This is a genomic window from Pantoea sp. XAF26B01_ASV70, assembly GCF_054512635.1.
In genome coordinates, this window is record NZ_JBTNCJ010000004.1 from 1 (window position 1) to 57,671 (window position 57,671).

At 52.4% G+C, this 57,671-nt stretch carries 51 protein-coding genes (1 of these 51 running past the window's edge); 21 read left to right on the forward strand and 30 right to left on the reverse strand.

The window, feature by feature from the left end:
- Entirely contained in the window at positions 1-1,074 is a 1,074-nt protein-coding gene (locus ACX8ZY_RS23280; protein WP_010256943.1) for a RepB family plasmid replication initiator protein, read from the forward strand.
- A gap of 1,362 nt (positions 1,075-2,436) precedes the next feature.
- On the opposite strand, the gene ACX8ZY_RS23285 is transcribed toward ACX8ZY_RS23280, so the two are convergent.
- The 4 genes from ACX8ZY_RS23285 to ACX8ZY_RS23300 all read right to left on the reverse strand — a co-directional run bounded on the left by ACX8ZY_RS23285 (position 2,437) and on the right by ACX8ZY_RS23300 (position 6,814).
- A complete protein-coding gene (locus tag ACX8ZY_RS23285; protein ID WP_421665545.1) occupies positions 2,437-3,624 on the reverse strand; it encodes a diguanylate phosphodiesterase in 1,188 nt (395 codons plus the stop codon).
- A gap of 251 nt (positions 3,625-3,875) precedes the next feature.
- Complete coding sequence (locus ACX8ZY_RS23290) at positions 3,876-4,085, reverse strand: YdgH/BhsA/McbA-like domain containing protein (RefSeq protein ID WP_022624235.1); 210 nt, start codon at positions 4,083-4,085, stop codon at positions 3,876-3,878.
- A 199-nt stretch (positions 4,086-4,284) separates the two neighbouring features.
- Positions 4,285-6,069: a GGDEF and EAL domain-containing protein gene (locus ACX8ZY_RS23295; RefSeq protein ID WP_010256951.1), complete on the reverse strand. Its 1,785-nt coding sequence runs from the start codon at positions 6,067-6,069 to the stop codon at positions 4,285-4,287.
- A gap of 520 nt (positions 6,070-6,589) precedes the next feature.
- On the reverse strand, positions 6,590-6,814 hold the full coding sequence (locus ACX8ZY_RS23300; RefSeq protein WP_033770153.1) for a DUF3606 domain-containing protein: 225 nt from the start codon (positions 6,812-6,814) through the stop codon (positions 6,590-6,592).
- A 368-nt stretch (positions 6,815-7,182) separates the two neighbouring features.
- On the opposite strand from ACX8ZY_RS23300, the gene ACX8ZY_RS23305 reads away from it, so the two are divergent.
- Together ACX8ZY_RS23305 and ACX8ZY_RS23310 are read left to right on the forward strand one after the other, a co-directional pair.
- Entirely contained in the window at positions 7,183-7,422 is a 240-nt protein-coding gene (locus ACX8ZY_RS23305; protein WP_421665546.1) for a transcriptional regulator, read from the forward strand.
- A gap of 175 nt (positions 7,423-7,597) precedes the next feature.
- Positions 7,598-8,086, forward strand: a complete 489-nt coding sequence (locus tag ACX8ZY_RS23310; RefSeq protein WP_421665547.1) for an Hsp20 family protein — start codon at positions 7,598-7,600, stop codon at positions 8,084-8,086.
- A 73-nt stretch (positions 8,087-8,159) separates the two neighbouring features.
- Here the strand turns inward: ACX8ZY_RS23310 and ACX8ZY_RS23315 are convergent, their stop codons facing one another.
- From ACX8ZY_RS23315 to ACX8ZY_RS23325, 3 genes are all read right to left on the reverse strand, one after another.
- Positions 8,160-8,924 (reverse strand): MerR family transcriptional regulator, encoded by a 765-nt coding sequence (locus tag ACX8ZY_RS23315; RefSeq protein ID WP_010256962.1) that lies wholly within the window; start codon positions 8,922-8,924, stop codon positions 8,160-8,162.
- 195 nt (positions 8,925-9,119) lie between these two features.
- Complete coding sequence (locus ACX8ZY_RS23320; RefSeq protein ID WP_010256969.1) at positions 9,120-9,329, reverse strand: CsbD family protein; 210 nt, start codon at positions 9,327-9,329, stop codon at positions 9,120-9,122.
- 171 nt (positions 9,330-9,500) lie between these two features.
- Positions 9,501-10,718, reverse strand: a complete 1,218-nt coding sequence (locus ACX8ZY_RS23325; protein ID WP_010256973.1) for a diguanylate phosphodiesterase — start codon at positions 10,716-10,718, stop codon at positions 9,501-9,503.
- A 958-nt stretch (positions 10,719-11,676) separates the two neighbouring features.
- Here ACX8ZY_RS23325 and ACX8ZY_RS23330 point away from each other — a divergent pair.
- Positions 11,677-11,910, forward strand: coding sequence for a hypothetical protein (locus ACX8ZY_RS23330; protein WP_033781058.1), 234 nt, complete (start codon positions 11,677-11,679; stop codon positions 11,908-11,910).
- Positions 11,911-11,985: 75 nt separating this feature from the next.
- Here the strand turns inward: ACX8ZY_RS23330 and ACX8ZY_RS23335 are convergent, their stop codons facing one another.
- Positions 11,986-12,315, reverse strand: coding sequence for a hypothetical protein (locus ACX8ZY_RS23335; protein WP_010256979.1), 330 nt, complete (start codon positions 12,313-12,315; stop codon positions 11,986-11,988).
- A gap of 650 nt (positions 12,316-12,965) precedes the next feature.
- Here ACX8ZY_RS23335 and ACX8ZY_RS23340 point away from each other — a divergent pair.
- Together ACX8ZY_RS23340 and ACX8ZY_RS23345 are read left to right on the forward strand one after the other, a co-directional pair.
- Entirely contained in the window at positions 12,966-14,624 is a 1,659-nt protein-coding gene (locus tag ACX8ZY_RS23340) for a methyl-accepting chemotaxis protein (protein ID WP_010256982.1), read from the forward strand.
- Between the two features lie 602 nt (positions 14,625-15,226).
- Positions 15,227-17,152 (forward strand): methyl-accepting chemotaxis protein, encoded by a 1,926-nt coding sequence (locus ACX8ZY_RS23345; protein ID WP_010256986.1) that lies wholly within the window; start codon positions 15,227-15,229, stop codon positions 17,150-17,152.
- A gap of 55 nt (positions 17,153-17,207) precedes the next feature.
- Here ACX8ZY_RS23345 and ACX8ZY_RS23350 read toward each other — a convergent pair whose 3' ends face one another.
- The 3 genes from ACX8ZY_RS23350 to ACX8ZY_RS23360 all read right to left on the reverse strand — a co-directional run bounded on the left by ACX8ZY_RS23350 (position 17,208) and on the right by ACX8ZY_RS23360 (position 21,766).
- Positions 17,208-18,008, reverse strand: coding sequence for an MBL fold metallo-hydrolase (locus tag ACX8ZY_RS23350; RefSeq protein ID WP_421665548.1), 801 nt, complete (start codon positions 18,006-18,008; stop codon positions 17,208-17,210).
- Positions 18,009-18,085: 77 nt separating this feature from the next.
- The gene (locus tag ACX8ZY_RS23355; RefSeq protein WP_033759918.1) at positions 18,086-19,201 is read right to left on the reverse strand and encodes a metallophosphoesterase; all 1,116 of its coding nucleotides are present in this window, start codon (positions 19,199-19,201) and stop codon (positions 18,086-18,088) included.
- A gap of 237 nt (positions 19,202-19,438) precedes the next feature.
- On the reverse strand, positions 19,439-21,766 hold the full coding sequence (locus ACX8ZY_RS23360; protein WP_010256995.1) for an FdhF/YdeP family oxidoreductase: 2,328 nt from the start codon (positions 21,764-21,766) through the stop codon (positions 19,439-19,441).
- A gap of 267 nt (positions 21,767-22,033) precedes the next feature.
- On the opposite strand from ACX8ZY_RS23360, the gene ACX8ZY_RS23365 reads away from it, so the two are divergent.
- On the forward strand, positions 22,034-22,564 hold the full coding sequence (locus ACX8ZY_RS23365; RefSeq protein WP_231905497.1) for a cyclophilin-like fold protein: 531 nt from the start codon (positions 22,034-22,036) through the stop codon (positions 22,562-22,564).
- A 173-nt stretch (positions 22,565-22,737) separates the two neighbouring features.
- Here ACX8ZY_RS23365 and yajD read toward each other — a convergent pair whose 3' ends face one another.
- Entirely contained in the window at positions 22,738-23,085 is a 348-nt protein-coding gene (gene yajD, locus ACX8ZY_RS23370; protein ID WP_421665549.1) for an HNH nuclease YajD, read from the reverse strand.
- Between the two features lie 334 nt (positions 23,086-23,419).
- Positions 23,420-23,587: a hypothetical protein gene (locus ACX8ZY_RS23375; RefSeq protein WP_009093121.1), complete on the reverse strand. Its 168-nt coding sequence runs from the start codon at positions 23,585-23,587 to the stop codon at positions 23,420-23,422.
- A 287-nt stretch (positions 23,588-23,874) separates the two neighbouring features.
- Here ACX8ZY_RS23375 and ACX8ZY_RS23380 point away from each other — a divergent pair, with 287 nt between their 5' ends.
- Positions 23,875-26,979 (forward strand): efflux RND transporter permease subunit, encoded by a 3,105-nt coding sequence (locus ACX8ZY_RS23380; RefSeq protein WP_421665550.1) that lies wholly within the window; start codon positions 23,875-23,877, stop codon positions 26,977-26,979.
- A gap of 59 nt (positions 26,980-27,038) precedes the next feature.
- On the opposite strand, the gene ACX8ZY_RS23385 is transcribed toward ACX8ZY_RS23380, so the two are convergent.
- Together ACX8ZY_RS23385 and ACX8ZY_RS23390 are read right to left on the reverse strand one after the other, a co-directional pair.
- Entirely contained in the window at positions 27,039-28,064 is a 1,026-nt protein-coding gene (locus ACX8ZY_RS23385; protein ID WP_010671942.1) for an alpha/beta hydrolase, read from the reverse strand.
- 68 nt (positions 28,065-28,132) lie between these two features.
- Complete coding sequence (locus tag ACX8ZY_RS23390) at positions 28,133-29,257, reverse strand: MFS transporter (protein WP_421665560.1); 1,125 nt, start codon at positions 29,255-29,257, stop codon at positions 28,133-28,135.
- Positions 29,258-29,459: 202 nt separating this feature from the next.
- Here ACX8ZY_RS23390 and ACX8ZY_RS23395 point away from each other — a divergent pair, with 202 nt between their 5' ends.
- Positions 29,460-30,356: a LysR family transcriptional regulator gene (locus tag ACX8ZY_RS23395; protein WP_010257019.1), complete on the forward strand. Its 897-nt coding sequence runs from the start codon at positions 29,460-29,462 to the stop codon at positions 30,354-30,356.
- A gap of 63 nt (positions 30,357-30,419) precedes the next feature.
- Here the strand turns inward: ACX8ZY_RS23395 and ACX8ZY_RS23400 are convergent, their stop codons facing one another.
- Positions 30,420-30,596 (reverse strand): con-10 family general stress protein, encoded by a 177-nt coding sequence (locus tag ACX8ZY_RS23400; protein WP_010257023.1) that lies wholly within the window; start codon positions 30,594-30,596, stop codon positions 30,420-30,422.
- Positions 30,597-30,797: 201 nt separating this feature from the next.
- On the opposite strand from ACX8ZY_RS23400, the gene ACX8ZY_RS23405 reads away from it, so the two are divergent.
- Positions 30,798-31,094, forward strand: a complete 297-nt coding sequence (locus tag ACX8ZY_RS23405) for a hypothetical protein (RefSeq protein ID WP_033770131.1) — start codon at positions 30,798-30,800, stop codon at positions 31,092-31,094.
- 44 nt (positions 31,095-31,138) lie between these two features.
- Here the strand turns inward: ACX8ZY_RS23405 and ACX8ZY_RS23410 are convergent, their stop codons facing one another.
- Together ACX8ZY_RS23410 and ACX8ZY_RS23415 are read right to left on the reverse strand one after the other, a co-directional pair.
- Positions 31,139-31,426 (reverse strand): type II toxin-antitoxin system RelE family toxin, encoded by a 288-nt coding sequence (locus ACX8ZY_RS23410; RefSeq protein ID WP_010257030.1) that lies wholly within the window; start codon positions 31,424-31,426, stop codon positions 31,139-31,141.
- A complete protein-coding gene (locus ACX8ZY_RS23415) occupies positions 31,426-31,665 on the reverse strand; it encodes a type II toxin-antitoxin system RelB/DinJ family antitoxin (protein ID WP_010257033.1) in 240 nt (79 codons plus the stop codon). Before ACX8ZY_RS23415 ends, ACX8ZY_RS23410 begins: the two co-directional genes overlap by 1 nt.
- Positions 31,666-32,024: 359 nt before the next feature.
- Between ACX8ZY_RS23415 and ACX8ZY_RS23420 the strand changes: the two genes are divergently transcribed.
- Both ACX8ZY_RS23420 and ahr read left to right on the forward strand, forming a co-directional pair.
- Positions 32,025-33,998: a methyl-accepting chemotaxis protein gene (locus tag ACX8ZY_RS23420; protein WP_158132456.1), complete on the forward strand. Its 1,974-nt coding sequence runs from the start codon at positions 32,025-32,027 to the stop codon at positions 33,996-33,998.
- A 104-nt stretch (positions 33,999-34,102) separates the two neighbouring features.
- Positions 34,103-35,119 carry an NADPH-dependent aldehyde reductase Ahr gene (ahr, locus tag ACX8ZY_RS23425; protein ID WP_010257039.1) on the forward strand — a complete coding sequence of 339 codons (1,017 nt, stop codon included), beginning with the start codon at positions 34,103-34,105 and terminating at the stop codon, positions 35,117-35,119.
- 49 nt (positions 35,120-35,168) lie between these two features.
- Here ahr and ACX8ZY_RS23430 read toward each other — a convergent pair whose 3' ends face one another.
- Entirely contained in the window at positions 35,169-35,837 is a 669-nt protein-coding gene (locus ACX8ZY_RS23430) for a DUF2268 domain-containing putative Zn-dependent protease (protein WP_031292291.1), read from the reverse strand.
- Between the two features lie 350 nt (positions 35,838-36,187).
- Between ACX8ZY_RS23430 and ACX8ZY_RS23435 the strand changes: the two genes are divergently transcribed.
- Both ACX8ZY_RS23435 and ACX8ZY_RS23440 read left to right on the forward strand, forming a co-directional pair.
- Positions 36,188-36,967 carry an MBL fold metallo-hydrolase gene (locus ACX8ZY_RS23435; protein WP_010257042.1) on the forward strand — a complete coding sequence of 260 codons (780 nt, stop codon included), beginning with the start codon at positions 36,188-36,190 and terminating at the stop codon, positions 36,965-36,967.
- Between the two features lie 75 nt (positions 36,968-37,042).
- The gene (locus tag ACX8ZY_RS23440; protein WP_158132457.1) at positions 37,043-38,035 is read left to right on the forward strand and encodes a GlxA family transcriptional regulator; all 993 of its coding nucleotides are present in this window, start codon (positions 37,043-37,045) and stop codon (positions 38,033-38,035) included.
- Positions 38,036-38,126: 91 nt separating this feature from the next.
- Here the strand turns inward: ACX8ZY_RS23440 and ACX8ZY_RS23445 are convergent, their stop codons facing one another.
- Positions 38,127-38,528, reverse strand: coding sequence for an H-NS family histone-like protein (locus ACX8ZY_RS23445; RefSeq protein ID WP_010257048.1), 402 nt, complete (start codon positions 38,526-38,528; stop codon positions 38,127-38,129).
- Between the two features lie 275 nt (positions 38,529-38,803).
- Here ACX8ZY_RS23445 and ACX8ZY_RS23450 point away from each other — a divergent pair, with 275 nt between their 5' ends.
- Together ACX8ZY_RS23450 and ACX8ZY_RS23455 are read left to right on the forward strand one after the other, a co-directional pair.
- On the forward strand, positions 38,804-40,366 hold the full coding sequence (locus ACX8ZY_RS23450; protein WP_459261512.1) for a sensor domain-containing diguanylate cyclase: 1,563 nt from the start codon (positions 38,804-38,806) through the stop codon (positions 40,364-40,366).
- Between the two features lie 68 nt (positions 40,367-40,434).
- A complete protein-coding gene (locus ACX8ZY_RS23455; protein WP_010671933.1) occupies positions 40,435-40,881 on the forward strand; it encodes a VOC family protein in 447 nt (148 codons plus the stop codon).
- A 229-nt stretch (positions 40,882-41,110) separates the two neighbouring features.
- On the opposite strand, the gene ACX8ZY_RS23460 is transcribed toward ACX8ZY_RS23455, so the two are convergent.
- The gene (locus ACX8ZY_RS23460; protein WP_010257055.1) at positions 41,111-41,512 is read right to left on the reverse strand and encodes an H-NS family histone-like protein; all 402 of its coding nucleotides are present in this window, start codon (positions 41,510-41,512) and stop codon (positions 41,111-41,113) included.
- Between the two features lie 872 nt (positions 41,513-42,384).
- Between ACX8ZY_RS23460 and ACX8ZY_RS23465 the strand changes: the two genes are divergently transcribed.
- Positions 42,385-42,570: a DUF2256 domain-containing protein gene (locus ACX8ZY_RS23465; RefSeq protein WP_158132459.1), complete on the forward strand. Its 186-nt coding sequence runs from the start codon at positions 42,385-42,387 to the stop codon at positions 42,568-42,570.
- A gap of 52 nt (positions 42,571-42,622) precedes the next feature.
- Here the strand turns inward: ACX8ZY_RS23465 and ACX8ZY_RS23470 are convergent, their stop codons facing one another.
- The 3 genes from ACX8ZY_RS23470 to ACX8ZY_RS23480 form a co-directional block, all read right to left on the reverse strand.
- Positions 42,623-42,925, reverse strand: a complete 303-nt coding sequence (locus tag ACX8ZY_RS23470; RefSeq protein WP_029519489.1) for a hypothetical protein — start codon at positions 42,923-42,925, stop codon at positions 42,623-42,625.
- Between the two features lie 105 nt (positions 42,926-43,030).
- Positions 43,031-43,573 carry a YfaZ family outer membrane protein gene (locus tag ACX8ZY_RS23475; protein WP_033770122.1) on the reverse strand — a complete coding sequence of 181 codons (543 nt, stop codon included), beginning with the start codon at positions 43,571-43,573 and terminating at the stop codon, positions 43,031-43,033.
- A 63-nt stretch (positions 43,574-43,636) separates the two neighbouring features.
- Positions 43,637-43,873 carry a YgdI/YgdR family lipoprotein gene (locus ACX8ZY_RS23480; protein ID WP_010257065.1) on the reverse strand — a complete coding sequence of 79 codons (237 nt, stop codon included), beginning with the start codon at positions 43,871-43,873 and terminating at the stop codon, positions 43,637-43,639.
- Between the two features lie 1,010 nt (positions 43,874-44,883).
- Between ACX8ZY_RS23480 and ACX8ZY_RS23485 the strand changes: the two genes are divergently transcribed.
- The 3 genes from ACX8ZY_RS23485 (at position 44,884) to feoB (ending at position 48,310) form a co-directional block, all read left to right on the forward strand.
- Entirely contained in the window at positions 44,884-45,264 is a 381-nt protein-coding gene (locus ACX8ZY_RS23485; protein WP_010671929.1) for a YgiW/YdeI family stress tolerance OB fold protein, read from the forward strand.
- A gap of 494 nt (positions 45,265-45,758) precedes the next feature.
- On the forward strand, positions 45,759-45,983 hold the full coding sequence (locus tag ACX8ZY_RS23490; protein ID WP_022624265.1) for a FeoA domain-containing protein: 225 nt from the start codon (positions 45,759-45,761) through the stop codon (positions 45,981-45,983).
- Positions 45,983-48,310, forward strand: a complete 2,328-nt coding sequence (gene feoB / locus ACX8ZY_RS23495; protein ID WP_421665552.1) for a Fe(2+) transporter permease subunit FeoB — start codon at positions 45,983-45,985, stop codon at positions 48,308-48,310. Before ACX8ZY_RS23490 ends, feoB begins: the two co-directional genes overlap by 1 nt.
- Before the next feature lie 435 nt (positions 48,311-48,745).
- On the opposite strand, the gene ACX8ZY_RS23500 is transcribed toward feoB, so the two are convergent.
- The gene (locus ACX8ZY_RS23500; RefSeq protein WP_052271874.1) at positions 48,746-49,783 is read right to left on the reverse strand and encodes a tyrosine-type recombinase/integrase; all 1,038 of its coding nucleotides are present in this window, start codon (positions 49,781-49,783) and stop codon (positions 48,746-48,748) included.
- Between the two features lie 933 nt (positions 49,784-50,716).
- Between ACX8ZY_RS23500 and ACX8ZY_RS23505 the strand changes: the two genes are divergently transcribed.
- Complete coding sequence (locus tag ACX8ZY_RS23505; protein ID WP_421665553.1) at positions 50,717-51,187, forward strand: SgcJ/EcaC family oxidoreductase; 471 nt, start codon at positions 50,717-50,719, stop codon at positions 51,185-51,187.
- A 294-nt stretch (positions 51,188-51,481) separates the two neighbouring features.
- Here the strand turns inward: ACX8ZY_RS23505 and ACX8ZY_RS23510 are convergent, their stop codons facing one another.
- The 5 genes from ACX8ZY_RS23510 to ssuD all read right to left on the reverse strand — a co-directional run.
- Positions 51,482-52,699 carry an acyl-CoA dehydrogenase family protein gene (locus tag ACX8ZY_RS23510; RefSeq protein WP_158150209.1) on the reverse strand — a complete coding sequence of 406 codons (1,218 nt, stop codon included), beginning with the start codon at positions 52,697-52,699 and terminating at the stop codon, positions 51,482-51,484.
- Positions 52,692-54,152, reverse strand: coding sequence for an MFS transporter (locus ACX8ZY_RS23515; RefSeq protein ID WP_033759963.1), 1,461 nt, complete (start codon positions 54,150-54,152; stop codon positions 52,692-52,694). Before ACX8ZY_RS23515 ends, ACX8ZY_RS23510 begins: the two co-directional genes overlap by 8 nt.
- A 360-nt stretch (positions 54,153-54,512) precedes the next feature.
- Positions 54,513-55,922, reverse strand: a complete 1,410-nt coding sequence (locus ACX8ZY_RS23520; RefSeq protein WP_111534866.1) for an LLM class flavin-dependent oxidoreductase — start codon at positions 55,920-55,922, stop codon at positions 54,513-54,515.
- Between the two features lie 68 nt (positions 55,923-55,990).
- A complete protein-coding gene (locus ACX8ZY_RS23525) occupies positions 55,991-57,403 on the reverse strand; it encodes an FAD/NAD(P)-binding protein (RefSeq protein ID WP_459261519.1) in 1,413 nt (470 codons plus the stop codon).
- A 19-nt stretch (positions 57,404-57,422) separates the two neighbouring features.
- Positions 57,423-57,671, reverse strand: partial view of an FMNH2-dependent alkanesulfonate monooxygenase gene (gene ssuD, locus ACX8ZY_RS23530; RefSeq protein ID WP_033759967.1) — the end only. It continues 924 nt past the right edge of the window; the window shows 249 of its 1,173 coding nt (coding positions 925-1,173); its start codon lies beyond the right edge, outside the window; its stop codon occupies positions 57,423-57,425.

Here is a 57,671-nt window from a genome sequence, read left to right on the forward strand (position 1 = left end):
ATGCCAAGAAAAGAACCAGATATCCTGAACATAGCTGATGCGTTTAGCGAAACAGATAAACGTACAGGTGAAGTTGTTACTCTTACTCCCAACAGTAACAACACCGTCCAGCCGGTAGCATTGATGCGACTCGGTTTATTTGTTCCGACGTTAAAATCCACAGCGCGCAGTCAGAAAAACCAGATGAACGCCATGGATGTGACCCAGGATCTTAAACAGTTATCCCTGGTCAGGTCAGAAGGCTATGACAACATTAAGATTCTGGGTGCCCGCCTGGATATGGATAATGATTTCAAAACCTGGGTCGGGATCATTCGTGCATTCGCTACGCATGAGTGTCTGGGAGACACGGTAACGCTCTCTTTCGTTGAATTTGCCAAACTATGCGGCATACCCTCAGTGCGTCTCTCCTCGAAGCTCAGGAGCCGTCTGGATGCTTCGCTGACGCGTATTGCCTCTAACACCCTGACTTTTACCAGCAAGGGCGGAGAGAACTACACGACGCACCTGGTGCAGTCTGCGAAATACAGCATCAAGAAGGACACGGTAACGCTGCAGGCCGATCCCAAGATCTTTGAGCTGTATCAGTTCGACAGAAAGGTTCTGCTGCAGCTTAAAGCCATCAATGAGCTGGCACGCAAAGAGTCTGCTCAGGCGCTCTACACCTTCATTGAAAGCCTTCCGCCGAAGCCTGCGCCGATATCTATGGCGCGTCTGCGCGCAAGACTTAACCTGACATCGCGTGTGATTACCCAGAATGCCACCGTCAGAAAGGCCATGGAGCAGTTAAAAGAGATCGGCTATCTCGACTACACCGAAACCCGACGTGGCTCATCAGTCTACTTCTGGGTTCATTATCGTCATCCTAAGCTGCGCCCGGCCGAACTGCCGCTCAGTAAGTCAGGCCTGATCGATGATGAGATGGATGAGTTTGACGATCTTGATATCGATTCCGACGTAATTGACGTCAGCCTGCCTGAACCGGTGATTGAAGAGGATAGCAGTGAGCTGGTGATGGTCTCGCGTGAAGAAAAAGAGCTACTGAACAAAATCAGGAAGCAGAAGAAGCAATGACACGCTTTCTGCTAGCATGCTACTCCGCTTTCAATCTCTTATCGGGAACGCCGGGCTGAAACGCAATAACCACTGTAGCGAGTAACGTTACTCACTATAGTGGTTACCAGCACGACAGCAACATACGTAACGCCTGTCTGAACAGGGCTAATCGCGCTATTCATCACTCTCCATCGGCAGGACCTGAATTGAGCCCGGTGCTGTGTTTACTCTCTATAGTGGTTAGTCTCTCCCGGAAGAGCGGCCTCAAAAGCGTAATAGCCAGAATGAGACCCAATGTTCACTCGCTTTAGTGGTTACTTACCTGATCACAGCACAGAAAGTACGCCCGTCATGAAGTATTCAAGCAGGCTGTGCAGGGGAATTGGTGTCATTACTCTACTCGCTATAGTGATTATCTCCTCCGTTAACGCGCTTTTTCATCTCCGTTTTGTCCATCCAGGGTGAGTAAACTACTCGCTACAGTGGTTATCAGGTTGTTTTATCGCTAAAGCGTTCAGTTAATGATCAGATACTGGCGCTGATGAATGCGATATTCTCGCTACAGTGGTTGTTAATTGGGAGCAGAAATGGGGAGCTTACTCGCTATAGTGGTTGTTATTGTCACTGGCCTATGCTCGATATAGTGGTTACCTTAAATAGAGTAAGCACTCACTATCATTTATTGCACTGTCAGTAAAAGACTTCCTGTTAAATTGCCAAATTCCCACACCTAAAAATGGTTACTCGCCACAGCCGTTAAACGGTGTGCCGTGCTTCAGATTTTTGCAGTTAAAGAGCTTAGCTGCATTCATAAAAGCACCTTTGCGAGGACCCACACAGGGCGGATTCTGCAATCAAGGGTCAAAATTCATTGTTGAGAGGGAGATCGGTTTTTTACTCGCTATAGTGGTTATGACTGAATGAAACCGTACCTGGAGTACCTGAAACAAAGGCTAATGCGCCTTCGCGCTGCAATTTAGAAGGACGGATGACGATTTACTTGCTCTGCTTACTCGCTACAGTGGTTTCCGAACCCTGAATATCGTTACTTTACTCGCTACAGTGGATAGGCGATGAAGTTCGATCCTAAAAAGGATCCGCCACTGATTTGCTTACTGGAAGAGTTAAACAGGTAACTTTACTCGCTACAGTGGTTATCAAATAGAACTAAGCCAGAATGAGTACAGAGATTGAGGCATGGCCGGAACCATCAGGAAGGCGCTGCCGTTATCCCTGTCACAAGAACGGGTCCGATGGGGGCGCAGGGGAGGGGAGGTGTTTAGCGGGGCCGATGCGGCTTTGATACTGCTCTGCAGGACATCGGTGAAGAAAGCGGACTCGCGCTGACGTACCGCTTTATCACCGTTGGGACAGAGAGTGTTACATCGCCTCCCGATATTCCGGCCAGGCAACGGATTGTGCTTCATAACGCCCTGCGGCTGCGAACAGCGTGCCCTGGAAGTTGATCACACCTGCAGCCTCCAGCCACATCCACTCTTCTGCCTGTACGATCCCTGCCGCGATGACGGTAATTTCCAGCGCGGAACAGCATTTAATAATCGCCTGAACCACCGCCTGCTTTGGCCCACTGCGATGAACATCGCGGGTGATACCGGCATCAATACGAATGCGGTCGGGCTGAATGTGAGTCAGCAAGGACAATCCCGCGGAGCCGTCACCAAAATTGTCGATCGACAGACTGATTCCGACCGCTTTTAGCGCGCGTACGGCTTCAGAGAACGCTTCCAGCTGCGAGATCACTGCGGTTTCACTTACGCCAACAACAACCTGTTCAGGAACCAGTCCCGCCTGATGAATAGCGGTCACAATATGATCGACGGCATTGGGTATCACTACAAGCGTCATAGGCAGCAGGCTGACGTACAGTGTCATACCGTCCGGGCAGACCAGGCCAGCATGGGCAAACGTCTTTTTCACGGTTTCCAGATCGTTAACATAAAGCTGATCGCCTGAGATGTCGTCGGCGGGAGCAGGTCGCAGAGTGGTCGCTTCAATCGCTGTGACCTGACGAGCGAGGGGATCCACCACCGGGCGAAAGCTGACGCCTTCTGTCTCCGGACGGGAGTCCGGCACATCATTGTGCTCAGAAATAAACTCCCAGTAACCCGGGGGGAGGACCTCGTAGTAGTTCTCTTTCTCACGAGACTCTACAAACGTGCGCAGGAATTGCAGTGCCCGATCATCATAGGTCAGACGATATTTTGACGTCCCTTTATCCAGCACGGCCTGCAGCAGCGACGAGCGATCGTGTTCACGCAGGTCAAAGAGGGCCATGCCCGCATTACCAAAGCGGCGGTAAGGCGCATAGTCGCGCATCAGCTCCACCACATTGTGGTGCCGTCGATCTGCACAAATTCTCTGATAGACTGCCTGAATGCCTGCTTCCGGACCCTCAAGTAATTGAAAAAAATGGGTACCGTTAAATAATAAGATGCCGGTCACGTCGTGAGCCGCATTTATTTTGCTGGCGTTGTCGACCATCGCAGGCAGGGTTCTGATGGAGAAGTCATCTGAAATATGGCTGCGGTATATTATGGTAGTCAGCATGTGCAGCTCCGTTTTATAAGATTGTTGCGCACACGCTAGCATTGTTCAAAAAATGTTTCATCTCTCCTTATTCACTGTCGCACAGACTGCACCACGGCAGGTGACAATAAGCGAAACGGCAAATTGTGGGGCACGGTTCCAACAATCGTAATGGGATCAGAGACGCTGAACCTGAGCAGACGAACTCATGCTTCCTGCATACTAAAAAAGGCCGCCGTAGTGGCAGCCTCATCGTATTGAAGGGGGAAATGTTATTTGATCAGTTCAGCAGAGACATAAGCACGATTATCAACGCGTGCGCCGGTAATTTTATAGGATGCGCCTGCATCTTTGGCCTGTGCCGCGACTTTCGCTTCAGCAGCATCCAGGGTAGACGCGGTAGCGGTAATAGTCTGGGCAAAACTACCGAATGAAATCAGAGAAAGTGCAGTAACAGCAACGAAAGTTTTGATGGAGTTCATGGTCAATTCCTTAGCGTATTTCAGTCAGGGAGAGGCGTTTTGCCTCGATGGAATGAATGATAGGCGCGATCTCGCCAGACTGATATAGCTAACTTTTGCTGATATTGATCAAATATTTTGAATATGACTTATAGGGAATATCAGAGCTCGATCTGATAGCTGAAAATGCAATCTGATATCAGATTGCGCCAGCTCCAGATTAATGACACTCGCCACGCAGCTTCCAGTGCAGCCAGTGATCCAATGCTTCTTCGTTTAACGGCTTCGAATAGAAATATCCCTGAGCCTGATCGCAGCCATACTCGGTCAGGGATGTTACTGCATCCGGACACTCAACCCCTTCTGCCACCACGGTATAGTCCAGCTCTTTAAGCATGGCGATGATGCTGCGTGCAATAATGCGTGAAGCCGTGTCAGAGGAAAGCTCACTGATCAGGGAACGATCCAGCTTAATCACATCAAGCGGCATGCGACGCAGATAACTGATATTGCTGTAGCCGGAACCGAAATCATCGAGTGAAATAGTGAATCCTCGTGCTCTGAGCATCTCCAGCCCGCGCAGGGCGGTCGGGCTTTCAAGGATACGTTCGGTTTCCAGACATTCGATTCCCAGCAGAGAGGTCGGGAGCTTAGATTTGACCATCTTACTTTCAAGTGCTGAAGCGAACCCCTCGCGCGCAAAGTCACGTACGCTGACGTTTATCGTTAGCGGCAGCTGGATACAGTTATTCCTCAGCCGGCTAAGGCGCTCAACCGCCCGATCGATAATCCAGGCTGTCAGCACAGAGAGCAGATCGGTCTGCTCAGCCAGCGGGATAAAGGCGGCAGGTGAAAGTTCGCCCCGGCTGGGATGTTGCCAGCGGATAAGCGCTTCCAGACCCACGGGTTTACCACTTTGCAGGCAAATTTTCGGCTGATAGACCATATATAGCCCGGTGTTCTCGCGTAATGCCGTTTTAAGATCGGTCATCAGCAGGAAATCTTCTGAACGCTGCGTTTCAGCCTCAGCGTCAAAGCGCTGAGAGGGCAGGCCGCGGCCGACCGCTTCATGCAGCGCACTGACCGCACGGCCTAATATTTCAGATGCTGGCATGCTGCCAGCGACAAAGTCAGCCTCACCGGTATGGGGAGTCAGCGCGACTGACAGACCTTCATCCATGTCCGCACTGATACCTTCCAGACGACCGGCTACCCACGCGGCACTGAGTCGGCTATCCGCTCGGGTCAGGATAGCAAAGCGGCCGGTGGCCACCGTATAGATCATCTCCCCAACCGCCGGCCGCAGGCGCAGCGGCAGCAGAGTGGCCATATCTTTCAGCAGGCTCTCAACCGGGCTCATTCCCATGGTGCGGGCCAGTTCATAAGCACGCGACATATCGATGCAATCAATCAGAACCAGACGGCGTGGCGTGGTATCGCCGGCAACGGCAAGATATTGCAAATCACGTATCAGGCGCTGACGGTTAGGTAGCCCGGTCACCGGATCGGTAAAACCCGCCGAGTGCCAGGCTTCAAGAAAAGACATTACCAGCGTAGAGAGCAGCGTTAAGGTCGTCACCTGGTCACTGGGAAACGCATGCGGTTCGGTGTCGGTCACACATAGTGTGCCCAGAATAATGCCATCGCGTGTTTTCAGTGGCACACCGACATAAAAGCGGATAAAGGGTGAGCCAGTGATCAGGGGATGCGTGACAAAACGCGCATCGTAATAAGTATCAGGGACGATCACCGCACTGTCGCTATCAACCACGTGACGACAAAGTGAATCCGCACGCGTTGAGCGTTGCAGTTCAAAATTGTGTGATGCCCGAACGGTCTGGAACTCATCATCCAGCACCGATATAAAGCTGCCCGGGATACCCAGGGCCTGACTGGCTAACCGGACAAACTTCCGGAGAACTTCATCGCGGCTTTCATCAGGGTCGCGCAACGCCTGTAAGGCGCGGCTGCGGCGCTCATTGTCGCCGTTTAAATTGTTTAACATGTGTGTAGAACCCCCGCACCGGCTGATTACGGAGCGAAAAAAGAAAACTGTCCGGAGCGAAATGTGATTCGGGCGGCAGGAATTATGGCGTGATTTTTTATTTTCAACTTGATAATAAGGGACTATGCAGCGGGTGTCTCTTAATATTTTCTTTAACGCATTAAAGGGGTTGTTACGATTCGAAAATTTAATCGAAGATGCGCCTGATTATTTACATTTGTACATTTTATATAGCCAGGAGAGGGTTTTTACGGTTGTTAATGTTTATTTTCCGTCAGGAGATGAATAAGCATTCAGGGTGGTTAATGTTATTTCTAAGTCAGTTTTACAATTAAACAGGTCTGCAGCCAGAGACGGATCGCTATCCGCTGGTTGCTCAGGAAGATAACCTATTAAAAATACAGGTAAAAGCCTGAAAAAATGAAGACCGGCAGATATGACCTGTCAGTGTACTCCTGACTGCTATAGGTCAATCCACCGCAAGACCGCCAGTAACGCGTCGCTTCAGACAGTAATCAATTTAACCTTTCATGCCGTGTATGAATTGTGTCGGACGACGTGGCGGCGGGTTTTGCTCCAGCCAGTCACGAACCTGTTCGGTCCGCGGCCCTCGCTCGCGGATCGCGCGTGTCAGCCTTTCCTGAGTTGTCCTCAGTTCCTGGGTCCAGTAGGTGATTTGCCACTGTTCACGAATTTCCACCTGCGACAGATCGTCGGGCGAGCGACGCTGGATAGGATTTTTCATTCATTATCCTCCTCTTTTTCAATGATTCTGCCTGAACATGACCCTCAGGCTATACCTCTATCCTGATGAAGAAAGGGCGCTTGAGGTAGCGGAATAATCCCTGAATGGCCCTTAAGGCAAATAACAGGATAATTCCTGGCAGGAGGAATAAAGCACTCTATGGAAATAGAAAAGTCTCCGTCAGGGCGAAATATGCCGCTTCGCTTATAAAAAATCATGCATAATTTTTAAACCTGAAATTTGACATTTATTTAAAATAGTCAATTATTCTGTGGTCTTTTCGTTATGGCCGCTCTCAGGTCGCTTCGCTTTTATTGATGGTGAAGCGCTGTGCCTTTGCGGTTTAATCATGTTGAAGGAGTCTTTGTTTGCTGAATCGTCCCCCCAGGCCGCCTGTGGTCGTCCAGAGTAATGTGCGTGAACTTCGTCTTGCCGCCGGGCTCTCACAGCAGAGCGCTGCTGAGCGTTTTGACCTTAGCCTGCGCGTCTGGCAAACCAAAGAAGCCGCAGGTAACCCGACACTATTAAGTCAGGGAGAATATGAGTTGCTGTTATTACTGGCTGGCTGTCATCCCCATTTTGCTCTTGCACCTCAGAGCAAAAAGTAACGGCTGCGTTAATACCCTGAAATTTATTTCTGTGGTAACCGGCTGTCTGATAACGGTAAAAAAATTATATTTACCAACTTGAAAACTGACTACTGATCCCTATTTATGGAGATGATCGGAAATATGAGCCCGATCAGATGAACTTTTGGATGAACCTGTTCAGGAGATTATCACCATGTCAGTACAACAATTTTCAGTGTTCCCTTCGCTGTCTGATTCAGTCTTTTCAGACCGCTTTAATCGCATCGATAAATTGTTCAGTCAGCTTACTGGCGACAGCCCGGTAACGTCGGTTCCCGCTTACGATCTGCAGCGGGTTGAGGATAATCGCTATGCGTTGACCGTCAGTGTACCTGGCTGGAAAGAGCATGAACTGGAGATCGAGTTACGAGGCGGACGGCTTTCAGTGGCCGGTCACAGAGAGAAACCGTCACAGGAAGCGTCTGGCGAGGCCCGGGAAGAGAACACCAGCTGGATCCACCGCGGCATTTCCCGACACGATTTCCAGCTGAGCTTTTCCATTCCAGAGCACATGAAGGTCACCGGAGCCAGCCTGGCGGAAGGTCTGCTTAGCATTGATCTGATCCAGGAAATACCGGAGAGCGAGAAACCGCGCCGTATCCCGATTGCGATCGGCGGTCAGCGAACTATTGAACATCAGTAACATGAACAGGGCGGAAACGGCACAGGCTGTTTCCGCCTTTTTATTCACTGGCAGGTAAGAAAGTCAAAAGAGTTCAGGCGCTGGCTGCCATAAGGCTGATTTGCGACGGTAAGCCGGTATTCGTTCCGGTCAGCATGATCGGTTCACCCGCCTCAAGACTGGAGTGAAATGCAGCCTTCATCGATGCACTGATACCATCACCACACCACATCAGATGATGCTCAAAGCGGCGTTGCGCCACGGCGGGGATACCTGACGCATCTGCTGCAACTTCAACCCGAAAGCCCTGTCCGTTAAGCCGTATCGCTTCCATCCAGATCTCGGTTTCATCTGTGACGCTGACTGCTTCAAGAAACAGCGGTACGGTGCTGCGTCGTTGTGAGGCCAGCGCCAGGCGCTCCCACTGACTGACTACCGCTGAATGAAAGCGCTGCTGGCGCCGCGCCGCACCTTCGCTGAGATCAGTGCGCAGCCAGAGGTTGAGCGGCCGCAGGTAGCGATTAACATAATCATCACCACAATAGTCGGTATTCATCATCTGTAGTTCGCGATCAACATCTGCGTCCGTATTATGCGCCAGCAGGTGCAACATATCCTCTTCCCGGCAGGCCCAGCCGCCAGGCAGCGCAACGCTGGGCCAGTTAAATGCAGTATGGATATCAAAAAGCGTATGACCCCCTGAGGTCATTTCACGCACACAGAGCGCACGCGTAAGCTGATTATCTGAGTAACCAGCAGGGCCAGGCGGCGTTATCAGCCCGGCACGGCGCCAGCGGCGCAGAGTTTCAGGAAGAACACCGACGAGACCACATACGGTGTCGGTAGAGTGCTGAGGCATAATTGATATCCGGAAGGCATTGAGATCCCATGAACAGGGAAGATGACGCAGTATGCGCGTCAGGAATAAATAAAGAAACAATCATTTCCAAAATCTGCCGGTGTATCGTGTGCTGAGATGGCAGTGGGTGAGGGGGATTAAACAGGGGTACAGGGCAGATGCCGGACGCAGAGACGCCCGGCGATTAAGCACACGTTACCAGTGGTACTTGTTGGAATCTTCCCACTCTTTCACTTCTTTTTCGGCACGATCTTTCTCGTAGCCGTAGCGTTCCTGAATTTTACCGACCAGCTGATCGCGCTTCCCTTCTACAACGGTCATATCGTCATCCGTAAGATCACCCCATTTTTCCTTAACTTTACCTTTGAACTGCTTCCAGTTACCGCCAATGCGATCTTCGTTCATGGTGACTCTCCCATTTCCGGTTGTTGTCCAGTGACCTGATGAATATCTGTGTTGCCTGAAGGCTGTCAGATGAATCAAGCATGGCACAGCTTTTGCCTTTTGCAGCGAAGCGGTGTGAGCCGCATCAAATTATGGGCAAAAGGGAAGGAAAGGGGATTATCACGGCGGGGTCTATTCCGGGCGTCGTGCTGGCCAGCTTACTGCAGGCAGGGCATTGAGGGCTGGACGGGCAAACAGAAAGCCCTGGTAATAGCGCACCCCGGCACCTTCCAGCCAGAGCCACTCTTCAATTTTTTCAACCCCTTCCGCAATAACCGTAATTTCCAGCGCCTGACAGCATTTAATGATGGCCATCACAATCGCCTGACGCGGGCCACTGCGGTGGATATCGGTGATCAGCTTGCGATCGATTTTCACTTTGTCGGGCTGGAAATCGGCTAACAGCGACAGGCCAGCGAAACCGGCGCCAAAATCATCGAGCGCCAGGCTGATCCCGGCCGCTTTCAGCTGCTGGACAGCAAACTGGAATGCGTCGAAGCGCGAGATGATCTCATCTTCGGTCACCTCAACCACCACCTGCTCTGGTCGCAATCCCTGCTGCCTGATCTGCTGGATAAGATGTTCAACAGCATCATCGATTACCACCAGCGACATGGGCAGCAGGTTGACGGAGAGCGTCTGCTCGCGCAACCCCAGATGTCTGGCCAGCTGGAAAGCGTAGGTTTTAGAGTGCAGATCGCCCTGATAACGCTCGCTTTCTGGCAACTGTGAAAAGTAATCAGCGGGTGATGCGCCGTGCTGGCCACGTATCAAGGCTTCACAGGAGACAATCCGGCGATTTGCTGTATCCACAATAGGCTGTAGCGCAAATTCACAACGCTGACCCGGTGCCGGTTGCCAGGCTGGCTGAGATTCGGAGGTGACGGGTGTTGTCAGCGTCCACTGACTGGCAGGATCAATTTTGATAAACGTCTCTTTATCCCGCCCCTCGACGAAAGAACGCAGGAACTTCACCACCCGGTCATCTCTGATCCGTTCATCACTCAGGGTAACCCGCTTAAGCAGGGCATCCACTACGGTGTGTTTCTGATAATCACGTAAATCAAATAAGGCCATACCGGCATGACCGAAGCGACGCGCAGGGGCGTAATCCCGCATCAGCTCAATCAGGTTAAAATGCCGCTCATCCTGACTGATACGCTGGAAAACCGTGTGAACGTTGTCGACGCTACCCTCCAGCACCTGAAAAAAGTGCTGTCCGTCATAGAGCAGTATCCCGGTGACTTCAGCCTCAGCATTTTTGATACTGGCGCGCTCCACCAGCGCTTTCAATCTCTCTGGCGAGACAGAACCCGCAAGCTGGCTACGGTAAATAAGGGTGGAGAGCATAATCAGACTCACGTGGCAGAAAGTTACTGATTAAACATATCACAGAAATATTGCTGGTTAAGCGCACAACTACGACCATTATGCCGTTATATTTGCAGCATTAATTTAATCGTAGATTCAGGTAGTACTAAAGGATTCGACAATCAGGACATCAGATCGCAGTGCGGCAATAACCGGGCATAGAAATGAAGGGAAAAGAAAAACCCCCATAAAATCGGGGGCGAACAGCAGATATAGCGCATTATTATAACGTTACAGCTTCCCTGGTGAGGCGCTGGTCAATCTGATATTGCCAGATTATTACGCACTTTTTATTCTCCTTACCACGTCATTCTGGCGAGGCTTTTAAGCGGGTAAAAATCCGTTTATTTGCTATTTCGGAAAATTGTTTTGAGATTCAATCCACTGTTTCAGGCTTCAGGCGATGTCAGCACAACCAATGAATTATCAGGTTACAAATCAACCACTTTTCCAGACACTCCCTTAACGTCATCAGCACAGTAGTCAGCAACGCATGAACGTTGTCGGTCTGCAGAGACAATCAGATGTTGATATCTGCCTTATCTGAAAAAAGTGCCCCCTGTAAAAGGGGGCAAGGGTAGGAGTCAGATCACTCTGTAAAAGAAGTGGATTTCATTACAGAGCCATTCAAAGATAGGGCAAAAACGATGTTTATGCCGCTACGGTTAACTCTTTTTTTAATTAGATATCAAACAATTAAAAAGCTAACAATATTCAATGGCTATTTAAATCAATACTTTAATCAGATATGAAAACGATTTCTAAGATTAGGATTAAAGTCCTGTTTCGGCTGCTGGTTCTGCTATAAATGGCCACAATTAAGCCATTGCTTAGCGATCTGAGACTGGTAAACAGAGCAGACTTGACCCTTAAAGCGAATAATTGTACTGTTTATATATACAGCATATTATCGATTGAGAGCCGGTGTGGGGTAGAGATGTCACAGGATGATGAGGTCTGGTCAGCATTCAAAGAGGCGGTGAGGCGGGATGATACCGGTCAGTGCACAGTGAGTACCCGGGATTTTGTGGCTGAACTGGAACAACGCAAATCACCTCACACGCTTCGGGCCGCGAATACCTGGATCGAGATGCATATCACGACTTTCAGTGATATCTCAATTGAGCCCGGGGAATGTCGGCTGTTCCGTGTGCCTGCGGCGCGTGATTAAAACGTGCCGCAGCGCAGACAGGATAAGAAAGGGTTTCAGCCTGACTGCTGTAACAGATACAGGCTGAAGCAGGCATCAGAGCCTGGATGTGTTCCGACGCATGTCAGACCGATCCTGGAATTTAGGATTCGCGGGGAAGCTCTTCTCGCACGCCATGCGCGCCAGATTCAATGCGACTTTGCGTTTTTTAAGCTTTAACTTCGGCAACCACTCTTTGAACTGTGCCGTTAGCGACGCTGCCTGCTGCTCGTTGGTGACACGACAGATAAATAGCTTGCTCTTGGTCTGACGACTGACATCAATGGCATAGATCTCTACACCTGCGCTGCACACTTCATATTCAACATCCGTAAACTGCATGTGTGGCCAAAGACCGGTTCTGGTTTCAAATGTGGCTAAATCCATGACGACTACCTTTTTTTATTTTAAGCGTTATTGCTACCCAACAGACTAAAGCCTGGTCGGGCCAGTGAGCATAGACCAGATTCAGCATTCCGCCAGCGATTTCACTGATTTAATCTGGCCCTGACACAAAAGGCTAAAATCTCCCACCGTCGCCTGTTATCTGACAGGTAGCCAGTCATCCTCTTATCAGAAAATCTGATGACAGACTGTCATGCTGGTTTTTCACCCCTTCAGCTCTTCAGCTCTTCAGCTTTACAAGCCCTGCCTTTGCTGCGTCTGCGACGGTATCCCACGAATTTAAATCGCCTTCTCCTTAACAATTATCATCAGCATCGCTGTTGAATTAGCGGGCTAATTATCAGATCCAAATGAATGGCTGCTTCCGCTTCATTGTGACCATCCGGCAGTGGAAATCTTCTGACAGGAGATGTGGCAAATTTATCTCAGATGATGAGATGTAAAAAGGTGTGTCAAAATAAAAATGAATAAATGGCAGAGTAGTGTTCTGGCTAGTTCACTCTGTACCATTCGCAAGGAAAAATAAAAAAATATATTCGCCATGCTTAATTAAAGCCCTGCAGACAAGAGCCGATAAGAACGATCCAACTTTAAATTATGTCCAGATTATTCTTTTTTTGCCGGGGGCAAGTATGACTATTACACAACGTCTGGTATTGATTTTCTCACTGCTTGCAATGTCACTGATTGCGCTGGTGATTATCTCTTTATCAGTAATTTCGGGCTTTCAATCCCGCTTTGAATATGTACAGATGAACGCAATACCCAGCATTCGCGATCTCAATAAATCGATCAGCGTGACCAATCAGTTGGGTATTGCGCTTTATCGCCACCACAGCACCAGCGATGCGGCAAAATTCCCTGCTGCGGAAGAGCGCATTGAGAATCTGCTTACGCAGATTAAGTCGCTCAATGATTACTACATGGCTAACGACATCTCGAACGATGAAGACAAAGCGATGACGGAACAGGCCTATAAAAATCTGGATGCGGTCCGCAGCGCATTGCCGGCATTTCTTGCCGCGTCACGCGCCCATAATGATGCGGTCACGCTGCCGTTATTGCAGAGTGAGGGCGGTATTGGTGCCGCATCCCGTAAGATGGAAGCGGATTTCACTCGTCAGATTCAGCTGAATATCGATATTGGCGAACAGCTCAGGGCGGAGAACAAGCGCGTTTATAGCCAGACCCTGTGGGCGATGTCTGGCGGATCGCTGCTGCTTATTCTGATACTGGCCGGTTTCTCCACTAAGGTGATTCTCGGCATCAAAAAGAGCCTCTCAGGCATGGTCAATACCATGACGCAGGTGAGTCATACCCTCGACCTGACTCATACCGCGGAGGTCCGCAGTAAGGATGAGATCGGCAAAACGGCGATGGCATTTAATCAGCTGCTGGCGCGCGTTTCCGGCACGCTGCTCTCCGTCAGTCACGCCGCGCAATCGGTGAGTACCGGATCAACGCAGATAGCGGCGGGCAACGAAGATCTCTCTGCACGCACGGAAGAACAGGCGGCTTCACTGGAGCAAACCTCAGCCAGCATGGCGACACTGAGCGAAACGGTGCGACAGAACTCAGAAGGTGCGCAACAGGCCAGCAGCCTGGCAAATAACGCGAATCACATGTCAATCCAGAATGGGACGGCGGTGAAGCAGATGCTCAGCACCATGGATGAAATCCGCGCCAGCTCTGCCAAAATCTCTGAAATTACCGGACTGATTGAAGGCATCGCGTTTCAGACCAATATTCTGGCGCTGAATGCGGCAGTCGAGGCAGCGCGTGCAGGCGAGCATGGTCGCGGCTTCGCCGTTGTTGCCTCTGAAGTGCGCAATCTGGCGCAGCGCTCCTCTTCTGCCGCCCGTGAAATTAAGGATCTTATCTCAACATCGGTTTCACAGGTCGAGCACGGTTTAGAGCAGGCCAGCGGCGTTGGATCTAACAGTGAAAATGTCCGTCAGGCGATTCAGCAGGTGGCCGATCTGGTCAATGAGATTGCGGCGGCTACCTCTGAGCAGAGTAAAGGCATTGAACAGGTTCATCAGGCCATTGGCCAGATGGATGAAGTGACGCAACAGAACGCCTCGCTGGTGGAAGAGGCCTCATCCGCCTCTAAGTCGCTGCAGGAGCAGGCAGAAACGCTGTCGGGGCTGGTGGCGACCTTTAAGCTGGAAAGCGATAACCGTGCAGTACAGTCGCAGCAGACCGCTGCAGTACGGCGTCCGGTATTACACACAAAGCAGCCTGAGCACCAGACCATCGACCTGACTAAGGCGAACTGGGAAAGTTTTTAATAGTTGAGCAGTAACTTAAGGGCCTCCACAATGTGGGGGCTTTTTTTATCTTAAATCAAAATAAATAAAGCGGCTTTTCCTGAAATAAATATAATATGAAATCGATTTCATTTTAAAATCGCAAATAACTCTTTAGGGTTATAAGGTTTAAATTGGAATTTGCCGGGCGTAGATATTTGTTTTGATAGTCTGGTGATAATGAGTCAGATACAGGCAGGATGTCAGTTATCGGCTATTCATGATGTAACTTGAATTTATTTATCTTCAAAACAATAACGCTGAAGTCAGGCTCGTTGCTTAATGCTTTTTGCCAGGTGTTTTTATTTCAATTTTATGATTTGTAAGGTATTTTTTTAAGTTTGGCTTAGGCAGATATTGAAGTAAATATTGTCATTTTATTCACTGTAAAATAACGCGGCGCAATCTATACTCCCTTCCGTGTTATATGTACTTCTGATTTTTTTACGAAACTCCTTTCTTCATAGCGACATTGTGCTGCATGAGGCATCTCTGGCTATGTCAAAGAAACGGTAAAAATAATATTACGAAAGCTATTTCGTGCGCTACACACCTGCACGTCTCACACATCAGAGCGGAAAAGAATGAAAAAAATACTCGACCGGATTAATTTGCCAGCGAAATTCCTGTTACTCGGATCCTTTGCGCTGGTGCTGTTTATTTTACCCACCTTTCTGTTTATTCAGACGGGCAACCAGCTTATTGATACAAAGAATGTGGAACTGACCGGTATACCGGTCGAAAGAAAGGTGCTCAAGTTGCTGAACTTGCTGCAGCGGCACCGTGCGGAAAGCGCGATCGCTATCTCGCTGAACAAGCCAGATAACGCGCCACGTATGGCGTTGGTCAGTGAGGTTAATCGCTTATCTCAGACGATTGCTGACGAATTACGTCAGAATAATGAGCAGGCGCAGCCGCTGAAGCGGCTGGAGCGGGTTAATCAGGAGTGGAGCCAGCTGCAGAACGATATTAACGCGGGCAAACTGACCCTGGCAACCAGCCTGACGCGACATGCTCAGCTGATTCAGGTGCTACTCGATACGAACCAGGATGTACTTGATTTTTATCAGCTATCGCTGGATGCCGATCTGAATACCTACCAGCTGATTGTCAGTATCTTTAGTCGCCTGCCGCAACTGACTGAAACGCTGGGACAGATTCGTGCTAGCGGCACGTCGCTGATTGCGGGTGGGAATGTGTCGGATGCCGATCGCAGCCGCATGGCATTTCAGCTTGATTATGGCAAAACGGCGCTGAGACAGTTTAGCGGCAACATGGATAAAGTATTTTCCATTGAGCCAGATCTTAAAACCACCTTTGGCAATCTGGCACAGGATGCGAACCAGCAGGCGCTGAGTGCGCTGAATCTGGCTGATAGTGTCTTTGTCAGCGGTCACGCCAGCGTGACGCCGGTTGACTATGTACGGATCTTTACCCAGGCGATTAACCGTTACGGCGAGCTGGGTGAACAAACCAGCCATCGTCTGGAAGGAATGATGCAGACGCAGATCCAGGAACGCCGCTATGCGCAATATCTGTTACTGGCAGGTCTGTTTGCCGTCGCGCTGCTGGCCATTCTGCTGGCCGTGATGATCACCCGTTCTGTTACCCGGCCGGTTAAAGAAGCGGTCGAAGTTGCCAGCCGCGTCGCGGCGGGCGATCTGACGGCACAGCTGAACGTTTCCGGCAGCAATGAGATGGCTGAGCTGCTGAATGCACTGATGCGGATGCAGCAGCGTCTTGCTCAACTGGTGTCGGATATCAAAGGTAACGCGGCTACCATCGCCAACTCCTCAGAAGAGATTGCCCGTGGCAATGGCGATCTGTCGTCGCGCACCGAGCAACAGGCGGCTTCACTGGCTGAAACGGCTGCCAGCATGGAGCAGCTGGCGGCAATCATTCAGCAGAACGCGGATAACACGCGCTTTGCCTCTGCCCGTGCAGAATCTGCCACGCAGGCTGCACTCTCCAGTGGTGCAGCAATGGATTCGGTGATGGAGACCATGCACAAAATTCGTGGCAGCTCAGGTAAAATTGAAGAGATTACCTCGGTGATCGACAGTATCGCCTTCCAGACCAACATTCTGGCACTGAATGCGGCCGTTGAAGCGGCACGCGCCGGTGAGCAGGGTAAAGGTTTTGCGGTCGTCGCGTCGGAAGTGCGGGCACTGGCACAACGTTCAGCCAGTGCAGCTAAAGAGATCAAGGGTCTGATTGAGCAGTCAGTCGGCCACGCGCAGGAAGGGATCGCCATGGCGCAGAACGCAGGCGATAAGGTGAAACAGAGCGTCAGCGCCATTGAACAGACCTCTCAGCTGATGCGCGACATCACTTCTTCATCCGAAGAGCAGAGCAGTGGTATCTCGCAGGTCAATATTGCGGTGAACCAGATGGATCAGGTGACGCAGCAGAACGCCGTGCTGGTTGAAGAGTCGGCCTCCTCAGCTGATGAGCTCGCCGCGCGCGCAGGGCAGTTACGTACGATGGTTGCGGTGTTCCAGACCGCATAATGGTGTTAAACAGCCGCCTGTGGGTGGCTGTTCTCTTCTCAGCGTTTATTCCGCGCTACGCCTGATGATCCTGCAGACAGGCCAGATACTTCTCGCCCGACCGCATCACCTTCTCTTTTGCCTGCTGATGGATATCCTGCCCTTCAAACGCGCCATACAGTTGCCCGAATGTCACGCCGGAGAGCCTATGCAGTATGTCGCCTACCGTAGCGGCTGACAGCGGAAGCATATTCGGGTAGCTCCACATAAACGACACGCCATGCGCACCCGGCGTGACCTGGATAATATCACCCGCCAGAATCATCCCTTCTCCTTCGTCCCAGTGCAGCACGCTGCCGCCGGGAAAATGACCGCCCAGCCGTAACAGCGTCACAGAGGGCATCAGCGTCAGCGACTCGCCCTGCCATAACTGGATATGTGGACTCTTCCGCACAATCCATTGACGATCGCGGGCGTGCAGATGAATGGGCGCATTAAACGCTTCAGCCCACTCCTGCATGGTGGTGTAGTAGTGCGGATGTGAAATGGCGATAGCATCAATGCCGCCCAGCGCCGCGATCAGCGTATAGGTGGCATCATCAAGGTTGGCAATGCAGTCCCACAGCACGTTGCCGTGCGGCGTGCGCAGCAGAAAAGCGCGCTGGTTGATGGCAAACTCAGGCACGGTTTTAAGACTTAACAGCGCATCGCTGTGAGCCGTCCACTTATTGGAGTGGCTGGCGCGCAGTTCATCAAACGCGATCCAGCGCTGACCGGCGGCCGGAACGTACTGGCGTTCATCATCACAGATTTTACAGTGCTGATGAGTGGAATGAGCGGGATAAGCCGTTCCGCAGGCGGTACATAACATCGTCATGGTGATCTCCTTTGTCTCACTCAATCTTATGCACACCTGCGAAAACCGCACTTTCCTGAGGCTATTTCTTCACGCAACTACGGCTGGCGGCGAAGGGTAATCCGGGTGAGTTCTGAGGGACGACCCAGCCTCACCGCCATGCCTGGCCAGAGTGCCGTGCCGTTATTCACATAGAGCTGCATTCCGCCGACCTGATAAAGCCCGGAAACAAACCCGGCGTTGGGTTTAGCAAACAGCCTGTCCAGCCCGATAATCAGGCCGCCATGTGTATGTCCTGAGAGCTGCACATCCACGCCCTGCGCTGCGTTCTGGCGTGCATTGCGTGGCTGGTGATCCAGCAGGATTACCGGCGCGTTTTCAGGTGCCTGTTCCAGCGCGCGGGCCAGATCCGGGCCGACCGCGTTTCTGCCGGGTGCGGAGGCGTCCGGCAGGCCGGCAATCACCAGCTTTGCGGTTCCGCGCTGGATCACGGTATGGCTGTTGAGCAGAGGTTGCAGACCCAGTGAGGCCAGATGCGCCGTCCAGATTGCCTGATGGAAGAAATATTCATGGTTGCCGGTGATAGCCCATACGCCGTCAGGCGCTGCGAGCCCGCGCAGCGGCGCAACGTCCTGCCGCCGATGCGCCAGGTTGCCATCGATCACATCGCCCGTGACCACAATCAGATCGGCTTTGAGAGACATTGCCCGTTCAACCATTGCGGCGGTCCAGGCCGCATTAAACAACCGGGTGATATGCAGGTCGGTCAGCTGCAGCAGCTGATAGCCATCGAATTCAGCGGGCAGGTTGGGCAGCGCAAGAGTCACCTCTTTGACCGGCGGCACGCGTATCGCCTGCTGAACGCCAAAGGCAGCCAGTCCCATCGCCAGCACAACGGCCAGATAGCGAACACCGGGAACCAGCTCCAGCGGATGACGCAACAGCAGGGCAATCAGCATAACCGCATCCATCAGCATCTGAAGCAGCGCCAGCAGCAGCACGGTGCTGTACGCCCAGTTAAACAGAATGATGATGATGCGGGGCATTTCAGCGGAGAAGATCCCGCCCGAGGTAAAACGGCTCACCAGAAGATATTGTGACGCCAGCAGCACCAGAGCGGAGAGCAGGATCTTTACAACAAGTGGCAGGGACAAAGGAATAATGACGCGCGCAATTACATACCAGCTGGGTAAGCTGAAAATCAGGTGAAACATGGCATTTTTCCGGTAGGGCGCTGAACATCTGCGCAGGCAAAAAAGAGTCGATCGTTTATAGAGCCGTTTTCAGGACTGTAGTGTATATGATGTTACCGTCAGGCTTGCTTCACGTCGGGTGCTTTACAGGCGGTAAAGCAGGCAGAGAGGATCGATAAAACTTCAGAGTGAAACAAGGCAAACAGCGTGACCGGAGCACCGGCCACGCTGGCAACATTCGCAAATTGAGACGCCTGACTAGCGTAAAACGCCTGAGGTCGTCCGGGTCTCGTCAGTGACACGTTTCATGGATATCGGAATACTTTTATAGGCGGGAATGCCGCTTTTGGTATCGTGGCTGTCGAGCGGAACCATCACATTGGCTTCGGGATAGTAAGCGCCGACCGAACCTGGGGCCATATCAATAATCACGATGGTCAGGTTTTTCATCTGGCGCGAGGTGGGATTGCCATCCGGGTCCAGCGCCATCAGATCGACACGGTCACCGACCCGTAACTGTCGCTTCTCCGCCTCTTCTGCATTGATAAACAGCACATCGCGGCGGCCTGTCACGCCACGATAGCGGTCATTCAGCCCGTAAAGCGTGGTGTTGTACTGATCGTGACTGCGCAGGGTAGTGAGCACCAGATCATGGCACTTCAGTGACCGGGGATCTTCATTGATGCCCTGCATCACTTTAAACTGCGCATGGCCAGATGGCGTCAGCCAGACGCGCTCTGATGCGGCGTTATAGAGCCGGAATCCACCCGGATGCTTAATCCTCTCATTGAAGTTTTCAAACGCTGGGAACACCGCTTCAATGGCATCGCGGATGCGGCTGTAATCGGCTGCCATGGCCGACCAGTCAACCACGCTGTCCGGCAGCGTTGCCTTCGCCAGTGAGGCGACCAGCGCCGGTTCAGACTTAAGATGGGGTGAGGCGGGATCCAGCGAACCGCGTGAGGCATGCACCATCGACATCGAATCTTCCACGGTGACGCTCTGCGCGCCGGTTGCCTGAACATCGGTCTCTGTTCGGCCCAGCACCGGCAGCAGATAATTATGTTTACCCAGTAACAGGTGCGAGCGGTTCAGTTTGGTCGCCATATGCACCACCAGATCAAGATTGCGCATCGCCGGGAACGTGACCTGTGGATCGGAAATCGCTTCGGCCAGGTTGCCGCCCAGACACAGCAACGCTTTGGCTTTGCCGTCGCGCATCGCCTTTATTGCCTCAATGGCGCCGTGACCATGCTTCTGCGGCGGGCGGAAACCAAACACCCTCTCTATGCCATCCAGCAGCGACTGCGGCGGGATCTCTGTGATACCCACCGTGCGATCGCCCTGCACATTGGAGTGACCGCGTAACGGACAGATACCTGCACCCGGCTTGCCGATATTGCCGCGCATCAGCAGCAGGTTAGCGATTTGCTGCACGTTCTGAGTGCCGTACTGGTGCTGGGTAATTCCCATGCCATAACAGATGATGGTACGTTCAGCGCTGGCGTAGAGCCGGGCGATATGCTGGATCTCCTCACGCGCCATGCCCGAGACTTTCAGGATATGCTCCCAGTCCGTGCTTTCCAGGTCGGCTTTCAGGGCGTCAAAGCCTTCAGTGTGCTCAGTAATAAATGCTTCATCAATCACGCCGGGTTCGCCTTTGCTCAGCGCCTCCTCGTGCATAGTGAGCAGGATCTTCATCACCCCTTTCAACATCGCTGCGTCACCGCCCACCCTGACCTTGTAGTAGGTCGAGGCCAGCTCAGTGGAGCTCATTGACAGCATCTCAATCGGGCTCTGCGGCGAAGTAAAGCGCTCCAGCCCACGTTCACGCAGCGGATTGATCGCCACAATAGTGGCACCGCGTTTCGACACTTCCCGTAGCGTGCCCAGCATGCGCGGATGGTTGGTACCTGGATTGTGACCGATACAAAGCACCAGGTCGCAGTGATCAAAATCTTCCAGCTCTACCGTTCCTTTGCCGACGCCAATTGACTCCGGCAGCCCGACACTGGTCGGTTCATGGCACATGTTTGAGCAGTCGGGGAAGTTATTGGTGCCATATTCGCGGGCGAAAAGTTGCCACAGAAACGCCGCTTCATTGGAGGCGCGTCCCGAGGTATAAAACTCTACGCTGTCCGGATCGTCGTAGCTGCGCAGATGCTCTCCAATCTCCCGGAACGCCGTCTCCCATTCGATGGGCTGATAGGTATCCGTAGCGGCATCGTACTTCATCGGATGGGTCAGGCGGCCTTCGCCCTCCAGATGCAGTGCGCTGCGCTCCCACAGTTCAGTCACGGTATGAGCGGCAAAAAATTCCGGTGTGGTGCGTTTGCTGGTCGCTTCCCAGGAGACGGCTTTTGCGCCGTTTTCGCAGAACTCAAATGATGAGGCATGTTGCGGGTCGGGCCAGGCGCAGCCCGGACAGTCAAAGCCCTGCGGCTGGTTGACTTTAAACAGGGCGATCACATCCTGTTTCACAGACATCTGGCCGCGGATAGCATCGGCAACCGCCTTCAGTGCGCCCCAGCCTCCGGCGGCACCCCCATAAGGAGCGATGCCATTTGTGCGATTTTGCTCTTTCATAATGCTCCACATTGTCTCTGTTGTTATTTGTTAAGCCTGGTACAGAAATAGTTGCAACAACGTGGAAACTGGCTGTTATTCAGGGAAATTATTTCTCAAAATGTTTCGACAGTCCGAAACGTAAGCCGCAAATCAGTTCAGCACATCAGATGAAGCGCAGCGCATCCAGGCTATTGCAGAATAAGCGGTGCGCGAGTTCCGCCGACAGGAGGATGATGCAGGGAAAGGGTGAAGGATAAATCTTTACCATCAGATAACGGCGGGTAAGTGAGCCAGTTTATTCAGGGCTGGACGGCGATCGCAGTAACGCACTCCATGTCTGAACAGATGCGCCCTAATCCGGAGAGCAACCTTATGAAAAGAGCCTTACTTTTGCTGGTTTTACTTTCCACCTATAGTCTGATGCCCGTTAAAGCCAGTGGCCCGGTTCGGGCAGGAGAGCTGCGTCCCATGAAGATTATTATGACGATCAACCATCAGTCGTATGAGATTGCGCTGGCTGATAACGCCACCGCGAAAGCATTTGTACAGCAACTCCCGCTGACCATGACGATGGAGGAGCTGAACGGCAATGAGAAGTTTGCAGACCTGCCTGCTGCTCTTAATAGCGATCCGCATAAACCCGGCACGATCCAGCAGGGCGATGTGATGCTGTATGGCAATAAGACGCTGGTTCTTTTTTACGAGACATTCCAGAGCTCCTATAGCTACACGCCAATAGGAAAGGTGCTGTCGACAGATAGCCTCAAAAAGCGTGTCGGTGAGGGGGGGATTGACGTACGGTTCTCCCGGCCATAACTGATATCAAAATCTGAAATAACCGGCTGGTAAAAGATTCATATCGCGCTGAGTCTGGCCAGGGTGGCATCTGGCACGACGGACTACACTGCGTTCTGGCCGCGGCCAGACGTTGTGATCCTCTTCGGGAAGCGAGACTGTCACGCCGGTCGGCCAGCCTGACAGTTCAGTCATTACTTCTTCTTATTCAGCATCGACTTCAGGTCAGCAAAGGGATTGTAGGTTGCCTCACCGACATCTTTTTGTGCGTCCTCGCCAGCCACTACACGGGTGCCATACTGGTCAGCCTCGGTGTACTTTGAGTGCTCGTGGTCATGACAATAGAGACACAACAACTCCCAGTTACTGCCATCTTCCGGGTTGTTGGTGTGGTCGTGATCGATATGGTGGACCGTCAGTTCGCGCAGGTTTGAATAAACAAACTCGCGTGAGCAGCGTCCACACACCCACGGATAGATTTTAAGTGCTTTCTCACGGTAGCCGCTTTCCAGCTGCGTGTAGTTTTTAGGGATCAAAGCCATTGCCGGGATAACCTGTTATGCAGAGAAAATTTCACGATAGTGATGCCAATATATCCCATAACGGAACAGAAGAAGAAATCATCGTGTTCCTCGGGACGGGAGGCTTTAAAATCCAGAGGGTTAGCTGAAAATCAGCGTAGCCGCCTTATATGATTTTTCCAGCACGTCTCGCAATCCTGAGTAACTGCCGGGGCTGTGAGAAGGCACAAAATTATGTCGCTGTGATGAAAACTCAAAAATGATATATCTCTACGTTCCCGCTCACGCTAACCCAATTAATCAGCAGGATAGCGCCCAAAACATCCCTGTTTACCGCTTTGCTTAAAAAATGACATCAAATGTAATGCATGACACCATAAACGGCCCAGAAAATGGCGTTAGCACCCAGATAAGTCCAGCATCCCCAGTAGGCTATGGGTTCACGACGGGTGCGGAGTTTAGGCAGGAAGGCCAGTAAATAGAGGGCAGAGGCGATAAGCGAAACGAAGTAGAAAAATTTCATGGTTTTCTCCTGATCAATATCCTTTATTTGAGAATAGTCAGGGCTCACCATTTTGCTTAATGCATCATCAGATTCGTTATGGATCGGCTTTCTCTTTGATGCCCACATAGGATGTCAGCACAGTTAAATCCGCGATAAATCGAAAATGCAGCGTCCCGGGATCCCTCAGCTTTAAGAAAAGAACACGCCAGGATGTTCAGCCTGAGGTTACACCCTATAATCAACGCTGTTTGTTAGCCTGCAGGAATGCAGGTTTTGCACCCGCCCAAAAGGAAGAGATCCCGCTGATGTTTTCTCGTTTTTTTATTTATCGTCCCGTTTTCGCATGGGTTGTTGCCATTTTAATCATGTTGCTTGGCGCGCTCTCCATTACCCTGTTGCCGGTTGAACAATATCCCGATGTTGCGCCACCTTCGGTGAATATCAGCGCAACGTATACCGGTGCTTCTGCGGAGACGCTGGAGAACAGCGTCACGCAGGTGATCGAGCAGCAGCTTACCGGGCTGGATAATCTGCTCTATTTTACCTCCAGCAGCAGTTCACAGGGAAATGTGTCGGTTACCGTCACCTTCAGTCAGGGCACCGATCCGGACACGGCTCAGGTACAGGTGCAGAACAAGGTGCAGCAGGCGCTCTCCCGTCTGCCCAGCGAAGTGCAGCAGCTTGGTGTTACCGTGACCAAATCGCAGTCAAACTTCCTACTGGTGATGGGGTTGTATGACACCACGGGCAAAAGCAACAGCACGGATATCGGTGACTGGCTGGTCAGTAATATGCAGGAGCCGCTGGCCAGGACCGAAGGGGTCGGTGACATCCAGGTGTTCGGCGGTCAGTACGCGATGCGTATCTGGCTCGATCCCTTCAAACTAAACTCCTTTGCGTTGCAGCCCTCCGATGTGTCGGCGGCTATACGCTCGCAGAATATTCAGGTTTCAGCCGGTAAAATCGGCGGCCTGCCATCGCCCGACAATCAGCAGCTTACCGCCACGGTCAGAGCGCAGTCGCGACTGCAGACGCCGGATCAGTTCCGAAACATCATCGTTAAAAGCGACAAAAGCGGTGCCATCGTGCGCGTGGGTGATGTGGCGCGGGTGGAGCTGGGCGGCGAATCCTATGACATGACCACCCGACTCAACGGGCATCCTGCGGCGGGTGTCGGTGTGATGCTGGCGCCGGGCGCAAATGCGCTGGCCACCGCGACGCTGGTGAAAAACAAAGTTGAAGAGTATCACCACTCAATGCCGGAAGGTTATGAGGTGGCTTATGCACTCGACAGCACTGACTTCATCAAAATCTCCGTTGAGGATGTGGTGATCACCCTGATCGAAGCGATCGCGCTGGTAGTGGTGGTGATGTACCTGTTCCTGCAGAATATCCGTGCGACGCTGATCCCGGCGCTGGCGGTGCCGGTGGTACTGCTCGGCACCTTTGGCGTACTGGCGCTGTGCGGCTACACCATCAATACCCTGACGCTGTTTGCTATGGTGCTGGCCATCGGGCTGCTGGTGGATGATGCCATCGTGGTCGTCGAAAACGTCGAACGCATTATGCATGACGAAGGTCTGCCGGCGCGTGAGGCAACGGAAAAGTCGATGAAAGAGATCTCCGGCGCGCTGGTGGCTATCGCGCTGGTGCTATCCGCGGTATTTCTGCCCATGGCCTTTTTCGCCGGGTCGACCGGTGTGATTTATCGGCAGTTCTCCATCACCATCATCGCCGCCATGACCTTCTCCGTGGTGGTGGCACTGACCCTGACGCCTGCACTGTGTGGCATGTTGCTGCGGCCGACCTCACCCCATCGTAAAGGCTTCTTTGGCGGTTTTAACCGCTTTTATGCCGCCACCGAGCGCCAGTATCGTCACAAAGTGGTGAGCACTCTGCGCCGTCCGCTGATCATGGTATCGCTTTATGCGGCAATGGGCGTGGTGCTGTTTGTGATGTTTACCCGCTTGCCGGGCAGCTTCCTGCCGACTGAAGATCAGGGCAGCATCATGCTTCAGGCAACATTGCCAGCGGGTGCCACGGCCAGCCGCACTGAGGCAGTCAATCAGCAGATTGTTGACTGGTTCCTGACTGAAGAGAAACAGAATATTGATGTGGTCTTCACCATCAATGGTTTTAACTTCAGCGGTGCTGCGCAGAATGCCGGTATGGCATTTATCAAGCTTAAGAACTGGGATCAGCGACCGGGTAGTGAAAACTCTGCCGAAGCGATTGCCGGGCGCGCCACCTACGCGCTGGCGTCGATTCGGGATGCGCAGATCTTTGCGCTGACGCCGCCGTCGGTGCCGGGTCTGGGACAGAACAACGGCTTTACCTATGAGCTGCTGGCCAGCGGTGGCACCACGCGTGAGCAACTGGGCAACCTGCGCGATCAGCTGCTACAAAGCGCAGCGCAAAGCCCGGAACTGCTTGGTGTGCGGGCCAATATTCTGCCGCAAACGCCGCAGTTGCAGGTCGATATTGATACCAGCAAAGCGGTGGCACTGGGACTGCAGCTGGATGACGTGACCGATACGCTGACCAGCGCCTGGGGCGGTGCCTATATCAATGATTTCATCGACCGGGGTCGGGTAAAGCGGGTCTATGTTCAGGGCGACGGTCAGTATCGTTCATCACCTTCGGATCTGGATAAATGGTACATCCGTAACAGTGAGGGCACCATGACGCCATTCTCGGCTTTTGCCTCGATCCGATGGACCATGGGACCCGAAAGCCTTAACCGCTACAACGGCTCTGCCTCCTACGAAATACAGGGGCAGAACGCCGAAGGGTTCAGCTCCGGCGATGCCATGAACACCATTGAGCGACTGGCCAATGAACTCCCGGCAGGGACCACAGGAGCATGGAGCGGTCTTTCGCTGCAGGAGAAGCAGGCGGGCGGGCAGTCAACCACGCTGTATGCGATCTCGATTCTGGTGGTGTTCCTCTGTCTTGCTGCGCTGTATGAGAGCTGGTCGGTGCCTTTCTCCGTGCTGTTAGCGGTGCCGCTCGGCGTGCTGGGTACCGTGCTGGCGGTGGCACTGCGCGGATTAAGCAACGATATCTACTTCCAGGTGGCGTTGCTGACCACGGTCGGACTCACCTCCAAAAACGCGATACTGATCATCGAATTTGCGGAGGATGCGGTTCGTCGGGGAAGTTCGCTGAGCGCGGCTGCGTTGCAGGCAGCGCGAACCCGTCTGCGGCCGATTATGATGACGTCGCTGGCCTTTATCGCCGGGGTGATCCCGCTGGCGGTGGCGACGGGCGCCGGTGCTAACAGCCGCATCGCCATCGGCACCGGTATCATCGGCGGTACGCTGGCAGGCACGGTACTGGCGCTGTTCTTTGTTCCGCTCTTCTTTGTGCTGGTGAAGCACTACCTGACCCGCCATCGCAAAGGCCAATAACGCAGAAAGCCCGTCTGCAGGCGGCTGCAGACGGGCTGGGATCAATGATTAGCGGAAGATTACAAATGCTGTTTAAAGAAGGCGGTCAGCTTCGCAAACGGGATCAGGTCAGTGCGGTCATAAAGGTCCACATGGCCTGCATCAGGCACGATATAGAGCTCTTTGGGCTGTGCCGCACGCTGGAACGCATCTTCGCTGAACTCGCGTGAATGCGCTTTATCACCCGTGATGAAGAGCATCGGGCGCGGTGAGATGGTCTCAATGTCATTAAACGGATAGAAGTTCATGAATTTCACGTTGCTGGTGAGCGTCGGGTGCGTGGTCAGCGCAGCTGAACTGTTTTTCGGTGTGAACTCACCGCGAGGCGTCCGGTAAAAATCATAGAACTCTTTGGCTATCGGAGGCGAATCAGCATCGATTTTATGTGGTGTACCACTGGTGTACTCAGTTTTACCCCCGGTGAACTCTACATAGCGTTGCTGTGCCGCCGCTTCAATGATTTGCTTGCGCTGCGCCAGTGTCTGGCTTTTATTCAGCGCATTACGGTTGGCTGACCCCATGTCATACATGCTGACGGTAGCAATGGCTTTCATGCGGGGATCAATCTTCGCTGCGCTGATGACAAAACTGCCACTGCCACAGATACCCAGCACACCAATCCTGTCGCGATCGACAAATTCGCGGGTACCCAGGTAATCCACGGCGGCGCTGAAGTCTTCGGCATAGATATCCGGAGAGACCGCGTTGCGTGGCTGGCCTTCACTTTCGCCCCAGAATGAAAGATCAATTGCCAGGGTAACAAATCCCTGCTCAGCCATTTTCTGCGCATAGAGGCTGGCGCTCTGCTCTTTGACTGCGCCCATCGGATGACCTACCACAATTGCCGGAAGGCGCGCCGTTTTACCGGCCTCTTTCGGTCTGTACAGGGTGCCGGTCACACCCATCTGATACTGGTTTTTAAAGGTGACTTTCTCGCGGGTGACTTTCTCGCTTTGATAAAAGTTATCGGCGCCGCGTGACATATCGGCAGCGCTGGCCGCAAATGAACTGATCAACAGTCCAAACATCAGGGTTAATGCTCTCATAAGAAGATCCTTATCGGGGTTGACGACGTCAGGGCAACGGGTTGCCCGGTTAAACAACGCATCTGCTATCAGGCAGCGCTTTCCTTACGGGCGGTGATCATCGCCAGTCCGGCGGCAGTGACCAGTAATGTGGCGCTGATAGCAAAGGTGGTCTGCCAGCCTGCATGGTCAAAGGCCAGGCCACCCAGCGTCGACCCCAAAGCAATCGACAGCTGTACGATGGCCACCATTAATCCGCCACCGATCTCTGCATTATCCGGAAAGGTTCTGGCGATCCAGGCCCACCATCCGGTTGGTGCCGCTGTTGCCACCAGTCCCCAGATGCCAAGCAGTGGCGCCACCAGCCACAGGTGATGACCGAACACCATGAGCAGCACCGCAACCAGCGCCATAATCAACGGGATGATCATCAGGGTCAGATAGAATCCGCGCTGCAAAACAGCACTGATAATCAGCGTGCCGATAAAGCCGGCGACACCAATGGTCAGCAGCACCAGCGACAGCGCAGAAACGTCAACCTGCGTCACGGTTTCCAGAAACGGACGGAGATAGGTAAACAGGGTGAACTGGCCCATAAAGAGCAGGCCGCAGGCGGTCATACCCACCGTAACCAGCGGCGAACGCAGCAGCTGCAGAATTTTTCCGCTGTGCTGCCGGGCCGAGTTGACCGGCATCGATGGCAGCGTGAACGCCTGCCAGAACAGGGCGATCAAGGCTACCGGCACCAGGCTGAAAAAAGCCCCGCGCCAGCCGATGACAGAACCGAGATAGCTGCCCAGCGGTGCAGCGATAACCGTCGCCAGCGCATTGCCGCCGTTGAAAATGGCCAGCGCGCGCGGCACCTGCCCGGTGGGGACCAGCCGGATAGCGACCGCCGCTGACATCGACCAGAAACCGCCAATCACCACGCCAATCAATGCCCGGCCAGTCATGTAAGTCAGATAGTTGGGTGCCATCGCCACCATCAATCCGGATAGTGCCATTACCAGCGTGAGCGCCAGCAACAGGATTTTGCGGTCGAGGTTCCCTGCGATGCGGGTTATTGAGAGGCTGGTGATCACTGCCAGTGCGCCGGAGATAGCGATGCCCTGTCCGACCAGACCTTCGCTGACCGCCAGATCTTGTGATAACGGCGATAACAGGCTGACCGGCATGAATTCAGAGGCGATGAGCGCGAATACACACAGCGTCATTGCCCATACACCACCCCAGTGCGCTTCTTTATGCCGGGGGGAACAGTCAGTTGTTTCCGTGGAAGTCATGTTGTGTCCTGTTTCATTGTTTGCGGTGCTGATGAACTCAGGAAATTTTACTGTTTCGCTTTATATTGACTAGCTAATGAATCCTTAATGGGGTTATAACCAGAACTTATAAATCTATCGGCGGGAGTGCAGTATGAAGCGCAACATGAATGACCTGCAGGCTTTTATTACCGTGGCGCGTGAGGGCAGCTTTACCCGCGCGGCAGCGCTGCTGGGCGTGACGCAGCCCGCGTTAAGTCAGACCATTACCGCGCTGGAAAACCGGATGGAGATTCGGCTGCTTACCCGCACGACCCGTAACGTCTCACCGACCGCGGCGGGTGAACGGTTAATCCAGGCGATTGGCAACCGATTCGATGAAATTGAGGCGGAACTGGATATGCTGACCGCGATGCGGGACAAGCCAGCCGGCACGGTACGGATCACCTGCGGGCCGCATATTCTGAGCTCACTCCTGATGCCAAAGCTGACGCCATTGCTGGCGGCTTATCCTGATATCCGGCTTGAGTTCGATGCTAATCATGGCTTACGCAATATCGTGGCCGATCGATTTGATGCAGGGGTCAGGATGGGAGACACCATTGATAAAGACATGGTGGCGATGCCGATAAGCCCGCCATTACGGATGGCTGCGGTGGCCACGCCCGACTACTTTCGTCGTCATGCTGCGCCGCAGGTTCCGCAGGATCTGCTGCATCACAACTGCATTAATATGCGGCAGGCCACAGCGGGTGGGTTGTACGTCTGGGAGTTTGACGGTGAAGAGGGGCCGTTAAATGTGCGGGTAGATGGACAACTGACGTTCAACACTTCGGCACACATTGCAGAAGCGGCTCTCGCCGGGCTGGGGATCGCTTTCCTGCCTGAGCAGGAAGTCGCAGAAGGGCTGGAGCAGGGCACCTTGATCCGCGTGCTGGAGCGCTGGTGCGAGCCGTTTCCCGGCTATTACCTCTACTATCCCAGCCGCAAGCAACATTCACCCGCTTTTACCCTGGTCAGAGAGGCATTAAGGCTAAAAGAGGGGGCATGATGAAACTTATTGGAATAGATGCCATTCCATGGCGTAATACGTCCTAAAGCGCTTTATTCAGAATTACTTAGAAGGACGGCGACTAATTTTGCCTCCTTTCCGACCGGCTTCCCTGGCTTTTTCAGGATCGTTTTTGAAATTGCCCCCACTGGCCTTGCCTCCTGCACTGCCAGCTTCACTCGCCCGTTCTGGATCGTTGGCAAAATTGCCGGCACCACCTCTGTATTTCTGTTGTGTCATAGGAAGACCTCATATCAATGTTCCATTAGATAAAAAGGACTAGCTAGTCACACCTGCAAGCATAGTCGTCCGCTTCGTTTATGCAAATGCACATACTTAATTGATTGATAATAGTGATGTTAATTTTTCGAAGGGGGATAGTGTCGGCAGGGCCTTAGGTGATGAACTACGCTTACAGACCTGACGAAAAAGGAGAGTGCTATGAGTAATGCGACCTTAATCGATACGCTTGAGCTGGGCTCTGACGAGCAGAAGCAGAAATATGAGATTTACGGCGATGATGCACAGACGCCCACTTTTGCTGTCATCTACCGGCAGCAGGGCGATAGCTGGCAGCAGCTGGATGAGAAAATCACGTTCGCCGCGCAGGATGAACAGCAGGAAGCGAGGGGATCAATGGGCTACGGTTCCGGCGACACGCTGCCAGATTTACGCGACCTGCCTGCCGAAGCTCGGGAGCGCTGCGAACAGCACTGGAACCAGCAGAGTGACAGGTAAACAGGAATAGCGCCGCTTTGTTTGTTAGCGGTGAAGTCGCCTGTTTAAGAGAGACGCCTGGAAGCGGCAGAATAAACCTCTGAGCGCTCTCTTTTCCCGACAGCCACCACAAAAACCACCACCCGGTCATCAATAACCTGGTATACAAGTCGATAACCGGATGACTTTAGCTTGATCTTATAGCAGTCAGGTATCCCGCTGAGTTTGTTCGCCTCAATTCTGGGTGACTCAAGACACTCAGCCAGCTTCTTTTTAAGCTGTTCACGTACTGTCGGGCCCAGCTTGCGCCACTCTTTCAGTGCCCTCTGATCGAACTCCAGTTGCCAGGTCATTAAAGGTCATCCAGTGTGACCCGGACAGGCTCAGGGTTTCGCAGGCGTTCTTTAACTATGTCTACTAACGCCGCATCTTCGTCACTGAGTAACGTTTGCTTAAAGGGAAGACGTTCATTATCTGCAATATATTCAAGCATCAGGCGCAGCGCATCAGAAGGAGTCACACCCATTTTTTCGAGCGCAGCATAGGATCGTGTCTTCAGGTCATCATCGATTCGAATGTTAATTGTGCCCATAGCGAGTTCCTTTGTATTTACACTTGACATTACAATTGTCGCACTGATGAGTCTGTATCGCAAACAGTAAACATCAGTCACCCGCACAGCCTTATATCTTCCCGATAAAATCACGCTAAAGCTTATTTTATGCTACGAAAATATAACATCTTCATCCATTAAACCAACTGCAGCAATCGTTAAAGGTTTTCCCGCTACTGGCGATAACCAACAGGCGTTGAGCGCGCCGATCATTGATGAACCCGGCACTCCGCGACGAGTTCTGAACGCGAACGGACCTGCTTTTAGCCCTCCTTTTATACACACCAGAAAGCGCTAATTTAAGCGCAAATTACTCAAATAAAAGCGAAAATAATAATATGTCGATCATTAAGACGATCAAAAGACACCTGCCTGTTGCCCGTCTTAGGCGTAGCAGTCAGCCTGCCAATGGCACCTACGATTGTCGTGCGTTGCCAGATTCACTGGCCTCCGTGGGTTTAAGCTCGCGGGCGGGCGGCATCCTGATGACCTTCGTTCCGCCTGAAGCCGATTTTCAGCGGGTCAGTCAGGCCTGGCAGCGATTCAATTCCGCCGACCTGACGGTATTGACGCTCTCTTCCAACGGCGCGCTGAGCAGCAGCAGATCGCAAAGCACCTACTGTGATGGCAATGGCCCGGAGGGAAGCTACCTCTGGCTGCCGGACACACTGATCGCACGCCATGAGACGCATATTGTTGATCTGCATGTCGCCGACACGCAGACGGCCAGCCAGCGCATCACCGCCATCCAGCAGGAGCTGGCGCGCTTGCAAGTGCGGATGCCGCTCTCGGCCGATCGTACTTTCGCCATGATTTACTGCGACGGATTATCGGCATCCGAAGGCTTTCTGATGCAGGCCTGGTATAACAGCGGGCGCTTTCCCTGCCTGGCGATTGGTGGTTCTGCCGGGGGTAAAATCACCTTTGATGGCACCTGGATTGGTACAGGTGGCAGGGTGTTGCAGGGCAAGGCTGTGATTGTGTTCTGCCAGATGGCGCCAGGAAAATCATTTGCTCCTTTTAAAAGCCAGAACTTTACGCCACGCGATCAGAGCTGGCTGATTGCTGAAGCCGATCCGGTTGCGCGTACTGTAACGTCAGTATTTAACCGCCAGGGGCAGCAGCAATCGTTTGTTGCGGCGCTGTGTGAACATCTCAACTGCAACGAAGCGCAACTGAGCGAAAGGCTAAAGGGACTCACTTTTGGCGTTAAAGTTGGCGGCGAGTACTTTATTCGCTCAATCGCCAAAATTGAATCGGGCGGCGTACACTTTTTCTGCGATCTTGAGTTTGGCGATCGACTGTTCCTGATGGAAGAGAAAGACTTTAAACAGACGACGCAGCAGGAGTGGCAGGCTTTTACCGCTCAGCATGGCAAACCCGCGGCGATCCTGATGAACGACTGTATCCTGCGCCGTGTCGGTAATGCCGATAAGCTGCATAATGCCCATTTCTTCAAAGGCATTGCCGCCGCCGGTTTTTCCAGCTTCGGCGAAATCCTGGGTGTGCCCATCAATCAGACGCTCTCCGCGCTGGTGTTCTTTAATCATGACGTCAAAGCGATGAGCCAGTTCCCGGTAGAGTACGCCGGCTACGCGGCACACTACGCGCAGCGAGCGTTGCGCCGCTGGGAAGCGCTGAACAGCATCCAGACGCGGGTGCTGGATCGGGTTATCACTTATCAGCAGGCGCTGACGCCGCTGATGGAGGCGCTGCCGGTGCTGGAAACAGCCACTCAGAGCCAGGGAGAAACCCTGAGCCTGGCAGAGAGCAGTATCCGTAACATCAGTAACATCGCCACCGAGAGTCAGCAGGCGCAGGGCCGGCTGGATGATGGTCTGGACGATCTGGAGAAAATTTCCAACGGCATCAATGAGATTACGCATGGCATCAGCAATATTGCTTTCCAGACCAACATCCTGGCGCTGAATGCCGCAGTAGAAGCGGCTCGTGCAGGCGAAGCTGGGCGGGGATTTGCTGTGGTCGCGGGCGAAGTTCGTCGTCTGGCGCACTCCTCAAAAGAGCAGGCTGAAGCTACGGCCAGTAACATCGATGAGGCAGTCAGCACCATCTCACGTATCCGGCTGGTGGCCAGTGATTCGGCGCAGACCGCCGCCCAGATGGCAGAGCGCAGTATCAGTGCAGCCGATACGCTGGCGGCCATGAATCAACAGACGCGACATGAGCGCGCTGACATTGCGAAGCATCTCGGCAGCCTGCGTGAACTGACGCAGGGGATGGATGCGATGCAGGAAGCCGTCGCGCAGCTCAAGGTGTTACAAACTCTTTCCGGTGCGCAGGTTAAGGGCTGATTTATCAGCATAAAAGACAAAAAAGTGCGGTGTAAGCGTAACGACCAGGCAGGGCGGGCTTTCAGTTGTTACACTTGTCGGTGATTAACCACGCAGAGGTATGAATGAAAATTAAAAGTTATGCAGCCATGCAGGCTGGCCAGGCCCTTGAACTCTATGAGTACGATGCCGCCGAACTGGCAGCCGAAGAAGTCGAAGTCCAGGTCGAATATTGTGGCGTCTGCCACTCAGATCTGTCGATGATCGACAACGAGTGGGGCATCTCTCAGTTCCCGGTGATTGCAGGACATGAAGTGATTGGCCGGGTTTCAGCCCTGGGCGAAGCGGCTAAGAACAAAGGTCTTTCAGTCGGCCAGCGTGTAGGAATCGGCTGGACAGCAAAAAGCTGTCAGCACTGCGATGCCTGTATTAACGGCGAGCAGGTTAACTGTCAGCAGGGCAGCATCCCGACCATCATGAACAAAGGTGGTTTTGCCGAGAAGCTGCGTGCTGACTGGCAATGGGTTATTCCGCTGCCAGAAAAACTGGATGTGGCGAGCGCCGGTCCGCTGCTGTGTGGCGGTATCACCGTGTTTAAACCGCTGCTGATGAGCAACATCACGGCAACCAGCCGTGTGGGTGTGATTGGTATCGGCGGACTGGGCCATATCGCAATCAAGATCCTGCACGCGATGGGTGCCGAAGTGGTGGCATTCAGCTCAACGCCAGATAAGAAGCAGTCGATCCTGGATATGGGCGCGGATGAAGTGGTTAACAGCCGTGATCCAGAAGCTCTGAAAAAGCAGGCAGGCCGTTTTGACCTGATCCTGAGTACTGTGGCGGTCGACCTGGACTGGAAACCTTATTTCGCTGCGCTGGCACCTCAGGGTAAATTCCACACCGTGGGTGCCGTGATGAAGCCGATTGAAGTGAGTGCTTTCGATCTGATCCTGGGCGACAAAGCGGTGACCGGTTCATCAACCGGCTCACCAGGCCAGCTGCGTTCGCTGCTGCGACTCGCCTCGCGTGCGGATATTGCGCCACAGGTTGAGTTCTTCCCGATGTCTGACATCAATAAAGCGCTGGATCACGTTCGCGCCGGTAAAGCCAATTACCGTGTGGTTCTGAAAGCCGATTTCTGATGCGAATCTGAAATGACATGCCGCAGCCTGCTGCGGCATTTTTTTATCCTCAATTTGTCAGCAGTCCCTTAGCCAGCCCCGCGGCAATCACCTCATCGGCTGTCACGCTGAACCATTTCTCTGTAGCGCATTCCGCGTTATCACGTCGCCATGCGGCAACCATCTGGTAGCCCAGCGTATAGCCATACCATCGGCGAAAGTCACCCGTGCCGAAGAACCAGGCAGAATGATCATAATGAGGACTTTGCAGCGTGGTCAGCGGCACTGGATTAGCCTGCAACTCGCTTAGCTCTATGGCTTGCTCCCAGGGCTCTGCTGCCGTTTTAAGCAGCCAGCAGACGAACTGACCCGCCAGACCTTCGCTGACCAGCGCTTCACCCAGCGTCCAGCCATATCCCGGCCCGCGCATTCGCAAACAGTGATGGACTTCATGCACGATATGCCGCACCAGCGTGCCATTTTCCAGCATCCCGGGCAGATTCGGATTTGCCGGGTCAATGGCCAGGCCGAACAGGGTGGGCCCGTAAGCCCGGCCTGCAAAACCGGTTTCAGGTATTACTGCCTCCGGCATGCACTGAACCAGAATATCCAGACGAGGGACACGTGTCACGGAGGAGAGGTGCTCGCAGGCGAGCTCAGCGGCCCTGACTATTGACGATTTATAGGGCCCAACATCACCCGATGCCTCAAGCCAGTGCAATTTCCATAAGTCGTTCACAGACTCTCCTGTCAAAGGTTGATAATCAGAACACAGGTCCGGGACGCGCCAGAGCTACTAATACCTTAACCGGCAATGCTTTAAACAGACACCGGAAGAAAGCGTTATCGTTGTCGGTAAAGAGTTAAAAGCAACTTCCGGAACGCCTGCCATTCCTGAACATTCAGGGCTGTCTCGTCGCGACGCCAGCACCGATAGATACCCTGCCACAAGAAAATAGTGCAGTTTGGCCCGTTTCCATCGAACACTGTCCTCTGAGCCTGTCACGCGCAGGTAAACAGTGCCGTAAAGTGATCTTATGGTAGCCAGTAAGCCTGGCTGATTTCACTGAAACTGTTTACGGAGCCAAAATGAAGCTGACCCAGATTCGTAATGCCACCCTGCTACTGGACTATGCAGGCAAAAAATTCCTGATCGACCCGATGCTGGCCGAAAAAGAGGCCTGGCCCGGATTTGCCGGAAATGCCCGTCCCCATCTGAGAAATCCGATGGTTGAGCTGCCTGTCCCGGTCGCTGCACTGCTGGCAGTCGATGCGGTGATTATTACTCACACGCATATGGATCACTGGGATGAGGCTGCGCAGCAGCTAGTGCCGAAGACGATGATGATCTACAGCCAGGATGAAACGGATGCAGCGCTGATTCGTTCGCAGGGGTTTGAAAATGTTCGCGTGCTGCAGGATGAGAATCCGTTTGTTGATGGCCTGACGATTTATAAAACCGACGGTCAGCACGGTAGCAATGCGTTATATGCCGACAAAGTGATGGGCGATATTCTGGGTGACGCCTGTGGCCTGGTCTTTACCCATCCGGCAGAAAAAACCCTCTATATAGCTGGCGATACCGTATGGGTCAAACCCTATGTCAGAGCGCTGCAACGTTTTCAGCCGCAGGTGGTGGTAATGAATATCGGCAATGCAACCAACGATCTCTATGGCCCGATTATCATGGGAAAAGAGGATACCCAGCGCACGCTGAATATCCTGCCTGACGCAACGCTGGTTGCCTCACACATGGAGGCGATCAACCACTGTTTGCTGACGCGCGCGGAGCTGCGTGCCTGGACTACCGAACAGGGTATTGCTGACCAGGTGCTGATCCCGGAAGATGGTGACACAATGACGTTCTGAGCGTCGTGGCACTAAACCGGCACAATTGTGCCGTGAGTTCTCAACACTACGCTGTCACACAATAAGGGGGAGAGGATGGCTGCTCTGAGAGTCGCGGTGCTGGCAACGGCCGGTTTTAGTCCGTTTCATTTTTCAGTTCCCTGTATTCTGTTCGGCTCAGCCCTGCCGCAGCCGGATCTGTTTCATGTCGATATCTGCGCACTGAAACCAGGCCCGGTCATCTCAGAGATGGGGTTGTCAATTACGGTGGAACAGGGTCTTGACCCGCTTGATCAGGCGGACATTATTATCGTGCCCTACTGGCATAATCCGGCTGAAAAACCTGCGCAGGCGCTGCTTGATAAGCTGGTGGCAGCCTGGCAGCGCGGCGCAGAGATCGTTGGACTATGTCTGGGCACTTACGTACTGGCTTATGCAGGTTTGCTCGATAAGCATCGTGCTGCCACTCACTGGGAATTTGAGCGTGACTTCAGCGAGCGCTTTCCACAGGTTCACCTCGACAGTAATGCTCTTTATACCCGGGACACTCGTCTGATCACTTCTGCAGGCACCGCGGCGGGCATCGACTGCTGTCTGGATATCATCCGTCACCACTATGGCAGCGCCATGGCTAATCGGGTAGCCAGACGCATGGTGGTGCCGCCTTACCGTGAAGGCGGTCAGGCGCAGTTCATTGAGCGGCCGGTTCCGGAAACAACGCGTGACAGTAAGATCAACGCGTTGCTGGCGTCGCTGCGACAGAATCTGCATCAGCCGCAGGATCTTGACTCACTTTCGCGGACGCTTGGCATGAGCAGGCGAACGCTGACGCGTCATTTTCACAAGGCGACAGGCATGTCCCTGGGAGAGTGGCTGACAGCAGAGCGTCTGCAACGCAGCCAGCTATTACTCGAAACCACCGGCATCAGCATTGAATGTGTGGCAGAAAAGGTGGGTTTTGATTCGCCCGTGTCATTTCGTCAGCGTTTTAAATCCCGGTTTGGCGTCTCTCCCAGTGAGTGGCGCCGGACATTTCGCGGGCCGCATCCGGTGATGAGTGATGAGACATTACGACAGGACGATGAGTGACCAGGCCCGGATGAATTTCTGCGCCTGTGACTTTGCCTGCCGGAATATTCCCGCGTAATGACGGTCACTATTCCGGCAGAAATAAATGCGACTACAGCAGGAAATCATCCAGCGACTGGCCGTTTTCAATGGCCGCCTTAATTACGGAGGGCGTTCGGCCCTGACCCGTCCAGTAACGAACCTGACCATTTTCGTCATTGTAACGGTATTTCGCCGGACGCTTTGCGCGTTTCTTTTTGCCGGTTACCGAGGGGGATGCGCTATTCACCAGCTCCGCCGGGTTAATCCCTTCTTCCATTAACAGCTCCTGGTAGAACGCCAGTTTTTCTGCTTTCTCACGGGCTTCCGCTGCCCGCGCGTTTTCCTCTTCACGACGTTCATTTACCACGGTCTCTAATTTCTGGCGTAACTCTTCCAGCATATCTAAAGCCATATTGCGCGCCTCTGCACGAAGCGTGCGGATATTGTTCAGGCTGCTCAGGTTCTTACTCATAACAAATCCTCAAATACTCAACTTAATCAATGAAGTGCAAATTATTCAGCTGGCAAGGGTAACATTTACCCACGTGATATTTGAAGCGCTAGTGTAGCCTTATTCGCTATTAATCCTCTATTAAGGGTGCTGGTTGAACCAACAAAGAAGAAATTTTAAGCGAAATCTGCTGGTTAATTGCGGATTATCATTGTTGAAACAGGATTGTGGGATTTGCATTTTTGCTTTTGATTAACTGTGCTTAAATCAGTCAACAGGGTTTATTAAGGACAGGCATGAAGTTTCGCCAAAAAAATGAGGGTTCAGCACCAAAAATCTCGCCGCTGCTAAGAAGTATTATCCTTTCAGGCGTATTGCTCAGCGTGGCGGTGATTGGCTTAAATGTGTGGACGCTGCGGGAAGACTGGAATGAGACCGTCGATAAAGCTGAAGATACGGCAGTTAATCTGTCGCTGTCACAGGCGCGCCAGGCGGACGATACTTTTTTGCAGACCGAGCTCTCTTTGCGCGAGGTGCAACGCGAGCTCGAAAAGCAGATTGCCACAACCGGTGTAGATGGCGAGGCGCTGAGCCAGACGATGCGCCTGTTGCAGAGCCACCTGCCACAACTACATGGCTTATTCTACTATGATGCGCAGGGGAAATGGATAGCCACTTCTATGAGCCGGATACCGCCTGACATCAATAATTCCGATCGTGAATATTTCGATTATCACCGCACCAGCCCGCGCGATACCCTGCACGTCGGCCCGGTGCTTCGCAGCCGCACCACTCACGAGCTGGTGATCCCGGTTACGCTGCGTGTGAACGATGCCTTTAACGGCTTTCGGGGCGTCTTACTCGCCACCGTCAAAGTGGACTATTTCCGCCGTTTCTACAGCTATTATGAACTTAGCGAAGGCGATGTACTGGTACTGATGCTGGCAGACAGTACCGTGCTTTACGCCCGTCCGATGCCGGATAGCTACATCGGCAAAAACCTCTCAGTGAGTCCGCTTTTCCTCAGGATGCTGGCCCATGCGGATAAAGGCAGCGGTCAGTGGACCGCTGCGCTTGATGGTAAAAAACGCATCTTTGGCTTTGTCCGCTCACAGCGATACCCGCTGGTGGTGGCCGCGGGATATGACAAGCGCGCGCTGTTTAACCACTGGCTCAAGAGCTGGGTACATGATCTGATTCTGAGCCTGGCGCTGCTGATTGTTATTCTTTTACTGGGTGCATTTGTACTGCGTCAGGCACGGCATACGCTGCGTTATCAGCTTGAGCTGACCCGATTACGCGATGATCTGACCGCGGCTAATCGCGCACTGGAAAATCTGGCACAGAGTGACGGGCTGACGGGTGTTGCCAACCGGCGCCATTTTGATCACATGCTGACTGAATGCCTGCAGAACGCGGAGCGCAGTGGCAAGCCGGTGTCATTAATCCTGCTCGATATCGATTATTTTAAACGTTTCAACGATACCTACGGCCATGTGGCGGGTGACGACTGCCTGAAAAAAGTGGCTACTGTTCTGAAAAACGCCGCCCGCCGCAAAAACGAACTTACGGCCCGATATGGCGGCGAAGAGTTTGCCATTATTCTGCCCGGACAGCCGTTGTCAGCCGCCTTGAACTTCGCTGAATTGATCATCGACGCCGTTAACAGGCTCGATATTCCGCATCTCACCACGGAACTGCCGCAAAAGCACGTCACCCTGAGTGCAGGCTGCGCCGTCTATCTTGCTTCAGACTCACAACAGGAAAAAGAATCGCTGATAGCGCGCGCGGATGAGGCTTTGTATCACGCGAAACGGGCAGGGCGTAACCAGGCCATGTGTGAAGAACGTAGCGGCTGAGCATCCGTGATCAAATCCTGAATCCTGCCTGTGGCATGGTGACAGCTCAACTTAAACAGGGAGCGGCCATGTCAAACGATACCGGTTTCACTCATCTTGCTTTACAGGTACGGGATTTAGAGAAGAGCGTAGATTTTTATCAGCGTTATGCCGGGATGCAGGTGATACATCAGCGTAAACCTGGCATTCCTGAAGCACAGAAAGTGGCATGGCTGTCGGATTTAACCCGACCTTTTGCGCTGGTGCTGGTGCAATCTGACAACAATGAAGATACGCCGCTGGGTCCATTTGGTCATATAGGCGTGGCCTGTAGCAGCCGTGAAGAGATAGATGAAAAAGTGGCACTCGCTCGGCTCGAAGGTGTGTTGCGACGCGACGCGCAGCAATCTGGTGTGCCAGTCGGCTACTGGGCATTTTTTGCCGATCCTGATGGCAATACGCTTGAGCTCTCTTATGGTCAGCAGATCGGACTGGAAATTATCACAGCCCGCAACACGCAATCGCTGAATAAATAAAGCGGTTGAGAGAACAGAATGAATCCCATTATCTGTTGCGTGACTGCGTAAAGCTTTTCAGTTATTGAGTTCAGGGTAACGCCTGAGCAGGATTATGGATGGAGAGACAATATCAAGATGAGAAAGGAAAGGGTACAGGCTGGCCGGTAATTGAGATGCTTGAGCCTGACGATTTATGGTGAAAAAACCGCCTGCCTGACGCAGGCGGTGTTTCATTATGCATACTGAATTAAATCAGGAAATCATCCAGCGATTTACCTGCATCAATGGCAGATTTAATAGCAGATGGGGTACGGCCCTGGCCAGTCCACTGCTTAACCTCACCATTTTCGTCGGTGTACTGATATTTAGCCGGACGAGGAGCGCGTTTTTTCTTCACGGCTGGTGCAGTCGGCATACCATTTAACAGTTCGTTAGGATCGATACCTTCCTGCAACAGTAATTCACGGTATTTTGCCAGTTTCTCAGCTTTTTCACGATTAGCTGCTTCAGAAGCCTGTGCTTCTTCACGTCGCTCACTCACTACAACCGACAGTTTTTCCAGCATTTCTTCCAGGGCAGCAAGGTCAAGTTCGCGAGCGTTTGCGCGAAGGGTACGGATATTATTCAAGCTGTTGAGAGTGTCACTCATCAAAGTCACCATAGTCATGTTCAGATAATAAAATACAGAGCGGGTTCACGCTGATGCTTTTCGTCAGACCTGCTTTTTTAAGATGCTTGCCTTCGAAGAATCAAAATACAGAACCGATAGTTCAACGCCAACATATTAATCGCTTTCTCAAAGAGTTTAAACTGTAATTAACGTAAGACCCTTAAACAAAAGTAAAGTTACTCTTTTTTTTACACTCTTCGCTCAAAATGTCAAAAAGGTGCCTCATCTGATGATGTTCAATAATTTAGTTACGTTATGGATAAACCGGGCTTTCACGCCGCTTTTCCAGCGGAATCGCTTCGCTAATCACGGAGCTGCTTTGTTCCGAGAGGCAGTCACCGTGCATACTTCTCCAGATAAAGCTGGATATGTCCATGAGGCCACCATAATAGGGTTGTAAAGGACGCATAGCAAAATTACTAAAAAATAACCATCAGGCGGCTGATTTATTCAGACTATATGTAAGGTCATGAAATCAGATTAATTTATCACTTAATTAACGTTCTGGTTAAGGCGATCATCACCAGACGGGTTATGGCTTTGTTTTAAAAGCCTGGAGAGACAAACCCCAGTAAAGGGGGATAAAACAGTCAGAATCACGCGTGACCTGTATGACCCTGGATTGATTATTTACGGGCGTAATGACTTTTTAGCCGCCGTATGGGGCCAGAGAGGCTGTCCGCTAATCAAGGAAACCTGAGCCACATCATCCGGGTACCATATTGCCTTATGCGCCGATGAAGCGGTAAACAGTGCGATCTCAATTGCCCTCAATACTTACTCACAAGCAAGCTAAACTGTATAAGAGACGCTATTGTCAGCGTTATAAGGGGTTTTCAGGAGAGACTGGCGTGTTCAAAGGCAATAAAAAGTCATTACCGGTTCGCTACTGCAATACGTGTAATAAACCGATGTCATGGCGAAAAAAGTGGGAACGATGCTGGGACGAGGTGTTGTATTGCTCGGAACGGTGCCGGCGGCAGCGTACTGATCGGCAAGAGGATGATACAGAAATAAAACCTGAACCTGACCTCTGACGCTGATCAAAGCCGGCCAGGGATTGACCTGGCCTCAGTCAGGGGAATGGGGCTATTGCTGTACCTCGATCTGTTGCCAGCCTCTTTTAAACATACAATCTTTAACCAGTATCTCTCGCTGGCTTTCATTGGCGTCGCTGGTGGAGTAATCGGTGTCAGTGGTTTTATATTTACTGTCTTTTGAGGTGTATTTACCGCTAACGACATTGTCAGGGGGTAAATCCCGCAGTGCCTGGGCCCGACAGGCTGTTTCCGTTATTGTTTCCTGCTGTTCAGATGCATCTGGCTTGACCCATTTATACTGCACACATCCGGTCAGACAGAGAGTAAATAACATCAGCATAAGAGGTTTCATAATCTGTTTCTCAGTGCTCCCCGCCTGAGTTGAGACGAGTGATTGAGTAAGGAAACCGATCGGCAGGGTTTCCTCACCACAAAAAAAGGGAAGAGTCATCCGACGTTAAAATGTCAGGCCGCCACCGATATAGGGACCATCGATCAGGGTATGACCCGGACGTCCATCTTTGCCATCAACACCCGCATAGCGATAACCCACTTTTAAAACCAGTGGATCCACAGGTGACCAGCTGACACCGCCATTGGCCTCAACGAAATTCTTAACGCTGTTGGTCAGCTGTTCCGGGGCGGAATAACCTTCTCCATACAACGCAAAATTAGCGGGCAGATTGATTTTCACACCGCCGCCAACAGGAAACGCAACGCCGTTATCTCCTTTTTTGCCGCCGATGTAAGCGGCTTTAACGCCAGCCGTCAGCATCACAGGTCCAATTTCAAGGTTATAACCGGTACCCGCCTGACCAATCTGAACACCATCCGCCGTATTTTTGATCCACTGACCATCAACATAAAGCCCGCCGGATGAACGGCCGATTTCTGCGTCCAGCACCGAGGTGTTTTTACTTTGTTCGGCATTCAGGCCAATGGCCATGGCTGAGGAGGATGCACACAATAATAAGCCAAAGCCAATTACAGAAATTTTCATTGCTCAGTTTTTCCACAGAATCAGATTTTCAGGATAATGATTAAGATTGCTATTAAAGCAGGATTACTTTTGCACAATCTCTTTAACATCGTGCTGTTGTAACTGATGCATGTTTCCATCCGTGTCTTTATAAGAGATCATGCCTGTTTCTTTATCTTTTGCGGGTTTGCCATGAGTCGTAATCATGTGCCCATCGTTGGTGGAGATCACATAATTGCTTGAGCAGGCGGAAAGGGACATAACAGAAGTTATCATCGCAATAGCAAAAGCGAATTTCTTGCCAGAATTAAAAGATGTCATTTTACTTTCCTGTCGTTTCTTTTTAAGAAGATGCGGCATTATTCGCTATGATTGTTAAACGACATGCTAACAATCCGGCTGTTTGCCTCTTTATCAGGATGATAATGATCTGGATCAATATCATGGGTTGCTCAGGAATAAGCAACCATGGCGGGTATTGATTGTTTTGCGACCAGTACTTGCGGAAGCGAAGGCAGAAGGTTGTACTGAAAGAATCAGGAAGAAAACCAGCAAGGTAGAGGAAAAGAAACTTAAGCTCGAATCCCCAAAAATGAATCTGTAAGAAGCATAGGCTGATGCTCAAAGACTGAACTAAACGCATTTATTCGGAGACTCACGCTGGCGAATCTCCGATCTTCGGTAAATTCCGCATGATCCTTTATCTCTTGTCAGTTTGGGGGGGCATCAGGCTATCACCACTCTCTGAGAAAGTTGCAAAGCATATCGGCCTTTAACCACTCTCCTCTTCTGTTTATGCATTTTCAGACAGTATCAGGCAACATTCTTCCCCTTTTAATGCCAGAAAGGGCTGCATTCCGAATGGGAGCCGTTGTCGATACACTGCATACGCAGCGTTACCGGGTTCTGTTACTATCATCGGGAATCAGGCATAGAAAAAAACCACTCAGTTGAGTGGTTGTAAAAAGAAAAAATAGTTAATGAGCAAAACTGCGATACATAATGTTTTAATACTGGGATATATCTATGCCAGGAAATAATATCCGTTAACAGACATGTTAGCTATGGGATTTATATGAAATGATGCAAAGTGAAAGCGTAACAATGACCATAATACACTGAATGTTAAAAATTCACCACTCACGTAACTGTTTATCGATTAATTTATTTTTTTAACAACATGGATTAAACTTTGATTGTTTTTCTGATGCGGATTTATCGTGCTCATCATGCTCATTACATTTTTAAAACACATGGAGGTAATCACTTTTCTTAAGATCCCGTTAAGATCTGCATCGTAAATTAGCCCGACAATTTTAACGGAGATAAATATGAAAAAGATTCTTTTAGCAGCATTGTTTGCCGGTATGAGTTTTGGAGTTTCTGCACAGGAAGGTTTTGTTAATCCAGCAGGGCAGGGGTATTCTCAGGGCGGATTTAAAGGTCCGACACCCGGCGTCTCTTCTGTCGCTCAGGTTAAGACGCTGCGTGATGACGCATGGGTCGTGCTGGAAGGTAACATCATCAGACAAGTGGGGCATGAACTTTATGAGTTCAAAGATGCTACCGGAACGATTAATGTCGATATTGATGACAAGCGCTGGATGGGACAATCGTTATCACCGAGTGATAAAGTCCGTCTTGAAGGTGAAGTTGATAAAGACTGGAACAGTGTTGAGATTGATGTAAAAACGGTTCGGGTTCTTAAGTAATTTTTATTCGCTCATCATCTGGCGGTGGCCTGAAAATCAGGGCACTGCCATTGTGAAAATGACCCTCCCAGGACGCCTTTCTTTCATTACAGCGGCCGCAAATTAGTTACAACACCCTATTTGAGCAGATTATGTTACCGGCGCTATCCTGTCAGATTGGTTTTTTGATTTAACCTGAACGGAGCCGTTCTGTGAATCCGAGTGCTCATTGACCAGCCGCCCCGCACGGCCCGAAGGGCCGTAATAGTTATTTACGGCAGATTGAATGATGTAACTAAATGGATGCTCTCTGCTAGAGTGCGGGAATGATTCTACATTCTCCACATCCGCCTTTAACTGTTGAACCCGCGCCTCGAAGAACCCCCATTTAATGCGCTGTTGACCTGCCGTTGACCCTGACGGCAGTTTTCTTCTGCCTGCCCGATGCCAGATCAAAAACCGAAACGAGTATCATTTATAGAATGAGTGCTTCTTACTTTTAGGCAGGGCGTGATATGGCAATGAATATGGGCAGCACCTACCGGATCCTTGGCTATCAGCCATCGGTAAATTCCGCCTGGCGCCAGAAATTACTGACAATGGGTATGCTTCCCGGCGCAGTTATTGAGGTCATTCGCGTGGCGCCAATGGGCGATCCGGTGCAGATCTCTACCCGCCGTGTCAGCCTGGCGGTGCGGCAGCGTGACCTGGATGACATCATCCTGGAGGAAATCGTCTGATGAAGAAGATAACCATCGGGCTGATTGGTAACCCTAATACCGGCAAAACCACGCTGTTTAACCAGCTCACCGGTGCCCGACAGCGGGTCGGGAACTGGGCTGGCGTCACGGTTGAGCGCAAAGAGGGTCAATTTTTTACCGCGCAGTCAGATGTCAGGCTTATTGATCTGCCAGGCACCCGATCGCTGACAACGCTATCTGCTGAAAGCTCGATAGATGAGAGCATCGCCTGCCAGTATCTCTATCAGGATCACGCCGATGTGGTGATTAACGTCGTCGATGCCTCCAGTCTGGAAAGTAATCTGTTCCTGACCTTTCAGCTGCTGGAATTGGGCGTACCCTGCATTGTCGCCCTGAACATGCAGGATATTGCCGCCAGCCAGAACATCACTATTGATGTCGCAGCACTGTCAGCTCATCTGGGATGTCCGGTCGTTTCACTGACCTCAACCAAAGGTGATGGCATTGCCCAGCTCAAAGCGCTGATTGACCAGCCCCATATTTACCGCGCACCTGAACGGGTACGTTATCCGGCCGCGATTGAAACGGCCATTGAGCAGCTCTGCCAACAGATGCCCGCCGCCATAGCCCCACAAAAACGCTACTGGCTGGCCTTGCAACTGCTGGAAGGGGATATCAACAGTCAGAAACTTTGTCCGTCGCTGGTTCCGCATTTGCCCGAGATTATGCAGCAGGCCGGTGGAGAGACCGGTGTACAGATTGCCGATTACCGCTATCGCACCATCAATGCACTTTGCGCGGCAGTGAGTAACATTCATCACGCAATGCCCGCCGGTCTGACCCGCAGGATCGATAAAATTGTGCTGAACCGCTGGCTGGGCATTCCGATATTCCTGGCGGTGATGTATGTAATGTTCGTGCTTTCAATTAACATCGGTGCTGCGCTACAGCCACTGTTCGACAGCAGTTCGGTGGCGATATTCATTCATGGTGCGCAATGGCTGGGCTATGTCTGCCACTTCCCTGACTGGCTGACGGTTTTCCTGGCGCAGGGTATCGGTGCCGGTATCAATACCGTGCTGCCGATCATTCCGCAGATTGGCCTGATGTTCCTGTTCCTCGCTTTCCTTGAAGACTCCGGCTACATGGCGCGCGCCGCTTTTGTGATGGATCGTCTGATGCAGTCACTGGGCCTGCCGGGAAAATCCTTTGTGCCGCTGATTGTCGGCTTTGGCTGTAATGTCCCGTCGGTCATGGGGACACGGACGCTGGATACACCGCGTGAGCGTCTGCTGACGGTGTTGATTGCGCCTTTTATGTCATGTGGCGCACGGCTGGCGATTTTTGCGGTTTTCGCTGCGGCATTCTTTAACACCCACAGTTCCAGCCTGGTTTTCTCCCTCTACCTGCTTGGCATTGTGGTGGCCATCGCGACCGGGCTGGTGCTTAAGCATACCCTGCTGGGCGGAGAAGCCTCGCCGTTTATCATGGAGTTGCCGGTCTATCACCGGCCTCACCTCAAAAGCCTGCTGTTGCAGACCTGGCAACGGCTGAAAATGTTTGTGGTGCGAGCCGGACAGGTGATTATCGTGGTGAGCATGCTGATTGGCGTACTGAGCAGTTTTGCCTTTAATGGCCAGATGGTTAATGACATTAACCACTCTGCGCTGGCGGCGACCAGCAAAGCGATCACCCCCGTGCTGTTGCCGATTGGGGTCACTCAGGATAACTGGCAGGCAACAGTGGGGCTGGTGAGCGGCATCATGGCGAAAGAGGTCGTGGTCGGCACGCTCAACAGCCTTTACACCACAGAGGCAATCCAGAGCAGTCCATTTGATCCGCAGGCTTTTGACCTGCCTGGTGAGCTTAAAGAGGCGCTGACAGAGACCTGGGCGGGGTTAACGGCTGCCTTCAGAATTGATGCGCTGGCCCATCCCATCGATGCCAGTAAAGGCGATGGTGAGATGGCGACTGGTTCGATGGGCGTGATGTCTGCCAAATTTGGCAGTGGTTTTGCCGCTTACAGTTACTTAATTTTTGTCCTGCTCTATGTTCCCTGCGTCTCGGTCATGGGGGCTATTGCGCGGGAAGCCGGTAAAAAATGGATGATGTTCTCATTCTTCTGGGGACTCAACATCGCCTACACCACGGCCACGCTGTTTTACCAGACCGTCACTTTTGCCGACCATCCTGCATTCAGTGCGACCTGCCTGATAAGCATGCTGGTGCTGAACGGAATCATCCTGCTGGCATTGCGAAAAGCGGGAAGCCGGGTGCAGTCAATACCGGTCATGCTCAGGGAGGAAAAGGGGAGTTGCAGCGGCTGCCACGGCGGCTGTGATAAGCAGAAAGGCTTTGCCCGGTAAAAATAAGTACTGATGACATTCACTCTTTCCGCTGCCGGCGATTTCTGGCCGCAGCGGACAGGTGAGGATTGTCCTGTTGATTGTTCTTACGAATTTGAAGCCAGAATGGTGGGATGATTAGCGTATGAGCAGTGACAAAGGCAGCATGACAATTAACCCCGCCAGAAGCATTATCCTTCCCGCTAAGGCGGATACTTACCAAAGCAGGTCTGACCATGCACTGCAGCATGCCCTTATTATGGATAGCAGCTCCTGTTTTGCAGACAGATTCGCAGCATGCGGTATGGCAGTAAGAATAAATCAATTAAATCAGCCGGATGAACGCTATGGATGCCCGCCGCAGCGATAATCCGTACCGGCTTACACACAGGCTGTCCACTTTTTCTGTGGATAACTTCAGCCTGAATAAGGGCTTTATTCTCATTTCAGGAGCCATCAGCCAGGATAATCAGGGTCACCATATTGCTCCATAAACTCCACCATGGCACCTTTGTGTGCATCCACATGGCGAATATAGCGCATCAGTGTTTCTGGTTTTTTCCACGTGCCTTCTTGCATGATCCTGGCAATCGGATAGCCTTTATCTGCCATATCCTGCGCAGCACCCACCCTTGCGCTGTGGCCACTCCAGCCGGTGTAGCGATTTTTGTTGGCCTTCACTGCGCCCTCTTTTCCGGCAGTACGCCATGCACGGCTAAAGATCTGTTCCAGTGCCCTTGTGCTCATCGGCTTTTCGCCAATCAGTGGCCGGCCAGACCGATGTACTGCAGTAAACAGCCAGGCATCAGGCTGGCTGGATAGCCCTGACGCTTCAATCCACTCTTCCAGTCGCTGAGTTGAACGGGCGCTGAGCGCCTTAATCAATCCGCCGGTCTGCACAATAGTTTTTGTCCATGCCACATCCAGAATGATGCGACCATCGCCGGCACGCATCACATCCCGCACCCGCAAACGCGACAGTTCACTGATACGCAGTAGTGTTGCATAAGCCACATGTAAAAAAGCCAGATCGCGAAGCGCCTGAAGGTTATCAGAACCTGACCATTCTTCATCCAGCGCCAGCAGGTCACTCAGCCTGAAGGGCACGGCCTGGCCTGCCCGCTCACCGTTGATCACCGCCACACGGTTTATCTTCTTCATCGTCCGGAAAACCAGCGGAGAGACATTGGGCACCGGCAATCCGGCGTTACGGTGTAACATCGAAATTAACGCCGCGTGTGAAGTGACGGTTGAGGAGGCCCGGCCGCTTTCAGCCAGAAAAGAGAGATAGTCACGCAAATCGTCTGCGCTCATCGGCAGGAAGCTGCGCTGGTTATCTTCCGACCAGCGATTGCAGATTCGCATTACGCTAAGCAGCTGTCGCCAGGTGTTAGGTGAGAAAGCCTCTTTATCCTGAACGAACTGCCGGAGCCGCTCGGTGATATCGCTATTCCGGTCAACCGTCAGAGGGGTTAACGGCACTAACTCACTCATATTTGCTCACTTATCAACCAAAGACGCCGATGATCGCGCTACGTTAATTCTGAGAACTAAGCAGGGGGATAACCGGTCAGAATTTACGTAGCGTTGTCATTTTCAGGGCGAACTTTACTGCTATCCATCTTAACCCGGCACCATCCCTATGTCATGACTTCGTATAAGAACAATTATACGAAGTTAGTATATCATAACTGATCCCGTCTGGCTTTTAACGGATTGACGCTCATCGCAGTCAGTCAGGGCAGGTACAGGTCACACGCTTTATCAATAGCTGAACGTAACTCACTGCGAGTTGTTCAAGTGAAACCACGACGCAAAAAAATGTCTCAAACTAAGGCGCGTTTAAACCAGGGTATGAACGGTTTAATCATTATTTAATTAAATCAGCACATCACGATGCTTTATTTTCCCAGCGCAATAATGAGCAGGAGCATCAAAATAGAGATGTTGAAAAATGGCAGACCACGTTAATTAGTTAGTCAGTTAAATTAATAACTCATAAAAAGGTTCCATATAACACTGCTCACAGGCAATATCCTTTTAAAATTTTTATAGAGTACATAAATTAAACACAACTTCCCGATATTACGTTCATAGTTCTGAACAGGCGACATGTCATTTACGCTACCAAAAGAGACCCAGGCATTAACCCTCAGAACAAAAAACTAAATACCAGCTTATCGCCGATTTAAATACCAGACAGCACTTCCTTTCATCTATCTTGTTCCCCTGCATATCAAAAGCGTCGATAAGTATATGCATCAGCTTTTTAATCGAATAAAGCGGCTAATGTATTTGTCGCAGCAGTCTTATTCTGGCTGATCAGCCGGATTAAAACGTATTAACGAGTTATACACATTTTATGGCGGCGTCTGGAAGAACGCACAGAACGTCGGCTTCACCCAGGGTAAATATGAGGATGTTTTCATGAAAAAAACGTTATTATCGCTGTGCCTTTTAGGTTTTTCCTGCGCCCCAGTTGTTACGCAGGCACAACAGTCCGTGAGTTGTGTCAGAGCCTCAGAGCAGGATGTGGCCAACCTGTTTGACGCCTGGAATGACTCTCTGGCAACCGGTGATGCAACAAAAGTCTCTGAATTATATGTCAGCGATGCCGTTTTGCTGCCGACCATTTCAAATCAGGTACGTCTGACCGATCAGGAACGTATCGATTATTTTAAAGATTTCCTGAAAAAAGGGCCGAGCGGTAAAATCGATTCCCGGACTATCAGAATCGGTTGTAATAAAGCGATTGATACCGGCGTTTATACATTTACTTTTAAAGATAACACGCACGTCACAGCACGTTACACCTTCACTTATGTCTGGGATGGTAAGGGCTGGAAAATCTCAACCCATCACTCTTCAGCTATGCCAGAGCCTGTAAGCAAGCCTTAACAGACGCACTGCTGAAAAAAGAGCCAGCGTCATGATGTGATGCTGGCTCTTTTCCCTTTACGCGAAAATAAACGTTCGGGCTTGAAGATAATAACGCCTGACTCATACTTAATAAATGGCAATTAATATTCTTCGCATTTAGCGTGTCTGTTTCCTGTATTACTTACAGTATAAGTGCTATTAAATGGCCAGCGTCAGTTTCCCATCCGAATAAACTGAAACCTGTCGGTTTGGTGCTTCCATTGCAGGCTGATCAATTCCCAAACGCAAATATCTGCCCATGAAACAGCGGTTTTATACTCCATTTCCATTGCCTATCTGCCAGATAAAGGTCGGATCGGTGCCGTTCACCTCCCAGTCACCCACGTTACGTAGCTTGTAGATCACCGGATTGTGCGACGACACCGTTCGTGCATTACGCCAGTGCCGGTCGAGTGCCTTGCTGACTCGGGTATCAGATGCACCCAGCGCATTGAAGAATTCTGTTGCCGCACGCGTCACCAGCTCAACGGCCACCGCCTGTGCCTGAGCGGACTCTACTTCGGCCAGCACATTTGCCGCATGAAGCTGTGCCTCATCTGCGCCACTCAGTTGCAGCTCAAATGCCCGCTGCAACGAATGGGTCGCCCGGTCGACGGCGGCTTCGGCTGCCCATGCCCAGCTACTTATCTGACCAATCACCTGCAACACCTGCACATCCTGCTTCACCTGCGGCGCATTACCGTGGCTGTAAATACGCTTACGCTGCGCCACGCCCTGAGCAGCATCGCGCACCACCGCTCGCCCGATGCCCGCCAGCGTGGCCAGTAAGACATGCTGATAGAATGCCGTCTGATAGCGGAAACGCTCACTGAAATCATAGACATGTGGCAGTTCAACCCGGGCCTGATGAAAGCGCGTCGTACCACTGCCGGTCAGTCGCTGCCCGAAGCCATCCCAGTCATCATCGCGCTCCACCTCATTCTGGTGGGTGTTCACCAGTGCAATCACGTCACGACCGTTATCTGCGCGCTGAGCATAGACATCAATCCAGTCTGCATAGAGCGTGCCGGTGCTGTAGAACTTCTCACCGCTGATCCGCCATCCCCCCTCATCGGGAGAAACCTGAGTGTTGACCTCACCCAGCTTAACCGCGCCGATCTCGCTCCAGCCGCTGCCCACCAGCTCACCGTCCACAAAGCGGCGGAACCAGCGACGCCGATCCTCACTGGCTGGCTGGTTCAGGCGATCCTCAATAAATGCGAAGTGCGCACGCAGCGCCTGTGGCAGGTTCGAATCTGCCTCAGCCAGTTCGGTCAGCAGAGCAAATAGCTGCGGCAGCGAAACCCCAAAGCCGCCTTCTTCTTTAGGGATACGCAGGGTGCCAAAGCGCGCCGCTTTCAGCCAGCGAATCGGTTCATGCAACAGTGTGCGTTCGGTTTCACGGGCACTTGCCCCCTCAGCGATGCGGGCGAACAGCGGCCTGAAATGCTGAACCAGTTCGTCAAATTCGGTACGATTTAATTCAGACATGATCCTCTCCTGAGTCGGGTTGTTCATCGATGTCCTGTCGGGTCGGTTCAAAACGAATGATTAACAGGAAAATAATCGGGATAAGGGCGGCCAGCGAGACAATCCAGAACATATTGGTGCCGTAACGCGCCTGCAAAATTGGCAGAATAAACAGCGCCAGCGCGCTGCCCACACCGGAGAGCGAACGACTAAAGCCGACACCGGTGGCGCGTATGTGGGTCGGGTAGGAGAGCGCCGGATAGATCATCAACTGCGCGCCGGGTCCGAATCCCTCTGCGAAGAGCCACAAACCCAGCATCAGCACCGCAAACACCACGCCAGCTGTCGCCTGGGGATGACCAATCAATGCCAGCGAAATCAGCGCGATAAACTGCAGCGCAAATCCGGCGATTGCGACATGCCGTGAGGGGAATTTCCACGCCAGTCGCATCCCCAACAGCCCGCCGGTAAAGGCGAACAACGCATTCAGTCCCAGCGAGGCAGAGATAGTTTCAAATACGCCCGCGCCGAGAAATTGCGCCAGGATAGAGGGCAGGAAGAAAGCGATGGCGGTGTATTCAAACGAAATACAGACGTTCATCACCGCACTGACGACCGTGCGCTCCAGATAAGGCTTCTGAAACAGTACGCGGAAATGCACTTTCGGCGTCGCTTTCACCGCATCGGTTTGAGCGGGCGGCTCCTCATGCGCAACAATGCCGTAAGAGTCACGCAGAATACGCACCGCACCGCTCAGGTCGCCCTGATTCGCCGCCCACAGCGGTGACTCATTCATAAACTTACTGCGCACCGCAATAATCAGCAGCGCCGGTACGGCGCCAAACAGCAGCGAGGCGCGCCACAGCCAGTCGATATGTTCGGCGGGCAGCAGGAAATAGAGCGCAAAAATAATAAAGAAGCAGGCCGACGAAGCGGCATACCACATCGGGCACCAGGCTGCGAGGCGCGATGCTTTATTGCCCTTGCCGGAGAACTTAGAGAATTCTGCCAGATAGGCCATGGCAACCGGCAGATCGATCCCGACGCCGACGCCCATCAGAAAGCGGGCACCAATCAACACCCAGACGTTGGGGGCCAGACCTGCCGCAATGGCGGAGACGACAAAAAACAACATGTCCGCCATAAACACTGAGTAACGGCCATATTTATCGGTCAGCCAGCCGCCGACCAGATTACCCACAATGGTGCCGATCATGATTGACGACGTCACCAGGCCCGTGAGTACCGGGGTTAAACCAAACTCCTTTACCACATCATCGATGCCGTAGGAGAGGGTAGTGAGATCGTAGGCATCAAGAAACACGCCGCCCAGCGCCAGGAAAACAATCCAGCGCGCATAGCTGTTTTTTTCGGTGTTACTGTTGATCAGCCGAGCCACATCACTCACCGATCGAACCGGTTGAGAGTGAGGCGGTGGCGCAGTTAAGGTGTTGTCAATTTCTAATGTACTCATCGTATCCTCGTTATTATATTCAGCAGGTAACGAGGGTTTTATATGAATTACTGGCATAGTTAACAACCAACAAAATCAGATAACTATTATAATTAATTCAATAAGATAGGATTATATTTCACCCACACCAGACCCCGCATGAAATATTAAAATTCATCCGGTAGTGTTCAGCGAAATGTTGTTTTTTATACTGCTGAAACGGTTGAAGTTTCAGCAGTATATGGCAGACCTGTTTAGCAACGGTTAACAGCAATGACCGGTCCGGTAATGCCTGTCCATTAACCGGCGACAAGACGTACTCTTGTCTCCTTGCACCTTGCTATGCGCCGGTTATTCATGCCGGGCAGCCAGCCGTCTCTGTTATGAAACTTCCACCCTGGCTGCTCGCTGTTCCACATCCGCACTCCGGCGATAACCGGCACCCGGATGCGGCAACGCCAGCCGCGGCCCCTGGCCAAATAACTTTTCACGCAGCGTACCGGGCTGATACTCCTGCTTGTAGACGCCACGCTTTTGCAGTTCCGGCACCAGCAGTTCCACCACGTCAGTAAAGGTTTCGTGCGTTACGGCGTAGGCGAGGTTAAAACCATCGACGTCTGTCTCTTCAACCCAGCTTTGCAGCTCATCGGCCACCGTTTCGGCGCTGCCCACCAGCAGCGGACCAAATCCGCCAATGCCCACCCAGTCTGCCAGGCCCTGCACCGTCCATTGGCGGTTGGGATCGGCAGTGGAGAATGTCTCAACCGCCGACTGAATCGCATTGGTGTGCAGATGTTTCAGTACCTGATCCGGCTGATACTGCCCGAAATCAATGCCGGTCCAGCCTGAGATCAGCGCCAGCGCGCCTTCGTAACTGACATAGCGTTTGTACTCCTGCCATTTGGCCTGCGCCGCCAGGTCGGTTTCACCCACAATGACTGTCTGCAGGTTGAAGATCAGTATGGAGCGGGGATCGCGTCCCGCTTCAGCGGCTCTCCGGCGAATATCCGTCACGGTTTTCTTCAGCAGAACTTTCGAAGGTGCCGCCACGAACACGCATTCGGCATGCTCCGCCGCAAACGCTTTACCGCGGCTGGAGGCGCCTGCCTGGTAAAGTACCGGCGTGCGCTGCGGCGAAGGTTCACACAGATGGATGCCGGGCACCTGGAAGAATTTACCCTGATGATTTATCGGATGGATTTTATTCGGGTCGCTGAAAATATGACGTTCACGATCGCGCAGGACCGCGCCATCTTCCCAGCTTCCCTCCAGCAGCTTATAGATAACCTGCAGATATTCATCGGCATAGTCGTAGCGCGCATCGTGATCGGTCTGGGCCTGATGTCCAATATTACGCGCACCGCTTTCCAGATAGGAGGTCACAATATTCCAGCCAATGCGGCCTTTGGTCAGATGATCCAGCGTCGAGATCCGCCGCGCAAACGGGTAGGGGTGTTCAAACGACAGTGAGGCGGTCAGGCCAAAGCCCAGATGTTCCGTCACCAGCGCCATCGGCGTGATTAACGCCAGCGGATCGTTTACCGGCACCTGCGTGGCGTGCCGAATCGCGGCCTGGTTATTACCGTTGAGCACGTCGTAGACCCCAAGCACGTCAGCAATAAACAGTCCATCAAACCTGCCGCGCTCCAGCAGGCGTGCTAAGTCGGTCCAGTACTCCAGATCTTTGTACTGCCAGGAACGATCCCGGGGATGCGCCCATAAGCCGGGCGATTGATGACCGACACAGTTCATATCGAAAGCATTCAGGCGAATTTCACGTTGCGATGACATAGCGACTCCTGGGCGGATGCGGCAATCGCTTGCCGCCCACCTTTTAGTGATTGTTCCGGAAGGGTGATTCAGTAGATGAGTGAGCCGGGACATCGCTCGCTGATGGGCAGCGGCGTGGTGGAGAGTAGCTGCCGTGCTACGGACTCAGCGTGTTCTGCAACCTGCGGCAATCCCATGAGTTCGCCAAAGCGACCACGCGCGGCAGGCCCGGCCACATAGAGATGAGGATTAGCATCACCCTGCGCATTCAGCGTCTGTGACAGCGCGTTAACCTGGATGCCCAGCGCCAGCGGGTCGGGCTGAATCACGCCGTCGCCGTGGAGCTGGCGCAGCAGCGCGTTGCTTTTAAGCAGTGCGTTGTGCGCTGGCCCGGTGGTGACAATCACTTTATCCACCTCCCGGATTTCTGATTGCGCTCCACGCAGGCGCAGCGTCAGCTGAAGATTGTTTCCCATCGCTTCCGCGCCCATCAGCCGCGCCGCCAGCAGTGACAACTGACCGCTCGCCTGCTGCTGGTTGAGAATCTGACTTACCTGCGGGGCAATCCGGTAGCGGTGAACATCCCACCAGGGGCGTAGATGGTGCAGAAAACGCTGCTGCTCATGCAGTGAAAGGCTCTGCCAGATACGCTGGCCGTTACGGCGGATATCATCCAGCACCAGCTGCCAGGGGAGATTTAACGCGGCTGCCTGTTTTACCTCCTGACGCACCCGATGTAACCAGCCACGTGCGCTGGCGGGCTGTGGCTGACTGTAATCCAGGGTGTAGCTCTCATCGCTGCCGCTCAGGTTGGCTCGCGGCAGCTGTCCACGGCGTGAGAAGGCGGTAATCTCTCCGCGATGCTGCTGGCGATGCAGCGATGCCACCACATCGGACATGGTCAGCCCTGAACCGATAATCGCTACCCGATCGTCAGGTGCGACCTGTGCCAGCGCGCCATTCTGCCAGGGATTGGCAATCAACCCCGGATGCCCCTGTAAGGGCTTCAGCAGCGCAGGCAGGTCCGGCGGTGGATGGCTGATGGCCAGCACCACCTGATCGGCCCGGATCTTCTGCCCTGAGGCTGTGGTCACTACACCATGCTGCAGCGCAACCGCGCTATCACGCAGATGACTAAGTTTTACCGGCGAATGCTGCTGCTGATGCACAAACTGCGCATTGACCCAGCGACTAAACTCCCCGCGTTGCGGGTAGACATTGCCGTCACGCCACAACGCGTCCGGGTCGGCCTGAAAGGCGGGCGATGCGCGATAGTCGCGGTCAAATATGCCCTCCTCATCCCCAGCGAGCTGCATTCTGGCGGCTGGCACATTGATGCGGTGGGCCGGATCGGTGGTGCCGTATGCCACACCCTGAGCAAGCTGCGCTCGTGGTTCAATCACCGTCACATGCAACCCTGCCTGGCCAGCCCGGGCCAGATGGATCGCCAGCGCGGTGCCGGTAAAACCACCACCGATAATGACTATCTGCTGCTGTGACATAAGCGAACCTTCTCTTCTGTTAACTGGCGCTGGCCTGTTTATCAGGACGACGGTCGCCGCCAATGGTTTCACCAAAAGGACCGGTGTTCACGCTGCGCTGTCTCTTTTCGGCGTTGGCAGCCAGCGGTAACAGCGGCATCACCAGTTCAGCGAAGCGGTGCGCCTCTTCAAGGTGCGGATAGCCGGAGAAAATAAAGTTCTCGATCCCCAGCGCCTGATACTCCCGGATGCGATCGGCTACCTGCTGCGGACTCCCCACCAGCGCAGT

Coding starts and splice junctions, on each gene's coding strand:
- ACX8ZY_RS23385 (WP_010671942.1), bottom strand. CDS start 28,064: ATGAGAGCATTAACCCTGATGTTTGGACTGTTGATCAGTTCATTTGCG.
- ACX8ZY_RS23395 (WP_010257019.1), top strand. CDS start 29,460: ATGAAGCGCAACATGAATGACCTGCAGGCTTTTATTACCGTGGCGCGT.
- ACX8ZY_RS23440 (WP_158132457.1), top strand. CDS start 37,043: ATGGCTGCTCTGAGAGTCGCGGTGCTGGCAACGGCCGGTTTTAGTCCG.
- ACX8ZY_RS23480 (WP_010257065.1), bottom strand. CDS start 43,873: ATGACATCTTTTAATTCTGGCAAGAAATTCGCTTTTGCTATTGCGATG.
- ACX8ZY_RS23505 (WP_421665553.1), top strand. CDS start 50,717: ATGAAAAAAACGTTATTATCGCTGTGCCTTTTAGGTTTTTCCTGCGCC.
- ACX8ZY_RS23475 (WP_033770122.1), bottom strand. CDS start 43,573: ATGAAAATTTCTGTAATTGGCTTTGGCTTATTATTGTGTGCATCCTCC.
- ACX8ZY_RS23400 (WP_010257023.1), bottom strand. CDS start 30,596: ATGACACAACAGAAATACAGAGGTGGTGCCGGCAATTTTGCCAACGAT.
- ACX8ZY_RS23375 (WP_009093121.1), bottom strand. CDS start 23,587: ATGAAATTTTTCTACTTCGTTTCGCTTATCGCCTCTGCCCTCTATTTA.
- ACX8ZY_RS23455 (WP_010671933.1), top strand. CDS start 40,435: ATGTCAAACGATACCGGTTTCACTCATCTTGCTTTACAGGTACGGGAT.
- ACX8ZY_RS23350 (WP_421665548.1), bottom strand. CDS start 18,008: ATGACGATGTTATGTACCGCCTGCGGAACGGCTTATCCCGCTCATTCC.
- ACX8ZY_RS23310 (WP_421665547.1), top strand. CDS start 7,598: ATGTCAGTACAACAATTTTCAGTGTTCCCTTCGCTGTCTGATTCAGTC.
- ACX8ZY_RS23355 (WP_033759918.1), bottom strand. CDS start 19,201: ATGTTTCACCTGATTTTCAGCTTACCCAGCTGGTATGTAATTGCGCGC.
- ACX8ZY_RS23410 (WP_010257030.1), bottom strand. CDS start 31,426: ATGACCTGGCAACTGGAGTTCGATCAGAGGGCACTGAAAGAGTGGCGC.
- ACX8ZY_RS23460 (WP_010257055.1), bottom strand. CDS start 41,512: ATGAGTGACACTCTCAACAGCTTGAATAATATCCGTACCCTTCGCGCA.
- ACX8ZY_RS23345 (WP_010256986.1), top strand. CDS start 15,227: ATGAAAAAAATACTCGACCGGATTAATTTGCCAGCGAAATTCCTGTTA.
- ACX8ZY_RS23490 (WP_022624265.1), top strand. CDS start 45,759: ATGGCAATGAATATGGGCAGCACCTACCGGATCCTTGGCTATCAGCCA.
- ACX8ZY_RS23510 (WP_158150209.1), bottom strand. CDS start 52,699: ATGTCTGAATTAAATCGTACCGAATTTGACGAACTGGTTCAGCATTTC.
- ACX8ZY_RS23320 (WP_010256969.1), bottom strand. CDS start 9,329: ATGAACGAAGATCGCATTGGCGGTAACTGGAAGCAGTTCAAAGGTAAA.
- ACX8ZY_RS23315 (WP_010256962.1), bottom strand. CDS start 8,924: ATGCCTCAGCACTCTACCGACACCGTATGTGGTCTCGTCGGTGTTCTT.
- ACX8ZY_RS23435 (WP_010257042.1), top strand. CDS start 36,188: ATGAAGCTGACCCAGATTCGTAATGCCACCCTGCTACTGGACTATGCA.
- ACX8ZY_RS23485 (WP_010671929.1), top strand. CDS start 44,884: ATGAAAAAGATTCTTTTAGCAGCATTGTTTGCCGGTATGAGTTTTGGA.
- ACX8ZY_RS23520 (WP_111534866.1), bottom strand. CDS start 55,922: ATGTCATCGCAACGTGAAATTCGCCTGAATGCTTTCGATATGAACTGT.
- ACX8ZY_RS23335 (WP_010256979.1), bottom strand. CDS start 12,315: ATGGATTTAGCCACATTTGAAACCAGAACCGGTCTTTGGCCACACATG.
- yajD (WP_421665549.1), bottom strand. CDS start 23,085: ATGGCTTTGATCCCTAAAAACTACACGCAGCTGGAAAGCGGCTACCGT.
- ahr (WP_010257039.1), top strand. CDS start 34,103: ATGAAAATTAAAAGTTATGCAGCCATGCAGGCTGGCCAGGCCCTTGAA.
- ACX8ZY_RS23380 (WP_421665550.1), top strand. CDS start 23,875: ATGTTTTCTCGTTTTTTTATTTATCGTCCCGTTTTCGCATGGGTTGTT.
- ACX8ZY_RS23340 (WP_010256982.1), top strand. CDS start 12,966: ATGACTATTACACAACGTCTGGTATTGATTTTCTCACTGCTTGCAATG.
- ACX8ZY_RS23415 (WP_010257033.1), bottom strand. CDS start 31,665: ATGGGCACAATTAACATTCGAATCGATGATGACCTGAAGACACGATCC.
- ACX8ZY_RS23330 (WP_033781058.1), top strand. CDS start 11,677: ATGTCACAGGATGATGAGGTCTGGTCAGCATTCAAAGAGGCGGTGAGG.
- ACX8ZY_RS23525 (WP_459261519.1), bottom strand. CDS start 57,403: ATGTCACAGCAGCAGATAGTCATTATCGGTGGTGGTTTTACCGGCACC.
- ACX8ZY_RS23390 (WP_421665560.1), bottom strand. CDS start 29,257: ATGACGCTGTGTGTATTCGCGCTCATCGCCTCTGAATTCATGCCGGTC.
- ACX8ZY_RS23325 (WP_010256973.1), bottom strand. CDS start 10,718: ATGCTCTCCACCCTTATTTACCGTAGCCAGCTTGCGGGTTCTGTCTCG.
- ACX8ZY_RS23290 (WP_022624235.1), bottom strand. CDS start 4,085: ATGAACTCCATCAAAACTTTCGTTGCTGTTACTGCACTTTCTCTGATT.
- ACX8ZY_RS23445 (WP_010257048.1), bottom strand. CDS start 38,528: ATGAGTAAGAACCTGAGCAGCCTGAACAATATCCGCACGCTTCGTGCA.
- ACX8ZY_RS23515 (WP_033759963.1), bottom strand. CDS start 54,152: ATGAGTACATTAGAAATTGACAACACCTTAACTGCGCCACCGCCTCAC.
- ACX8ZY_RS23300 (WP_033770153.1), bottom strand. CDS start 6,814: ATGAAAAATCCTATCCAGCGTCGCTCGCCCGACGATCTGTCGCAGGTG.
- ACX8ZY_RS23470 (WP_029519489.1), bottom strand. CDS start 42,925: ATGAAACCTCTTATGCTGATGTTATTTACTCTCTGTCTGACCGGATGT.
- ACX8ZY_RS23280 (WP_010256943.1), top strand. CDS start 1: ATGCCAAGAAAAGAACCAGATATCCTGAACATAGCTGATGCGTTTAGC.
- ACX8ZY_RS23405 (WP_033770131.1), top strand. CDS start 30,798: ATGAGTAATGCGACCTTAATCGATACGCTTGAGCTGGGCTCTGACGAG.
- ACX8ZY_RS23500 (WP_052271874.1), bottom strand. CDS start 49,783: ATGAGTGAGTTAGTGCCGTTAACCCCTCTGACGGTTGACCGGAATAGC.
- ACX8ZY_RS23295 (WP_010256951.1), bottom strand. CDS start 6,069: ATGTTAAACAATTTAAACGGCGACAATGAGCGCCGCAGCCGCGCCTTA.
- ACX8ZY_RS23360 (WP_010256995.1), bottom strand. CDS start 21,766: ATGAAAGAGCAAAATCGCACAAATGGCATCGCTCCTTATGGGGGTGCC.
- feoB (WP_421665552.1), top strand. CDS start 45,983: ATGAAGAAGATAACCATCGGGCTGATTGGTAACCCTAATACCGGCAAA.
- ACX8ZY_RS23450 (WP_459261512.1), top strand. CDS start 38,804: ATGAAGTTTCGCCAAAAAAATGAGGGTTCAGCACCAAAAATCTCGCCG.
- ACX8ZY_RS23285 (WP_421665545.1), bottom strand. CDS start 3,624: ATGCTGACTACCATAATATACCGCAGCCATATTTCAGATGACTTCTCC.
- ACX8ZY_RS23420 (WP_158132456.1), top strand. CDS start 32,025: ATGTCGATCATTAAGACGATCAAAAGACACCTGCCTGTTGCCCGTCTT.